Genomic DNA, 56,396 nt, shown 5'->3' on the forward strand with positions numbered 1-56,396 from the left:
GTCGGTGCAGTTGTGGTAACCACACCGATACCGGAGGTCCTCACCTATCTGTCGCTGCCACGCCGTCCACAACGTCCCTGCTCATTACAACTAGCCGTCAAACTTACCGAGGAGTAAGGTCGCCTCGCATGGCGAGCTACATCGTGACCGGCGGTACCGGGTTTCTGGGTAAGAACGTGCTGCCCCGACTTCTCGGACGTGATGCGGACGCCCTCGTCCATGTACTCGTTCGACCGCAATCGGTCGCTCGACTCGAGAAGCTGGCCGACGCTCTGGACGGCGGCGACAGAATCCGCCCACTGATCGGCGATCTCGTCGAACCCGGGCTCGGTCTGAAAGACGTTCCGGCCGACGTCGATCACATTCTGCATCTCGGTGCCGTCTACGACCTCACGGCGGGAGACGAGCAAACCCCGACCAATGTCGCCGGAACGGCGTCGGTGATCGAACTGGCGAAAAGGACCGGCGCTCGTCTGCACCACATCTCGTCGATCGCAGTGGCAGGTGACTACCGAGGGACGTTCTCCGAGAACGATTTCGACAAGGGGCAGAACTTTCCGACGGCGTATCACCGCACCAAGTTCGAGTCCGAGAAACTGGTTCGCGGCAGCTCCGCCGACTGGCGGGTGTACCGCCCTGCTGCCGTGGTCGGGCACTCCGAGACCGGCGCGACAGACAAGATCGATGGCCCGTACTACTTTTTTCCACTGTTCGCCGAGCTGGCGAAACTGCCTGCGGTCCTGCCGATCACGGTACCCAAGATCGGACACACCAACCTGGTTCCGGTCGACTACGTCGCGGACGCCATTGTGGAACTGGTTCACCGAGACACCCCGTCCGGCAGCGTTTTTCACCTGGTGAATCCGGAGCCTCAGTCGATGGCCGAGGTGTACTCCGCATTCTCTTCGGCTGCCGGATCCCGCGCCAGAATCGTCGACATCCCAGGGAAGCTGGTTGCCCCCGTGGTGTCACCCACATCCGCAGCGGTTCGGAAACAACGCAACGCTGCGCTTCGCGATCTGGGCGTGCCGCCGGTGATGCTCGATCATCTGACTCTGCCGACCGTCTTCGAGTCCGCAACGACACAGAAAGCATTGCAGGGCAGCTCCATCGCACCGCCGCCGCTGCGGACGTACGCCGACCGCCTGTGGCAATACTGGATCGAGAATCTCGACCCCAAGCGCAACCGCCGAGACGACCCACGCGGTCCGCTGTTCGGACGTCACATCGTCATCACCGGCGGGTCCTCCGGTATCGGCAGGGCCAGCGCCGAGGCCGCAGCGCGAAAAGGAGCGGTGGTCATCGTGCTCGCGCGCGGCCAAGATCAGTTGGACGAGGTCGTCGAGCAGATTCGCGCCGACGGCCATGTCGCTCATGGGTATTCGTGCGATGTCACCGACAGCGAGTCGGTCGAACGAACAGTGAAAGCGATACTGCACGACCACGGGCACGTGGACATGCTCGTCAACAGCGCGGGCCGATCCATTCGCCGCGCGCTCTACCGTTCCACCGACCGACTGCACGACTACGAACGCACCATGGCCGTCAACTACTTCGGAGCGATTCGTGTGGTGTTGGCGCTACTGCCGCACATGCGCGAACGCAGCTTCGGGCATGTGGTCAACATTTCCAGCGCTGCAGTGCTGGGGCACCCTCCTCGGTTCTCGGCGTACGTGGCGAGCAAGGCAGCACTCGACGGTTTCACCGATGTTGCTGCAGCAGAGACGCTCTCGGATGGAATCACCTACACGACCATTCACATGCCGCTGGTGGACACCCCGATGATCACCCCGACGGGCGACAAGAACGTCGGCACTGTCTTCTCACCGGAGAAGGCAGCCGCGATCGTCATCCGCGCATTGAGCGACAAGCCGAAGCGAATCGACACCCCACTGGGAACACTCGGACAGTTCGGGGCCATCTTCAGCCCCAAAGGCAAAGATCGCACGATGCATCAGCACTACCGAAAATTCGCCGAGTCGGCCGCCGCCAAGGGCGAAACGCCGGTACCCGTCGAGGACGGGAAAGTGCTCTATCGGGTTCGGCCGTACGACCCGTCGACCCCCAGCGCGCGTATCGGCAAGGTCGTCCGCCGCATCGGCAGGTTGGTACCCGGCACCAGTTGGTGACGTGCACGTCAGGGGGCCACGGCAGTCCACAGGGTCCAGCGATCGCGTTCGATCAACTCACCTTCGGCCAGGCGAGCCCTCAGATGCTCGACCAACTCCGTAAGTTCGACGTCGGAGAGTTCGTGCAGGATCGAGCGGCCTGTTCTGCCCGCGATTTCGTCGAGGTATTCGTCAAGGCCGGAGTAGCGGCGACGGGTTTCCCAGAATTGCTGCGTAGCGACATCGACGAATCCAGCTCGGGACAACGCGTCACGGACATCGTCGACGCCATGCCGTCGTCGAAGTTCGATGTCCATCAGCCGTGGAAAGGCGTCGAAAAATAGCCGCGCGGGTTGGTTGCAGAGCCGGACAGCCCGGCGTCCTCGGCCGTGCGGTCCTGGATGATCACCGTCCCACCCGGTCGTAGAAGCCGAGCAGACTCGAGCGCCACTGTGTAGGCGTCGGGCAGATGGTGAACGAGGGCGCGAGCGAACACGATGTCGGCTTGTCCGTCGGGCAAGCCGGTGTGCTCGGCACCAGCGCAGACGAATTCGATATCTTCGGGCGACGAGCGTCGGGCCGATTCGAGTATCGGCGGACTCGAATCGATCGCCGCCACACGCGCCCCCATCGAACGCCAGGCCCGCGCATAGGTTCCGCCGCCGCACCCGAGATCGACCACGTGCGCTCCGACCGGATCGACGATACGGACGACGGCGTCGATCCAAGAGGAGTCGGCCTCACGGTTCGAGTAGGTGTTGTTGTTGCGCGGATCACGAAAGTCGATAGGCATGTGAACGAGTACAGCGAGCCACACCGAGGGCGTCCACCATTTAGTGTGGGGCTACATGTTGGCTATGCATCTTCGGGCCGCCGACTTGGCGGACACGTCACTGACCGTCTCGCCTCTGTTCGAGACGGTCCTGAGCCTGCGCACATGGACCGCTCCGAACCGGCACCCACTGCACGAGCCCTGGCGACGACGCGTCCGATCGGCATGGCAGCAGTGTGACACCGAGATGCTGACGGCGCTGGTCTCTCCCGATGGGAGAATCCCGGATTTCCTCGCACCCCGACCGCCCACTCAGTCGCCGGCTTTCGACGACGAGATCGCTGTTGTCGGGGCAACACCGGCAACCGAGATGCGACGCGATATCGCGGCCGCTTTCTCCGCTGACATTCCTGCGGTCCTCGTCGGTCCGGCCCGAGCGGTGCGTACCCGTGCAGTCCATGCGCTCTCGTACTACTGGGCAACGTGCCTCGAACCCGACTGGTCCAGGATCCGAGCAGTTTTGGATGGCGATCTGGACTACCGCGCGCAACAGCTTTCGCACTTCGGGGCACGAAAGATGTTCGAGCATCTCGATTCTCGTGTCCGATGGGACGATGGCGTGCTGTGGGTCGACAGGCTAGAGGACCAGGTGTGGGTCGACGTCGACGGACGTGGACCTCCTCTCATTCCGTCGGTGTTCGTGCACGGCGCGATCACGCAGACGAGCCCGACGCGAGCTCCCTCCCTGGTGTATCCGGCCCGCGGGCGAGGCGCAGTGTGGGACATGGGGCGGACAGCTCCGAACCGGGCGCTGACCAATCTTCTCGGCACCCAACGTGCAACGATTCTCACGCTGCTCGATGCGCCCACCACCACCGGGGAACTCGCTGCGGCACTGGCCGTCTCACCCAGCGCAGCGAGCCAGCATCTTCGCGTTCTGCGCGAAGCAGCGGTGGTGCGACGCGTCAGACAGGGACGATCGGTGTTGTACGTACGCACATCGCTGGGGGAAGAGTTGCTCGGGCGGAGTCGATAGACCGCCCACCTTCACGCTGTCAGTCGGTGATTCACCGCGCTGACATAGCAACACTCGACCATGGAGTGGGCGGTTCCCCCGCCATGGTGGCATTTCTGGCCGGAGGATACGTACGCAGAATCCCATCGGAGGAGAAGGCCATGCTCGAGGGATTGGGAGACGCGTACGCCGACTACATGGCACGCTCGAAACGATTGGTGCCCTTCGTTTTCTAGCCTGGTTTTTCCTCAGCGCAACAGAGCTCTTGCCCACACTCGCAGAAATCCCTGACTCAGGTATGTCAATGAGCCGATGGCCAGTATCCATTTGACGGTGCTGACCACGGTGGTGGCGCGGACAACGGTGTCGGAGATCTGTTCTCGGTTGTCCACCAGTATCAGCCCGACGACGTTTTCGATGTAGTCACCGGCAGCGGAGGCCACCGGAGCGACGGCCAATGCCGCCGTTACTGCAGGGCTCAGCGAAGTCTTCGCAGCCAAACTCCTCGCACCCGCACGCAGTGCGATGGCATAGATGGCCGGGTGGACGAAGTCGGGCAGATAATGACTGCGGAAGCGGGCGATTTCCGTCTCGTCCATGCTCGCCAGAATCTGCCGGTACCGCTGTTCGGACCAGGCCGTCTGCACGGCAAGCACTTTCGGTGCCGCGGGCCCGAGCAACCGGGCGATATTGGCCTGGGAGACGACGAACAACGCCGACCATCCCAGTAGCTTCCGATCCAGCACAGTCAGCGACATGAGAGCAGATTACTGCGCCAGAAATGGACGAACTACCGCTTCGAAGGCTGAGTAGCCATCGCGGTGGATGCTGTGTCCGGTCCTGAATGCCTCCACTCGACAGTTCGGAATGCTCGCCACCATCGCGTCGAGCCGAACCGGATCGACCATGCCGCCCGGACCTCCACGAAGTACCAACGTCGGAGCAGTGATGTCGGCCAACGACTCCCACCACCGCGGGTTCGGCCGACGGAACTGCTCGAGAGCAGTGGCGGTCATCGATCGATCGAACGCGAGTACCGCACGGGGATGCAGAACAACGCTGGTCGCCGCATGCCAGAGTTCGGTGACCGACGGCATCCGACCGGTCAGGGTCGGCGGGGCGTCCCCCGGCCTGATCGGTATCGGAAGTTCTTCGAGAACCAGACGGCGAACGAGAGACGGACGACGCTGCGCCACGAGCGAGACCGCGTATCCACCGAGTGAATGCCCGACGAGATCGACTTCGGTGAGCCCGAGGTGATCGATCAGGGCGAGGAGATCACCGCCGAACATGTCGAACTCGTACGTGGGCGTGTGGGCACTCTTGCCGTGCCCTCGGAGGTCGACGGTGATCACCCGGCGACCGTGCGCGGTCAGAGCCCGAGCGAAGCGATCCCAGGTTCCGCTGTCTCCGCCCATGCCGTGCACCAGCATCACCGGCGCCGCACTCGTGTGTTCCTGCGGCGCGAACGAGCGATACGCGATGTCGACGCCATCGAGGTCGACCGTCTCGGACATCATCTGCATTTCCCCGACGGTAGCGGTTCCTACTCGTAGATTCCTTCCACCCGCCACAGACCGTCGTCGAACACCAGCAGCAACGCCCTCTCGTCGTCGAGTACCACCTGTGCCCGCGCCGTCGGCCCCGTCGATCCTTGCCCGCTGTCCCACCACCGTTCGTCGACGGGCCACGGCCCGGCCAGGCCCGTCAACTCCCATTCCTTGGTCCCCCACCGCAATCTCTTGGGCGGCGCATCGAACACACCGCGGTCGGTGACGCCGATTCCCGAACCCGCTCGATTCATCAGCGTCACTGCCGGGCGTGTCTCGATCACCGCTGCCGGTGCCGGCTCGGGTAGTCGGCCCGGCCACGGGGCCGATGGATCGGACAGCGGCACCAGCTCGTCTCCCAGTGGACGCAACGTGATCCGCTCGGCCGGCCCGCGTCCACCGCTGAGAACACCCCCGAACACCGATTCGCCACCGAGCAGACCCTGAACGCGTACCAACGCCCGACGCGCCCTGTCGTCCTCGTCACCGACACTGCCCCACAAACCCAGCTGCAACTCCCCTGCTGCCACCACTTCGATCGGCTCGAGGCGCAGGACGGTGATCGCCGACGTCGGCTTGTTCTCGCTGCGTCCGGTGATCCAGCCGTCGAGTTGCCACCGCACGCGATCGGCCGTGCCCTCCGGCGTCAACGGCTCGGCGCACCGCCAGATTCGCGACAGATTCTCACCGTTGCCGGTACTGGCGTGCACCAGCAACCGAGTGCACGCAACAGCAGCCGCGGCGAGCTTGGTGTGTAGCTGTTCGGCCAATGCGCGCCCGGCGAACGCGGCTGCATCTACCCGATCGATCGGCGGATCGCACAGATACTCCACATCCAGGTCGGGAGGCAGAGCACGGGCAGACGGCGGCCTTTCGGGCTCACCGCGGGCACTGCGATGCGCCAGTACGGCATCGGTACCGAATCGCGATGCCACATCCGACGGAGACAGGGCAGCGAAGTCCCCGATTCTGCGTAAACCCAAGCGGTGCAACAGATCCACGAGTTCACCACGATCGGCCGCGGCCATACTGGGCTCCGCCGAGAGTTCGGCGATCGGTAACGGCGAAAGAAACCCGGCACCACCGCCGCGCGGCACCACCTGTGCGTACCGCGCGGCGACGACTGCGGTGGACAACTCGTCGGCAATCCCGATCTGACATTCGACACCGGCAGCCGACGCTTCGTCGATCAACCGCTCCGCGGCGCGATGCTCGGTACCGAAGTACCGTCCGACACCACGCGCTGCAAGAACCAACAGGCCCGGCCGCAGCACTTCGACGCCGGGGGCGATGGCCGCGACAGCCGAGACCACGGGCTCGAACAGGCGTGCATCACGATCGGTATCGGCAACGGCCACATGCACGTCGGGGCACCGCGCCTGCGCCTCCCGGCGACGTAGGCCACGCTTGATGCCCGACGCCCGTGCCGTGGCCGAGCAGGCGACGACCCGGTTGGCCGACGTGACGACCACCGGATGCGTCGCCGGTAGATCGGCCTGAGCTGCTGCGGCGACGGCAGGCCAGTCGGGACACCACAGCGCCAGAACACGGTTGGACTGGCCGGTACTCATGTCGAGACCGCGATCGACAACGGATTCGACTCCTGCTGTTCGGCGTGCCATTCGATGCGGCCGTTCTCCGCACGCAAGTCGAATCGAACCGTACGAGGACGCATCGCTTTACCCCGCGCGCACACCGACAATCGAACCCCGCGCAGCCGGCCACGCCCCAGCTCACGGCCTGTGCCGAGGCCGTCGTAGCCGTGCACCGACGCGTCGAGTCGTAGCTCGGCTCCGTCCCAGTGCCCGTCGGTCACCACCAACGTCGACCCTTTGCTGCGGGCGCGCGCCACCACTGCCCTGGCCCGAGTCGGTGGTACCGACAGGCCACCGAGACCGAGGACGACGAGATCGACGCCGTCGAGCAGGATCGCCGCCACTTCCACCGGGTCGGGGCCGGGATCGGGAATCAGAGCCAACTTGCTCAGTTGCGCGCCCATCTCCACCGCAGCCAGCAGCCCGAAGCGGGGCTGGCCTATGACTGCGACATGGCCACCGGCACCGGTCACCGCGGCCACCAACCCGATCAACAACGAACCGGCACCGGACACCGAGGCCACCGTTCCGCGCACCAGACCACCGTGCGGAAGAACCTCCATCAGCGCCGACGGCACCGGAAGAACAGGCCGCCTACGGGTCGGTACCGACACCTGCTCCGAGCCGTCGACGGCGTCGGATTCGGGGTCGGTAGGGCGGGGACGAACGGGAGCAGAATTCTCGATCCGCACCGAGGCCGTTTCACCGCGAGACGGTACGGCAGCCATCCGACTGCGCAGCAGCGCCACCCGCTCGGGAAGCGACAACCCGTCGAGCGCATCCGGCGGTACGGAAGCCTGTGCTGCAGCCTCGGAAACAGACATGTCACTCCCCTTCACTGCATGAAAAATCGAGCCGAAACACCGGTGTTCGACGGACGCGGGAAGTGACGTATTCGAACACAATTTCGATCTGCACCCAGTAAAGCCGTTCGGACGGCAACTCGTCAAGGCGATGCCGTAGCCCCAGGTAGAGGCGGTAGTACCGCTGCTGCGGGCACACCGCGGCATCGTCCACTAACCTGTGGACGTGACCGATCAGCAGCGTGTTCGACGGGGAGTCGGGCCCGACTACCTCCTCGCCGGCAGATACCGTCTCGCCGGCAAGCTCGGCGGTGGCGGCATGGGCGCGGTCTGGCTCGCCACCGACACCCTTCTGCACCGGCAGGTGGCCGTCAAACAGGTCACCTCCACCACCCGATTGACCCCGGAACAGGCAGTGGACGTGCGCAACCGGGCCATGCGCGAAGGACGGATCGCGGCCCGCCTGTCGAGCCCACACGCCATCGCGATGCACGACGTCGCTCTCGTCGACGGCGAGCCGTGGTTGATCATGGAATACCTGTCCTCACGCAGCCTCGCGCAGGCGCTCGGCGTCACCGACTCACTACCACCGTTCGAAGTCGCTCAGATCGGTGCGCAGATCGCCGACGCCCTGACCGAAGCACACGACGCCGGAATCGTGCATCGCGACATCAAGCCGGGCAACATTCTGATCGCCGACCGCGGCAAGGATCTGGGCATCGTCAAGATCAGCGATTTCGGTATCTCCCGAGCCAAGGGTGACGTGGAGGAAGCCGACGACAGCGTCATCACCGGCACCCCCGCATACTTCGCCCCCGAGGTCGCCCGCGGCCAGGACCCCACTGCGGCCAGCGATGTGTTCTCCCTCGGTGCCACGTTGTACACCGCAATGGAAGGTGCGCCGCCCTTCGGCATCGATCACGATTCGATTGCGCTCCTGCACCGAGTTGCCAAGGGGCAGATCATCTCTCCCACTCGCAGCGGAGACCTCACCGGCCCACTACTGCACATGCTCGAGCCCGATCCGGCTCGACGCCCCACCATGGCGCAGGCCCGTGACGAAATCATTCTTGCCGCAATAAGCAAGCGCGGCACTATCTCTCAGTTGCGCGGAGTACCTCTGACCTCAGCGGACGGCGTCGTCCCCGCCTGGGCGAGACGGTCGACACCCGTCTCGGAATCTCGTCGACCGTCCCGAGAATTCGGACGCACCATCGCCGGTCTGCCCGCCGTGCAACCGGGAGAGAGCCGAACGGATCCGACTCCCTCCTCGTACTCACCGCCGCCGTTCGACCTGCCGAAGAAGAGAAAGAACCCCGTCCAGGACGCACTCATGCGCATCGAGGACGTCATCGGCGACCGGACGTCCATCCCGGCGACGGCCATCCTCGCCGGACTCGTCGTGATCGTGATTCTTCTGATCCTGGCCGTCGTCCTGTTGCTGTAACAACTCCCGCGCAGTCCGTCCGATCAGCCGAGAACCGGCATCACCAACGTCGTCAGAGCGCCGTCGAGCGCGGAACGCACCAGCATCGGTTGATTCGGTGCAGCGATATCGAGCATCAGATCCGGTCCGACGGCCGATGCGACGGCGGCCTGCAGAACGGCCGCATCGAAGAACACCACACTCTGTGAACCGGTCACCCGTGCAGGAACCGGAACACCATCGACCGAGAAACCGTCGGGCCCGGCCTCGATGCGCAGGGTACTGCCGTCGACGGGAACGAAATCTCGTTGCAGCACAACCCTCGTCACGGTCGGAGCCAGACCGTCCATCATCGTGCGCCAGTCGGGGAATTCACCGTCGACCGTGTTCACCGCCACCCGAGAACCGTCGGAGTCGATCACCATCGACTCGTCGGTTCGCGTCAGCACGAGGGTGCCCGAGGCGGGGACGGCCGCGAGGGATCCGACGGCCAGAATTCGCGACCACGGAAGTCCGGGCGAGCACTGCGTGACGAGACTGCGCGTGGACAATCGATACCGATCCGTCGCGGTGAGGGTGACACTGCTTCCGTCCACCTCGATCAGTACGCCCTGCAGTACCGGAAATTCTTGGCTCACCCCGGCCGCCGACGAAACCTGCGCCATCGCCGAGGCCAAATCCTCGGCTGATACCGTTGCCGTGCAGTATTTTTCGTCGAACAACCGGCGAATCGACACTGCTGCCTCGGCTGCCGCCCGCGCCTGTGCAGCCAGAGCTTCGACGTGTCGATCCACGATTTCGATGGCGGTAGTTCCATCGCCGTCGAGGGCAGCGGCAACCTTGTCGAGTGGCAACCCGATCTCGCGCAGCTGGCGAATGATGTTCGCCCGCTTCGATTGTGCGCGGGTGTAGTAGCGATAGCCCGATTGTGCATCGATGGACGCCGGGGCCAGCAACCCGCAGTCGTCGTAGAACCGCAGGGCGCTGGGGGTCAGCCCGCTCTCGCGCGCGAACACACCGATGGTCAGGAATTCTTCGTCCGAATCAGTCATGCCGAAATCCTGAAGCTTCGCGTCGGTCGAAGGTCAAGCCCAACGCAGACGGCCTAATCGATTCGACGCTTGTGCGCCCACCGCGTCAGTGCATTCCTGTTCGATTGTTGGGTCTTCCGAAGAACATTGGACGCGTGCGTTTCGACGGTTTTGACCGAGATGAACAGATCCTCGGCGATCTCGCGATACGTGTAGCCGCGCGCCAGCAACCTCAGCACTTCGAGTTCACGGGGCGTCAAAGAATCCAATTCCGGATCCAACGGCGGCTCGGGAGCTGCGCTGCGGCCGGTGAACGAGTCGAGGACGAAGCCGGCCAGACGCGGGCTGAACACCGCGTCTCCCCCGGCTACGCGTCGGACGGAATCGGCCAGTTCCGAGCCGGAGATGGTCTTGGTGACATACCCCCTCGCGCCGGCCCGGATGACGGCGATGACGTCCTCCGCTGCGTCGGACACGCTGAGCGCCAAGCACACCGGGCCCTCGGCGATTCGGTTGAGCACGGCCACTCCACCACCGTCGGGCATGTGCACGTCCAGGAGCACCACGTCGGGCTTGGTGGAATCGATCCCCGACACCGCCTCGGCGACTCCGCCTGCTTCCCCGACGACGTCGATGTCCGCCTCACGGCCCAGCTCGGCGCGTACTCCCGAGCGAAACACCGCGTGGTCGTCGACCAGAAAAACGCGGAAAGGGTCGGTCACGTCGGCTGCTCCTGATGGTTGGATTCGGATTCGGTGGTCACTGCCCCGCCGTTGCGTGGCATGAAGATTCGTACTTCGGTTCCCTTACCGACTGTGGACCGCACCTGGACGGAACCGCCGCGGCGTTCGATTCGTCCACGGATGGACTTGGCCAGTCCCTGTCGGTCCTCGGGCACCGCGGACTCGTCGAAGCCCGTACCGCGATCGCGGACGAACACACTGACCTGCTCGGGTTCGGTTTCGGCGAACAGATCGATGTTGGTCTCACCGGAATGTTTGGCCGCGTTGACCAGAGCTTCACGAGTGGCCCCCAGCAGCGCAGTGAAGCTCTCTCGCGACAGCCCCGATTCGACGTCGTCCGGCAACAGGTGCACGTCCCCGACCGTGATGGGACGGACCGTCACGCCATGTTGATCCTCGACCTCGCCGGAGATGGTCTTGAGCGCATCGGCCAAGCTCGAATTGTCGGTGTCGCCGCCGTCGAACAACCACTTGCGCAGTTCTCGCTCCTGCCCACGCGCCAGCCGCATGACCTCCTGCGGCCGATCCGCCTGCTTCTGAATGAGCGCCAACGTCTGCAGCACCGAATCGTGCAGATGCGACGCAATCTCTTCACGTTCGTCGTTTCGGATACGCGCCGATCGCTCGGCCCCGAGCGCACGCCAGGTCCGCAACCAGATCGGCACCGTCAACAGACCGACACCGACGAGGGTGACCACCACGGCCAACAGGGACGACCGAAGCGACGCGAGATCGACGCGGGCCAACACCACCACGGCCAGGCCCAGGACGATCAACGTCGCGCCGCCGACGACACGGGCCCAGCTGAGCACGGTCGGTTGCTTGGGCAGCCCCAGCGCCGTCCGCGGCCCCTCGGCATCGAATTCTCGCCACACCAGGGCAGCACCGACGACGACCACGACGACCGGCACGACGACCGATGCCGCGGTACCACTGAGCAACCAGGCCAGACCAACGGCGAGTCCGAGGCCGATGGCGGCCAGTCCCAATGCTCGTTGCCGCTCGGTAGCGCTCGGACGTGCCGTGTCGTCACCGACCGGGGTGAACATCCAGATCAAGCCGTACGCAACGATCCCTGCACCGGCGGACGCCGCGAGCAACGCGAACGCCACCCGGATCTTGAACACGTCGACACCCAGATGATCGGCGAGTCCACCTGCGACGCCGCCGACGATACGACCGCCGCCGCGGCGTCGATACGGTTCTGGGGCCGAACGTTCCAACGCTGCACGAGAAGCCGAACCCGACGCAAGGACAGGGTGCGGCGGGAGGGGACGGGTCGACGGCGCAGCACCGGGCGCGGCGGACGCGCCGACGGCGGCGTCAACGGCTGGATTGTCGACAGGGTGCACGCCCACGATCCTGGCACGGCCGAGGGCGGTACCGCATCAGGGTTCGCCCTGATCTTTCGCCCTTGCAACAGACCCGGGTGCAAGTCCGGGGTACGAGATCAGGGGAATCCCTGATGTGTTCCGAGGTCCGAGCCGACACGATGGTCATCATGAACAACGTGACCGTCTCGGATCAGCTACAGCAGATGTGGCGCACCCGTCCGCACCGCTTGCCGCAACGCGGACACGTGGCGGGTGTAGCAGCCGGTATCGGCTACCGATACGACGTCGACCCCGTACTGATCCGGGTCGCATTCGTCGTGTCCACCCTCTTCGGCGGCACCGGAATCGTGCTGTACCTGGCGGCGTGGCTGGTCCTCAGCCGCGCCGGCGACTCCGCCTCGGGGGTCGAATCCATGGTGGGCCGCGGGCACAGCTCCGATTCGACGACCAAGACCGTCGTCGTGGCGGTCGCGTTGGTGATCGCACTGTCGACACTCGGTCCGGCCGGTGTGGGACTCGGCGGATCCGGCGTGATCTCTCTCGCGGCGATGCTCGGCGGACTGTGGTTGCTTCACCAGCGCTGCCCCGAGCCGCCGCCGTACCTGCGAACAGCGGAATTCACCCGGCAGCAGTACGCACCGATGCCCTTCGGCTCGTCCACCACCTCCGCGGAGCAGTGGTCCGCCGCGCAATACCGGCCGCCGCAGTTCCAGTACGAGCAGTACACCCCGTACACGACGCTGCCCAAGAGCTACGAGCCGACACCGCAGACAACAAAGCCGGTATCGGAATCCGGTACTGCACCGACCGTCGACCTCACCAAGAGCACACGTGCCGAAAGTACTTCTGCCACTGCCGTTCCGACCACACCCCAGGCCGTGACACCTCCGACGTGGGACCCATTGGGAGTGGCACCGTTTGCGTGGGACCTCCCCGAACCGGCCGGCACCTTCCCACCGGCACCGATCGAACGTAAGCGTCGATCGCGTTGGACGGCAAGCTTTCTCGGCCTAGCATTGCTCGGCGCTGCCGTCACCACCGGACTCGGAGCACTGACAGGTTCCGACTGGATCACTCCGGGCCGCGTCGGTGCCGTCGCGTTGTCGATCATCGCAGTGGGTCTGATCCTGGGTGCATTTCTCCGAAAGGGCTACGGCCTGTTGGTCGTCGGCGCGCCGCTGGCCGGGTTCGTCATCCTGGCATCGGTTGTCGGGCCGGTGAATCTGGACGACAGTGTGTCGGGCGCGCAACGGGTTGCCCCGACCACCGCCGCCGCACTTGCCCCCGCCTATGACGTCGGCTTCGGTGAACTGGACCTCGACCTCACCGGCCTGACGCTCACCGAGAACAAGACGGTGACGATCGATGTGACGTTCGGCAGTGCTGTGGTGACCGTACCGAGCACGATGAGCATCGAGACGAAATGCAACGCCGAATTCGGTTCGGCCGAGTGCGGTGGTCCCGGCGTCCGCGCCGGAAAGGACGCACGACCCGACGCGCCGGTCTTGACGATCGAAGGCGATGCGACATTCGGAGAACTGAAAGTGGTGCAGCAATGAGCGACAACGGGATTCACACCGAATACGGCCACGGAGACAGTTCTTCGGACACCGCGGCACAGAGTTCGAGCAGGCAGGGCCCGTCGGCTCCGTTGTTCCTCGCCGGACTCGCCGCGCTGATCGTGGCGATCGCCGCGCTGATCGGCCAGGACGCCGTCACCGCCCTGGCCGAGGTTCAGTTCCGCTGGGTGTTCGTCATCGCTGCGGTAGTGGTGGGTGCGGCCTTACTGCTGGGTCCCAGCAGAAAGCACTGAACCCGCTACTCCCACTCGATGGTGCCCGGCGGCTTGCTCGTGACGTCGAGTACGACTCGGTTGACCTCCGGAACCTCGTTGGTCACCCGAGTCGAAATCGTTTCCAGCACGTCGTACGGCAACCGGGTCCAGTCCGCGGTCATCGCATCCTCGCTCGACACCGGACGCAACACGATGGGGTGTCCGTAGGTCCGACCGTCACCCTGCACGCCGACGCTGCGCACGTCGGCCAACAGCACCACCGGGCACTGCCAGATCTGCTGATCCAGGCCTGCGACCGTAAGCTCTTCTCGAACAATGGAATCCGCGTGACGCAACGTGGCCAGTCGGTCCGCGGTGATCTCTCCGACGATGCGAATGGCCAGTCCCGGTCCCGGGAACGGCTGTCTGCCGACGATGTCCTCGGGCAGGCCCAGCTCGCGTCCGACGGCGCGCACCTCGTCCTTGAACAGCGCACGCAACGGCTCGACCAACGCGAACTGCAGGTCGTCGGGCAGACCGCCGACGTTGTGATGGCTCTTGATGTTCGCGGTACCCGAACCGCCACCGGACTCCACGACGTCCGGGTACAGGGTGCCCTGCACCAGGAACTCGACAGAATCACCGTGCTCGGCGTTCTCGCCCAGCACTTCGGCAACGGCACCCTCGAAACTGCGAATGAACTCGCGGCCGATGATCTTGCGCTTCTCCTCGGGGTCCGACACGCCTTCGAGCGCCCCGAGGAAGGTGTCGACGGCATCGACGGTGACGAGCTTGGCACCGGTCGCGGCTACGAAGTCCTGCTGCACCTGCTCGCGTTCGCCTGCGCGTAGCAAGCCGTGGTCGACGAAGACACAGGTGAGCCGATCACCGATCGCACGCTGCACCAAGGCCGCGGCCACCGCGGAATCGACACCACCGGACAGGCCGCAGATCGCCTTGCCCGTCGGACCGACCTGTTCCTGGACGGCGTCGACCAGCGCGTCGGCAATGTTGGCGGCGGTCCAGTCCGGCTTGATTCCGGCGGTCTCGTGCAGGAATCGGCTCAGGACCTGCTGTCCGTGTGGCGAGTGAAGTACCTCGGGGTGGTATTGCACACCCGCCATCCGCTTCTCTTCGTTCTCGAAGGCAGCAACCGGAGCCCCGGCACTGGTCGCGGTGACGGTGAAGCCGTCGGGAGCAGCGGTGACCGCGTCACCGTGACTCATCCAGACCGGCTGGGTGGAAGGCAGACCGTCGTGCAGGCGGCCGCCGTCGACGCTGAGCTGAGTACGCCCGTACTCACGTGTTCCGGTGTGCTCGACGGTTCCGCCGAGCGCCTGCGCCATGGCCTGGAAGCCGTAGCAGATACCGAAGACCGGGACGCCCAGTTCGAGCAGGGCGGAGTCGAGTTCGGGTGCACCCTCGGCGTAGACGCTGGACGGCCCTCCGGACAGCACCAGAGCAACGGGATCCTTGGCGGCGATCTCCTCGGCGGTCGCGGTGTGCGAGATGACCTCGGAGTACACGCTGGCCTCACGCACCCGGCGGGCGATCAGCTGTGCGTACTGGGCTCCGAAATCGACGACCAGAACCGGCCGTGCGTGTGCGGGATCGTGTGCAGAGGAGTCGGTCACCTGGTCAGTCTAGTGGGACGGCTTCGGTGTACTCGCAGCACCCGAATCGCTCACGCGACACCCGAATGTTCGACGGGCATGGCCGCCGAACCGGACCTGATCTGCACGATCGGCAGCCGCAGGCCGCCGGGTGCGTCGACGGGCACGACGGGCGAGTTCGGAGCGATCGGATCGAGGCGCTGGTAGGGCTGGCCCTGCGCCGGACGCAGGTCCGACTCGCCCTTGTTCGGCCACAGAGCCGCCGACCGCTCGGCCTGCGCGCTGATGGTCAGCGACGGGTTGACTCCGAGGTTGGCCGAGACTGCCGCACCGTCGACCACGCTGAGAGTCGGGTAGCCGTGGACGCGGTGGTACGGGTCGATCACGCCGTGCTGGGCGTCCTCGGCGATAGCGCACCCGCCGAGGAAGTGTGCGGTGAGCGGAATGTTGAACAGCTCGCCCCACGTCCCTCCCGCGACGCCGCCGATCTTCTTCGCGATGCGCCGAGTGGCGTCGTTGCCCTCGGGAATCCATGTCGGGTTGGGCTGACCGTGTCCCTGGCGGCTCGAGATCTTGCGGCCGAAGGGGCCCCGCTTGGTGAACGTGGTGATCGAGTTGTCGAGGTTCTGCATCACCAGCGCGATGATGGTCCGTTCACTCCAGTGCCGGACGTTGACGACGCGGACGAACTGGATCGGATGCGCGATCAGCGCGAAGACGAACTTGAGCCAACGCGGAATCTTTCCCCCGCCGTCGGTCATCAAAGTCTGCAGCATGCCCATCGCGTTGGAGCCCTTGCCGTAGCGGCACGGTTCGATATGGGTGTTGGGGCTGGGGTGGAACGAGGACGTGATGGCGACGCCGCGGGTGAGATCCATGTTCGGATCGACCGCCAACTTCGCGGCTCCGACGATCGACTCCGAGTTGGTGCGGGTCAGCTCACCGAGAGTGTCCGACAACCGCGGCAACGTGCCCGTGTCCTTCATCTTGTGCAGGAGGTTCTGCGTGCCCCACGTGCCGGCTGCCAGCACGACATTGGCAGCGCTGTACGTCTTGCGACCCTTGCGCAGACGCGCTCCGGTGCGCTCGGTGTCGACGTCCCAGGTGCCGTCGGATCGGGGAACGAGACCGGTGACCGTGGTCATCGGCACGATCTCGGCTCCTGCGCGCTCGGCCAGGCCGAGGTAGTTCTTCAGCAGGGTGTTCTTGGCTCCGTGGCGGCAACCGGTCATGCACTCGCCGCATTCGATACATCCGGTGCGCTCGGGGCCGGCACCACCGAAGTACGGGTCCGGGACGGTCTTACCGGGTTCGTCTCCGAAGAACACGCCCACCGGGGTCTGAATGAACGTGTCGGCAACGCCCATGTCCTCGGCCACCGACTTCATCACCTCGTCGACGGGGGTCATGTGCGGGTTACGCACGACACCCAACATGCGGGTGGCCTGGTCGTAGAACGGGGAGAGCTCACTGCTCCAGTCGGTGATGTGCGCCCACTGCTTGTCCTCGAAGAACGGTGCCTGCGGCTTGTACAGCGTGTTCGCGTAGTTCAGCGATCCGCCGCCGACCCCTGCACCGGCGAGGATCAGGCAGTCGCGCAGCAGATGCACCCGCTGGATGCCGTAGAGACCCAGCTTGGGTGCCCACAGGAAGCGCTTGAGATCCCAGCTGTTCTTGGCGAAGTCCTTGTCCTCGAATCGCTGCCCGGCTTCCAGGATTCCGACGCGGTATCCCTTCTCCACCAGCCGAAGCGCGGTGACGCTTCCACCGAAGCCCGAACCGACGATGAGAACGTCGTAATCCGTTGCGCGTCCAGCTGAACCCATGGTGACCTCCGCTACGTCCGTTACCTGTCGAACAGTATGCACATCGCTGTGTGACTACCGCCACAAGCGATTCTAGCTGTTACGGAAGGTATCACCAACCGAGGGTCGGCTTACCGGGACATGCCCGACGAACGACACAGGGCGCGCACCCGGAGATCGAGTGCGCGCCCTGTCGTATGGGGGTTCTGTCAGGCCCGAACGTTCAGGCCCACCTTCTGAAATTCCTTCAGATCGGAGTAGCCCGACTTCGCCATCGAGCGACGCAGCCCACCCACCAGATTGATCGAGCCGTACGACTCACGCGACGGTCCGTGCAGCACCTGATCGAGGCTCGGACGCTCCCCCGCGGACATCGGCAGCAACGCGCCACGCGGCATCGACGGATGCGCCGCGGCGGACGGCCAGTACCAGCCGCCACCGGGAGCCTCGGCGGCCACGGCCAACGGCGCACCGAGCACCGCAGCATCTGCGCCGCAGGCGATGGCTTTCGCCAGTGCGCCGGACGTGGTGATGTCACCGTCGGCGATGACGTGCACGTAGCGTCCACCGGTTTCGTCCAGGTAGTCCCGACGTGCGGCCGCCGCGTCGGCGATCGCAGTGGCCATCGGAACACCGATGCCGAGAACTTCACCGGTGGTGGTGCCGCCTTCGACGGAGCCGTAGCCCACGATGACGCCGGCCGCACCCGTGCGCATCAGGTGCAACGCGGTCCGGTGATCGCTGACGCCGCCGGCGATGACGGGGACGTCGAGCTCTGCGATGAACGTCTTGAGGTTGAGCGGCTCGTCGTCGCCGTGCGCAACGTGCTCGGCGGAGATGATCGTGCCCTGGATGACCAGCAGATCCAGACCCGATGCGATCAGCGCAGGCGTCAGAGCACGGGCGTTCTGCGGGCTCACTCGTACAGCGACAGTGACGCCTGCATCACGCACCTGGCCCACTGCGGCGGCCAACAGATCGGGCTGCAACGGCGCAGCGTGCAGTTCCTGCAGGAATGCGATCGGCGCGTCGGGATCGAGATCGGTCTCGGCGATGTGGATCAACTGATCGAGCTTGGCCTGCACGTCGGCGTGCCGCGCCCACAGCCCTTCGCCGTTGATCACCCCGAGCCCGCCTTGCTTACCGAGCTCGATGGCGAACGCAGGCGAGACCAACGCATCGGTCGGATGGGCGAGCACCGGGATGTCGAACCGGTAGGCATCGAGCTGCCAGGCAGTCGACACCTCCTTGGACGACCGGGTGCGCCGAGACGGCACGATATCGACGTCGTCCAGCTGGTAGGTGCGGCGGGCTTCTCTGCCCATGCCGATTTCAACGAGGTCGCGCACGCGCGCACCTTTCTACTTCGAGAGCGAATCGATCGGCCACACGGGCCGACACGACTATCGGGTGGTGTAGTTCGGAGCCTCAGCGGTCATCGTGATGTCGTGCGGGTGGCTCTCCTTGAGACCGGCCGCGGTGATCTGCACGAACTGAGCCTGCTGCAGGTGCTCGATGGACGTCGACCCGGTGTACCCCATGGCAGCGCGCAACCCACCGGTGAGCTGGTGGATGACCTGGTTCAACGGACCCCGGTACGGGACGCGTCCCTCGATCCCCTCGGGAACCAGCTTGTCCTCGGCCAGCACGTCGTCCTGGAAGTAGCGGTCCTTCGAGAACGACTTCGCTCCCCCGCGTCCCTGCATCGCACCGAGCGAGCCCATGCCGCGGTAGCTCTTGAACTGCTTGCCACCGACCAGGATCAGCTCCCCCGGAGACTCGGCGGTGCCGGCCAGCAACGATCCGAGCATCGCGGTCGACGCGCCTGCAGCGAGTGCCTTGGCGATGTCACCGGAGAACTGCATACCGCCGTCGGCGATGACCGGCACACCGTGCGGCTTGCACGCGGCCACGGCTTCGAGGATGGCGGTGATCTGCGGAGCGCCGACGCCGGCGACCACGCGGGTGGTGCAGATCGATCCGGGTCCGACGCCCACCTTCACCGCATCGGCACCGGCCTCGACGAGGGCGAGTGCGCCCGCGCGGGTGGCGACGTTTCCGCCGACGACCTGAACGCGCTCGCCCACCTCTGCTTTGAGCTTGCTGACCATCTCGAGCACCTGAGAATTGTGGCCGTGCGCGGTGTCGACGATGATGACGTCGACGCCGGCATCGGTCAGTGCCATCGACCTGGCCCAGGCATCCTGCCCGACGCCCACTGCTGCTCCGACCAGCAGACGACCGTCACGGTCCTTGGTGGCGTCGGGGTGCTGCTCGGTCTTGACGAAGTCCTTCACCGTGATCAGGCCGGTGAGTGCGCCTTTGCCGTCGACGATCGGTAGCTTCTCGATCTTGTGGCGACGCAGCAGGCCGAGGGCCGCTTCGGCGGTGACCCCCTCCTGCGCGGTGATCAACGGTGCCTTCGTCATGACGTCGGCGACGCGACGGTTCTGATCCACCTCGAACCGCATGTCGCGGTTGGTGATGATGCCGACCAGCGCACCGGTCTCGTCGGTGACCGGGAGCCCCGAGATACGGAAGCGCGCACACATCGCGTCGACCTCGGCCAGCGAGTCGGTGGGCTTGCAGGTGACCGGGTCGGTGACCATCCCGGCCTCCGAGCGCTTGACGGTCTCGACCTGAGACGCCTGATCGTGCAGCGAGAGATTGCGGTGCAGCACACCCATGCCGCCTGCACGTGCCATAGCAATGGCCATCCGCGCCTCGGTGACGGTATCCATCGCAGAACTGACCAGCGGGACTCGCAGCCTGATCTCGCGGGTGATCTGACTGGACGTGTCCACGGCGCTGGGGATCAGATCCGAAGCGGCCGGCAGCAGCAGGACGTCGTCGAACGTGAGGCCGAGCATCGCGACCTTGTTGGGATCGTCGCCGCCTGTGCGGACGTGGGCTCCGGGACTACTCATACGAATCTGGCCCTCCCTAGAGCCTGGTTGCATCGTGGGCGCGGCATGCGGCCGGTGAGAGCTCGCAGGCGCACCGCGGTGCGGTGTTGGAGAACGGATGGAGTTTCGGCACTTGCACTCATCTGTTCAGCGCCGGGAACCATGGTATCGGCCTGCGGCACAATCAGTGCGCACGCCTCCCGCTGCGGACGCTCGGAGGCACCGAATCGAAGACCCGACGGGTCCGGCGGTACGGATCGTCCGGCATGTCGCGCTCGAACGGCTGGCGCAGACCCACCAGTTCTGCGTACCGTGGAGGCGTGCGCGATCAACTGCCTCCCGGTCTACCCCCGGATCCGTTCGCCGGAGACCCCGCCGACCCGTCGGCCGCCCTCGATGCAATCGAGCCCGGCCAGCCTCTCGATCCCCAAGAACGGCTGGCCGTAGAAGAAGACTTGGCGGACCTCGCTGTCTACGAGGCACTCCTCGGCCACCGCGGTATCCGTGGACTCGTCGTGTGCTGCGAGGACTGCCAGCAGGACCACTACCACGACTGGGACATGCTGCGTGCGAATCTGCTGCAGCTGCTCGTCGACGGCACCGTGCGCCCGCACGAGCCGGCCTACGACCCGGTGCCCGACGCGTACGTCACGTGGGATTACTGCCGTGGTTTCGCCGATGCATCCATGAACGACGCTCTGCACGGAGACGGTTTCGAGAGCTGAGACCCCAGACAAACGAAGAAGCCCGACACGATCATCGTGTCGGGCTTCTTCGTTGTTCACGGTCTGCGTCGTCGAACAGGGCCTGTCGCTCAGCTTCCGCCGGACGGAACCGACATGCGGTCGCCGTTCTCGGGCGAACTGCCACTGGCAGTGGCCGTCGGCTGATTCGGGTTGTCGAGCACCGTCGGTGTGACGTCGGTGGTCGTCGGACTCGGACTCGTGGTGACGGGCGGGCTGACCGGTGTCGTCGTTTCCGGATTCGGCGTGCTCGGAACCGCGGTGGATTCCGGTGCAACCGTCTCCACCGGAGCCGTCGGAACCAGAGTTGCTTGGCTGGGCACCGACAACGGGGCTGCCGGGGCCACACCCATCGGAGGTACCACGGGCGGCACCGTCATGGCCTGCAACTCCTGCAGCAAACGGGCCAGCCACTGGTCGAGTTCGGCTCGCTGAGCATCGTCGATGACCGCAGAACTGCGGTTCGATGCACCGTCGAGAAGAGCGCGGGCAGCGTCGGCATCGCCGGACGACAGAAGGTTCTCCGCCTCCTGCAGCTTCGACGTCGTATCTATCTGCGCGACAGTCGAATCGGCCTGCTCGGAGAACACGACCGACTTGACGCTCCACAGCGGATCCTCGGGCGTCGAGTTGTACGAGATGACCACCAGACCGCCCATCACGACCGCGATCGCGGCGGCGGCACCGGCGAGAGGACGCAACAGTCGCATCCGGCCCCCGCGGTTCGCAGCGCTGGATCGCGCCATGTCGGCAGCCATCTTCTCGCGCTCGACGGCCGCGACAACGGTGTCGAGAGAAGGACCGGCCGGCATGGACGGTGTGATCACGTCCGCTCGCCAATTGGCGAGCAGGAGCGCGAGTTGGTAATCGTCCGCATCATCGGTTGCGATCGGTCCGTCACCACTGATCGCGTCGATGAAGGCATCGTCACGACGAACGGCGACGAGGTCCACGGGACCACCGTCTGCGCCGATGTCGGCATAGGGATCGTTCTGCTTCGGTCCAGTGGGTGTCACGTGCTCTCCGATACGCGAGATTCCGCGACGCGGGGTCTCACCGGTGCCACCGTGACCATTGTCCCTAGCCATACATTTCACCTGCTCTCACAACTTCGTTCTTCAGTTTTGCGATAGCTCGGTGCTGAGCCACGCGGATAGCGCCTGCAGTGCTGCCGACCGCAGCTGCCGTCTCCTCGGCCGACAATCCGACGATGAGTCGGAGCACCAGAATCTCGCGGTGCTTGGCGGGCAAGGTGTCCAGTAGTGCAGTCATCTGACGACTCGACTCGGATTCCAGAGCTCGCTGCTCCGGACCGTGTTCTGTCGACACGACATCTGGTACTTCGGCGGCCGGGTCCGATTTGTTACGCGACGCACTGCGATGAGCATCTGCGACCTTGTGCGCCGCGATGCCGTACACGAATGCCATGAACGGACGACCTTGATCCTGGTAACGCGGCAAGGCGGTCATGACTGCCAAACAGACCTCCTGCGCCACGTCGTCGGCCGAAAGCTGACCACGCTCAGCCGAACCGACTCGAGCCCGGCAATACCGGACGACGAGTGGTCGGATGAATTCCAAGACCCGGGACAGAGCCAGTCGATCGCCTTGCGCTGCGGCAACGACGAAAGAGTCCAACTCCTCACCCGCACTGTTCATCGTCGACAAATTTCCCCGCGTTACAGGTACGCACCCGCCTGGGAGCGCTTCCACGTGGTGGTGGAACGAACCAAGGATAGCGATACCGACGGCCCACAATCGAACCGCTCGGTCCGTGTGCGGCTACGGTCCAGGTCAACCGACCGCGGATCCACCCAGTCGTTCGAGTGCGGCTCCCAGGTCGCGCGCCGGAACCATGTTCGGATCCGCTCCCCCGGTTCCTTCGCACAGCATCGTCGCGGCCCAGCGCAGGGGCAGTAAACCGTGCATCGCCGCAGCGCAGGCCACGTCGACGGCTCCTGCACGTGCGCGCTCGGTCGCACCGGCGCAGCTCAGGGCAGCGGCCATCACCAGATCGGTTTTGATGCGATGCCGTAACGAATCGGTGTCGTCGGCAAGTGCGCGAGCAGACTCGGCGTGTCGGAGCGCTCCCGAGCCGTCCCCACGCATCATTGCCAGCTCGGCTGCCACCCAGTGCGCGCGCAGCGCCGGACGCCACAGATCCGACCCGCCACGCACCGAGAGCAGCTCTGCGTTGCGCGCCAGGAACGCATCCGCGAACCCGAATCGGCCGGTCCCCAGTGCATCCGCCGCCAGTCCGACCAGCGCATCACTGCGCGCCTCCACCGCGTCCGTCGTTCGCGCCTCGCCGGTGAGCCCGATCAGGAACACCGCCCTCCCGTCGAACCCGCGGGCGAGCCGGTGCCGACCGACCTGGCGTAGCCATGACGCCCTGGTCGACTCGTACAGGGACTCGAGCGCCGGCGACGTCGGCCGGAACCGCCGGAGCTCGACCCGGGCAGCGTTGTACCGACCCTGGCCGGCCAGCGCGACACCGCGGTACCAACTCTGCCGCGCACCGGTGGCCGCCGGTAGGTCGGTTCGACCGGGGTCTGCTCCGAACGCCGCCTTTTTCAGCTCGAGTCCGATGCAGTCGGACTCTCCGGTGACGGGCGAGGACTTCGAAACACTGTGCACGACGTCAGGGTATGGCCACGGACGGACTGCAGGCACGCGAGTCGGCCGACCGAGAACGACGGACACGCAACGACGAATGCGAATGTCGCGCCGGACGGCTGTCGCATTCACGACGACCTTTCAGGACGCCGCTGCAGTTTTCACAGAATTAACAATGTGAATAGGTGTTGTTTCGGAAACAGTTGTCTGAACGCTGTGTGGCGAATGGGTTAAACGGCGGGTCGTTTATCGGAGTCGGAGAAGAATGCGTCGGGCACATTCGACACCGCCGATCGGAATCGTTCGGCAACAACGACCGACTCCTCGCTCGATCCGCTCGGCCGCTCGTGCAGCGACGCCGAACCCGGCCCGCCACCGCTCGACGCTCTGCGACAACACCTTCGAGCTGCAGGTCTTCGAGAAACGCGCGGTGAAATTCGGAGCGGCACCGGCTCGCGCCGACACGTCACCGTCGATCCTGCGCCGCGTCGTGCCATGAGCATCGTCTCCCGACTCGGCCGATTTCTCAACCGGAGGCGCACACATGAGAGCGGCTCGAAGTAAATATCGAGCGTGTTAATTCTTCGCCCTCCCGCTATGCATTTGCCCACGATCGAGCTCTATTGACTCGATTTCGTCGACCCACATAACGTTGTCGCTGTTCGGATCACGAATCCGTCGAAGCCACACCACCCTAGGAGTTTCCATGCCGCAGCCGAATCACCTCCCTGGGCCGAACGCCGATATTTGGGATTGGCAGATGCACGGCTTGTGCCGTGGCGTCGACTCGTCCATGTTCTTCCACCCCGACGGCGAGCGGGGTCGGGCGCGAGCACAGCGAGAGATGCGCGCCAAAGAGATGTGCCGCAGCTGTCCGGTACTCGCTCAGTGCCGCACCCACGCACTCAACGTCAGCGAGCCGTACGGCATCTGGGGAGGGATGTCCGAGACGGAGCGCGAATTGCACGCCCGGCACAACCGCCGTCGCATCGCGGTCTGAGCACACGACATTCACAGCTGCACACACGACGAAACCCCCAACCCGTTCGGGTTGGGGGTTTCGTCGTACTACCCGAAAATCAGTGAGCGTGTCCGTGGCCGGTTGCGGCCTCGGATTCTTCTTCGGGCTTCTCGACGATGGAGCTCTCCGTCGTCAGGATCATGCGCGCGACGGATGCGGCGTTGACCACGGCAGATCGGGTCACCTTCACCGGATCCACCACACCGTCGGCAAGCAGGTCGCCGTACGTCAGGGTCGCAGCGTTGAAACCGTGGCCCTTCGGCAACTCGGCCACCTTGCTGACGACGACGGAACCGTCGATGCCGGCGTTGGTGGCGATCCAGAACAGCGGTGCGTTCAGTGCAGTGCGCACCACTGCGACGCCGGTGGCTTCGTCACCGGTGAGGCCGAGATCGTCGGCCAGCGACAACGCGGCCTGAGTCAGAGCGGAGCCACCGCCGGGAACGATGCCTTCTTCCACTGCAGCCTTGGCCGCTGCAACTGCATCGTCGACGCGGAACTTGCGTTCCTTGAGCTCGGTCTCGGTTGCGGCACCGACCTTGATGACGGCGATGCCGCCGGAGAGCTTCGCGAGCCGCTCTTCGAGCTTTTCACGATCCCACTCGGAGTCGGTGTTCTCGATCTCGCGACGAAGCTGGCCGACGCGGGCATCGATGTCGTCCTGCGAGCCGGCGCCGTCGACGATTGTCGTCTCGTCCTTGGTGACGACGACGCGACGCGCCCGGCCGAGCAGCTCGAGGCCGGCTTCCTTCAGGCTCAGGCCGACATCTGCAGTGATGACCTGGCCTGCGGTGACGACTGCGAGGTCGTCGAGGAACGCCTTGCGACGGTCGCCGAAGAACGGAGCCTTGACGGCAACGGCCTTGATCGTCTTGCGGATGGAGTTCACGACCAGAGTCGACAGAACCTCACCCTCGGTGTCCTCGGCGATGATCAGCAACGGCTTGCCGCTCTCGGCAACCTTCTCCAACAGCGGAAGGAAGTCGGGAAGCGAGGTGATCTTCTCGCGGTACAGCAGGACGTAGGCGTCCTCGAGCACAGCTTCCTGCGTGTCGACGTCGGTGACGAAGTACGGCGAGAGGTAGCCCTTGTCGAACTGGACGCCCTCGGTGACCGACAGCTCGGTGAGCAGAGTCGAGGACTCCTCGACGGTGACTACGCCGTCTGCACCGACGCGAGTGAGCGCCTCACCGACGAGTTCGCCGATCTCGGGGTCCCGCGAGGACACGGTCGCAACCTGAGCGATGGCCTGCTTGCCCTCGACCGGGGTGGCGGCGGCGAGCAGTGCCTCGGCAACCTTGTCCGCTGCCTTGGAGATGCCGGTGCCCAGCGCGATGGGGTTGGCTCCGGCGGCGATGTTCTTCAGTCCGCCGCGGACGAGAGCCTGTGCGAGAACGGTCGCCGTGGTGGTGCCGTCGCCTGCGACGTCGTTCGTCTTGGTGGCGACGCTCTTGACCAACTGGGCACCGAGGTTCTCGAACGGATCTTCCAGGTCGATTTCACGAGCGATCGACACACCGTCGTTGGTGACCGTGGGGCCACCGAAGGCCTTGGAGAGGACGACGTGGCGACCACGCGGTCCGAGAGTGACCTTGACTGCGTCGGCGAGCTTGTCGACGCCGCGCTCGAGAGAGCGGCGTGCTTCCTCGTTGAATTGGATTTGCTTTGCCATGTTTCGGTGTTACTCCTTCGAGTAAAGAAACTCGATCGAACGCACTCCGCCCCGGGACCGACACTGAAATCGGATTCCGGGGCGGGATGCGTTGTGGCCTACTTGGCGATGACTGCCAGCACGTCGCGTGCCGACAGAATCAGGTACTCCTCGCCGGCGTACTTGATCTCGGTGCCGCCGTACTTGCTGTAGATGACGGTGTCACCTTCTTTGACGTCGACCGGGATTCGGTTGCCCTTCTCGGTGACACGGCCTTCGCCAACGGCGACGACGGTGCCCTCCTGGGGCTTCTCCTTGGCTGTGTCGGGGATGACCAGACCGGAGGCGGTCGTCGTCTCGGCCTCGTTGGCCTGGACGAGGATCTTGTCCTCGAGCGGCTTGATTTTCACGCTCGCCACGTTGAGCCCTCCAAAGTTATGGGGTACGCGTCCGGGGTCGGATCCCCGGACAGCTGTGTGTAAGTACTTCTCGTGCGGTCCTGACAAACTCGGCACGAAACTCGGTCCCGTCGTCGCGGGTGCCGGGACTTCGCTCGGTGCCAACTAGCACTCTATACACGAGAGTGCCAGCACTCAAGGGCTGGGTTCGCCAGGCTTGCGTTCGGGCGACCGACTCGGCCGGATCGCACTTCCACCCGACCCGCACCGGTCGCCTCGGCACGCGACACGGGGATTTCCGCACTTTTTTTCTCGACGCCGCGACACTGCCGAAGGTGCAGGTGAGGCCGCACCCGAGCCTGCGAAGTAACCGACCGAGCAGATTATTACGGTCGCGCAACGGGATCGGTAACGTTACGATAACGGAGCTGTCCGAACGATAACGATCGACAGCCGTGCCACGACTCGACAGACAAGAGGCACTGCACCACATCGGCGGAACCGAACGGTTCCCACACACGGACAACGGGGCGGAGGTACACCATGCGGGTAGGAGTCGGTGTATCCACCGGATCCGAGGGCGTGTGCGCAGCCCTGGTCACCGTCGAATCCGACGGCAGCCATGCAGTCGAATACCGCACCGTCTCGGCGGATCGCCAGGCGAAGATCGATGTCGTTGATCTCGTGACGTCCGCGGTCGAGCTGATGGCGTCCCTCGTTCCAGGCGACCGGCAGCCCGATTCCATCGCAGTCACCTTCCGAACCGAAGAACACGCGGCGCGCATCCGCGCTGCACTCGCGCACACCACGCGAGACGTTCGGCTCGTTCCGGAAGCCGCCGCCGCGTCGGCACATTTGGCCACCACCGGTCTGGTCGACGGGTACGACACCATCGCCCTGGTGGACCTGGGAGCCAGTGGACTGTCGGTGACCGTGGCCCGCCGTACCGACGGTGTCGTTCTGTCCTACGGCCGATCCGAGGCCATCGGCGGCGTCGTTCTCGACGCACTGGTCAAGGACCTCGTTCAGAACATGACGCTCGACAATCTGCGAGACGACATTCGCGACGACCGCGGAATCGGATCGGCGCGGTACCGGGCGATCAAAGAACTGCTCTCACACGAGAACGAAGCACGCATCGAGCGATACAGCGGTGTACCGCTTACCGTGAGCCGCGCTGCATTCGAGACCGCTGCATCGCCCCTCTTCGACGAGGCAGCGCAGTTCGTGCGCAGCGTGTTCGACGAAAGCACCCACGAACCCGAGGCCATCGTGCTGATCGGCGGCGGTGCCCACATCCCGCTGCTGGCCACGTCTCTGACCGACACGTTCCATGCACGCATCGTTCGTCTCCCCGAGCCGGATGCCGTGCTGGCTGTGGGCGCGGCCGTCGTCGCCGCATCGGTGACCGACAACGATTACCCCCTGGTCTCGGCCGCACGCCGGACTGCGGGCCGGATGGGTCGCTACTCGGGTGCGATCGCGGCGGCCGTCGTCGCAGGCGGGCTGGTCCTCGCCTACGGGCTGCAGACGATGACCCCGGCAGACGACCCCAGCGTGTCCCCTGCCGGTAGCGCCACCGAACCCGTCGCAGCCGGGGACGCAGGACGACCCGCAGCCGAGGGCTACTCGCCGAGCGATACGCCGACTTCGACCCGTTACTCGGCTGACCCTATCGGCCCCGCAGCGACCACAGCCGATTCCTCGCGTCCGACGTCCCGACTCCCCGCGTCCTCCGCACCGACCACCACGCCGACGTTGCGACCTGCTCCCGACCTCCCGCGGATCGACTGGCCCATGGATCCGGCACCGGAGTCGTCGTCGCCCGACGCGGGCACCAGCGTCACCGTCGAGCCGTCGACGCCGGTCTCGCCCGAGCCCACGACGACGCCCGCGCCGACCACCAGCTCGCCTGTCGAGCCGACCCCGGCCCCGGGTGAGACCTCCGAACCCACCACGCCGTCCGGCCCGATCGAGCTCAGCCCAGGACCGACACCTCGACCCTCGGCAGGGTCGGTTCCGGAAAGCTCGGAAGTCCCGACCGGATCGATCACCGTTCCCACGACGGTCGTCCGTGGCTCGGATTCCACTCCGGAATTGACCGCTCCGCCGACGGTCTGGTCACCACCACCTGCTGTATCCGGTCAGAGCGTCGAGCCCCGGACGTCACCGGACACGGCAGCGCCGCGAACCTCCGAGCCCCCTCAGGACGCTCAGCCGGGAACCTGACTGGTCGCGACCGACAGGCCGGGGTCCGTCACCGCTGTCAGAGCCGACGGTGCCGCGCCCCCGGCAACCAGGTGAGCACCGAGGGCGGCAATCATGACACCGTTGTCGGTACACAGCCGCGGCTTCGGAATTCGCAGCGTCAAACCCTGTTGCGCGCACCGTGATTCGATCAACGAGCGAATCCGCGAGTTGGCCGTTGCACCTCCACCGAGAACGAGGGTGTCGACGTTCACGTCGGTCGCCGCGCGTACCGCCTTCATCGTCAACACATCCGCAACGGACTCCTGGAACGACGCCGCGATGTCGGCGACCGGAATCGGATCTCCGGCCCGCTGACGTGCCTCGACGAAGCGGGCGACGGCCGTCTTGACCCCCGAGAACGAGAAGTCGTAGCGAGCGTCCCGTGGGCCGGTCATTCCGCGGGGAAAAGCAATCGCAGTCGGATCGCCTTCGCGCGCCGCATCGTCGAGCGCCGGACCGCCCGGGTAGCCCAGACCGAGCAGGCGGGCCACCTTGTCGAACGCCTCACCGGCCGCGTCGTCGACAGTGGTACCCAGCTCCGCGATGGGCTTGGACAGATCGTCGACGTGCAACAGATGAGTATGTCCGCCGGAGACCAGAAGTGCCACGCACGACGGCATCGGACCGTGCTCGAGGGTGTCGACCGCGACGTGGCCGCCCAGATGATTGACGGCGTAGAAGGGGACGTCCCATGCCGCTGCGTAGGCCTTGGCAGCGGCAACTCCGACCAGTAAGGCGCCGGCCAGGCCTGGTCCGATGGTCACTGCGACCGCGTCGGGACGATCGATGTCGGCGGCGGCGAGAGCGCGGCGCATCGTCGGAACCATGGCCTCGAGGTGGGCCCTCGACGCCACCTCGGGTACCACTCCGCCGTACCGGGCGTGCTCGTCGACACTGGATGCCACCTCGTCGGCCAGCAACTCGCACACACCCGAGTCGCGCCAGCGGACGATGCCGACTCCTGTCTCGTCGCAGGAGCTTTCGATACCCATGACGATCATCGGGCAGCCTCCGTCTTCTCCGGCCGACGCATGGTGAACGCATCGGCTCCGCTGGGCTGGTAGTACTTCGCCCTGGTACCCACGATCTCGAAGCCCTCACGTCGGTACAACTCGATGGCCGGGTCGTTGTCTGTGCGCACCTCGAGAAACACCGGCCCACCGTGATCGTCGGCGACGCGCAGCAATTCGCTCAACAGTCGTCCGCCGATCCCCCGGCGATGGTGCGCGGGATCGACACCGATGGTGTGCACCTCGGCCTCACCGGCGACGAATGCGCCGCGGCTCGGTTGCCCCAGCAGAGAGATTCCCGCGTAACCGACGATCTCGCCGGCCTCCTTCGCCGTGACGTAATGATTGTGCGGCGCAGCCAGTTCCGCCACGAATGCGTCTGCCGACCACGGGTCGTCACCCTCGAAGAGCACCGTCTCGAGATACGCGCATCGTGCGCAGTCGTGCACCGTCATCGGTTCGATCGTCACCGTCATCGCGCGGCCTTCTCCGCAGCCCGTTCGGCGAGTGTCTTCGCGTCCGGGCGCCGCAGATAGAGCGGAACGAGCGGTCCCGGTACAGTCCCGCTGCCGATGTCGGTGGCAGCCACCCGGACCAGACCTGCCGGGGACGGGGCCTGCACGTCACGCACCGGCAACCCGAACAGTGCGGCATGCGACGCGGAACCGGCAACAGCGTCGACACCTCCGTGCTCCAGTTCCGCCGGAGCGATCACGTCGGGGCCCGCTACCCGAACCCCGGCTTCGTAACGTGCCCAATAGATTTCACGACGACGTGCGTCCGTGACCACCAACAGCGAACCGGATTCGTCGACGTCCGCCGCGATCGCGTCGAGACTGCAGACACCGTGGACCGGCAGTCCGAGCGCATCACCGAATGCGGCCGCGGTCGCCATCCCCACCCGCAGGCCGGTGTACGGACCGGGGCCCACTCCCACGACGACGGCCGCCAGATCGGTAGCCACGATGCCGGCCTCGGCCAGGCACTCGAGGATGTGGGGAGTCAGAACCTCGGCGTGCGATCGCGCGTCGACCTTGATGCGGGTGGCGACGGTGGTGACATCGGCCCCGTCGGCAGCGGAGTCGGACAACCGCACCACACCTGCGGTGACGGCAGGGGTCGAGGTGTCCACGGCAAGTACGAGCACGAGGATCAAGGCTACCCGCCCGGTGGCCGCACCCAGCACTCCCGTAGCCGCGGCACCACGAACCCGGGATACCCGCATCGCACGCTTCGTCGAGTGTCGTTACGGGCGCGCCGGGTTTCGGTGCTCACTCGGGTGGGCGGCCGAGCGCATCGCCATTCACCCGTCGAGCACTCACCCTTCGGACGTCCGATTCCGGATCGCGTGACAAGCGCACGGAGACATGCTGATCCGTCAGGGTCTCCACCACGCCCTCGCCCCACTCGACGACGACGACGGCGTGCTCGAGATCGGTATCGAGGTCCAACGCGTCCAGCTCGTCGAACGCGGACTGCCCCGTCATACCCAGACGGTAGGCGTCGACGTGCACGAGGGCGACAGGCGGTAAACCGTTGGGGCGCACGCCTGGTCGATGCTCGCGGGCGATGACGAACGTCGGTGAGGTGACGCGACCGTGCACCCCGAGACCCGCCGCGATCCCCTTGGTCATCGCGGTCTTCCCTGCACCGAGCGGACCGTCGAGTACGACGAGATCGCCGGCGACCAGAATGTCCGCGAGCCGAACACCGAACTCGGCCGTGTCCGTCGCCGTCGCCAGTTCGGCCTCGACGGGCAGGTCGAGCCGGGAGTTCGGTGGACTCTCGGAATCAGACAACGCCCCACCGCTTCTTCTTGGGCTCCGATGCTCGCGCCACCAGGCGAAGGATCGCACCGTTGACCTGTTCGGGGAACTCCAACTGCACCAGGTGCCCACCTTGACGCACCCGCACCATCTCCGATTTCGGCAGAGCGTCGGTGAGTGCCTCCGAACTTGCGAAGGGAATGATCCAGTCCTCGTCGCCGCACACCACCGACACCGGAATGTTCTCGAATTCCGCCAGAGCCGCCGACTCGTCGTGCAGTTCGAGGGTCTCGAGAAAATTCACGATGGTGACAACGGAGGTGTCGTCGATCATCGACTGCGAGAATGCCACCAGCCGAGGAGACACCCGCGTTCCGTACGAGGCCGCGCGCAGCACCGGTGAAATGATGGCGCGCACCGCTCCTCGCCCGAATTGCACCAGGCCGGGTGACGTGCGTACAGCCAGTCGAAAAGCATCGACTGCCGGATTCTGCAGGCTGCGGCCGACTCCCGTCTGTGCGAGGCCGGCAGCCGTAGTGGAGATCAGCACGGCACCGATCACTCGCTGCCGGACGACGGACGACCGCTGTCGCGCCATGGAGAGAATCGACATGCCGCCCATCGAGTGCCCGACCAGAACGATGCGTCCCTTGGGCACGACCGAACGGATGACCGCGTCGAGGTCGAGGCCGAGCTGACCGATGGTGCAACTGCTTGCACTGGGCACCCCGGAGCGGCCGTGACCGCGCTGGTCGTAGAACACCATGCGCACGCTCGAACCCCACTGCTGTTCGAGCGCACGTCGTTGGAAATGCCACGACGACATGCGCAGGCAGTATCCGTGCACGAACACGACGGTCAGTTGTGCATCCGCCGGCCCCACCTCACGGACCGCCAGCGGAACACCGTCGTCCGCCGTGACGATACTGCCTCGATCGGCGTCCATCAGGTCGAGATTCTCGGTCGCCAGCGGATCCTTGTTGGATCGAAACGCCGTCTCCCGCACCACTATCGCAAGACTCTCCAGCAATCCCAGCATGGCCTACTTCGTCGCCTCCCCTGAGCGCGTGCCGACGAAACGACGTCGAACACGTCCACGAACGCCGGTGACGACCTCGTAGCCGATGGTGTCGAGCGCATCCGCCCAATCCTGAGCGTGCGGCTCTCCGCTGTCCCCCGGCCCGAACAGTATCGCCTCGTCGCCGATGGCGACACCCGAGCTGTCGCCGCCGAGATCGACGACGAATTGGTCCATGCACACGCGCCCCACCGACGGGTAGCGACGACCGTCGATGGTCACCTCGAAACGACCGCTGAGTCGGCGTACGACCCCGTCGGCATAACCCAGCGCCACCAGTGCGACCACGGTGTCGGTCGGAGCTGTCCAGGTGTATCCGTACGACACCGATTCACCTCGGTTCACCTTCTTGATGTGGGCCACCTGCGCGGACAATGTCATGACCGGACGCAAGCCGAAATCTCCCATATCGGGCACCGGCGACAGGCCGTACAGCGCAATACCCGGACGCACCATGTCGAAACCGAGGTCCGGCCTGGTCAGCGTTGCCGCCGAGTTGGACAGGTGCACGACGGCCGGCGAGATACCGCGCCGGCCGGCGCGGGCAACAGCGTCGCGGAGCCGCTCTGCCTGGGCGTCGTTGGCCGGGTGATTCGGTTCGTCTGCACAGGCGAGATGCGAGAACATCCCCGTCAATCGCACGGACCCCTCGGCGACGGCGGACGCGGTGGCATCCAGGACGACGTCGAGGTCCGCCCGCGCAACGCCGTTGCGATTGAGGCCGGTATCGATCTTGAGCGAGAGGTCGGCAGTGAGACCGGTCCGCCTGGCTGCGGCGATGACCGAGTTCAGCTGGCCGGCCGTGGACACCCCGACTCCGATGTCCTCGGCGATCGCAGCACCGAAGTCCGAATCGGCACGGTGCAGCCACGCCAGCACCGGCACGGTGACTCCGGCTGCGCGCAGTTCCAGGGCCTCGCCGATCGTCGTGACCCCGAATTCGTGCACGCCGGCCGCGACGGCAGCGTGTGCCACGGGGGCTGCCCCATGGTTGTAGGCGTCGGATTTCAGGACGGCCATCACGGCGGCGTCGCCTGCGAATTCCTGCAGAACCCGGACATTGTGGGCCACGGCATCGAGATCGACGGTTGCCAGAGCACCCGAATCCGTCCGCGGATCGGTCTCCACGTCGCCGTTACCGATAGTCACAACATTCGATAGTGCCATCCCTGCCGCACACACCACGGATCAGGTGGCACAACTCATGGACACACCGGCAGATCGGCCGGCGAGCCCGGTGCAGCTCAGACAGCGACCGAGCGGACCGTCCGGATGGCTTCTCGCAGGCTGTTCGACAACGGTGTCGCCGAGATCGGGGCGGCGAATTCGCCATCGGCTCCGTGCGCGGCATGGGCTGCGGCCAGTGCGTGCACCTTGGCTCCGCACGCGGCCGCGGTCGACGGTGCCATTCCGGTTGCGAGTAGGGCACCGAGGACGCCGGACAGCACGTCCCCGGATCCGGCGGTGGACGCGGCGGATCCGCCCGCGTCACTGACGAACGCGGTGCCGTCCGAGTCGGCGACGACCGTCGCGCGGCCCTTCAGCAGCACGGTGACGCCCCACCGAGCGGCGAGGCCTCGTACGGCCGCTACGCGGTCGGGACCGGGTTCCGATCCGGTCAGGCGGGCGAACTCCCCGGCGTGCGGGGTCAACAGCGTCGGTGCAGTGCGATCGACGACCCACTGCTCGTTGTCCGCGAGGATCGTCAATGCATCGGCGTCGACGACCACCGGCAGATTCGATTCGAGAACTCGACGCACGATGTCCGCCGAGGAGTCGTCCGTGCCGAAGCCGGGGCCGACGACCCACGACTGCACCCTCCCCGCTGCATCCAGATCCGGTGCGACGACGACCTCCGGGTGGTGCGAGACCACTTCTGCGCCGGCACTTCCCACGTACCGAACCATCCCGGACGTGGCGGCGACGGCTGCGCCGACACACAGCAACGCAGCCCCGGGATACGTGGCACTGCCGGCCAACACGCCGACGACTCCCTGCGAGTACTTGTCGTCCGACGCGGTGGGAATCGGCCAGATTCGGCCTACGTCGGCCGGTTCGAAGGACTCGATCTCGGGCGACGGCAGGGTCAGCCCGATGTCGATCACGTCGATTCGGCCACAACGAGGTACGGCCAACACGTGCACCGGTTTGCGAGCGCCGAACGTGACGGTGACATCGGCGGTCACCGCCGGTCCCGACACCTCACCGGTTTCTGCATCGACGCCACTGGGGATGTCCACGGAGACGATGGGCGCGGTGATCCGGTCGACCATCCCGGCAGCGTGGGGACGTAGCGGACCCTTCCCTGATATCCCGACGATGGCGTCGATGACGAGGTCCGGATCGTCCGGCTCCGTGACGACCCGTCCCCCCGAGGCTCGCAGGGCCGCAAGACCTTCGGTGTGCACACGGTCCGGATCGAGCAGCAGCGCGGACACCGCGACGCCGCGCCTGCGCAGGAACGCACCTGACCACAGGCCGTCTCCGCCGTTGTCTCCCGATCCGACCAGTATCAGTACTCGTCGCCCCGCGACGCCGCCGGTTCGCGAGAAGAGCTCGCGCGCCACCACCGAGGCCAAGCCGTACGCAGCGCGGCGCATCAACGTGCCGTCGGGCAACGATTGCAGCAGCGGAGCCTCGGCGTTCCTGATCTGCTCGGGTGTGTAGTAGCCGCGCATGCCGAGGTCCTCCCGCTCGTGCCGTCGTGTGTGTCGAGCCCCGCCGGTCCTTCTACTCGACCGTGACGGACTTGGCCAGATTTCGCGGCTTGTCCACGTCGTAGCCGCGTGCCTGAGCAACCTCGGCTGCGAAGACCTGCAGCGGAATCGTCGAGAGCAACGGCTGCAGCAGTGTCGACGCCGCCGGGATCTCGATGAGGCTGTCCGCGAAAGGCCGGACCGCTTCGTCGCCCTCCTCCGCGATGACGACCGTCCGAGCGCCGCGGGCCTGGATCTCGCGGATGTTGCTGAGCATCTTCGAGTGCAGCACCGCACGGCCCTTGGGCGACGGCATGACGATGATGACCGGAACGCCGTCCTCGATCAGCGCGATCGGACCGTGCTTGAGCTCACCGGCGGCGAATCCCTCCGCGTGCATGTAGGCGAGCTCCTTGAGCTTGAGCGCGCCTTCGAGTGCGACGGGGTAACCGACGTGTCGACCGAGGAACAGGATGGTCGACGACGTCGACAGCTCGCGCGCGAGCGCACGCACCGGCTCGACCGTCTCGAGCACCCGCTGCACCAACTCCGGCATCGCTTCGAGTTCGGCGAACTCGCGCGCCACCTCGTCCGGGTACTTGGTGCCGCGCGCCTGAGCGAGAGCCAAGCCGACGAGGTAGTTCGCGGTCACCTGGGCGAGAAACGCCTTGGTCGACGCGACGCCGATCTCCGGACCTGCACGCGTGTACAGAACTGCGTCGGCCTCGCGGGGAATCTGCGAGCCGTTGGTGTTGCACACCGCAAGAACGCGCGCCTTCTGGTCCTTGGCGTGCCGCACTGCTTCGAGGGTGTCGGCGGTCTCGCCGGACTGCGAGATGGCCACGACCAGGGTCGACCGATCCAGTACCGGGTCGCGATAGCGGAACTCGCTGGCCAGTTCCACTTCCACCGGCAGCCGGGTCCAGTGCTCGATGGCGTACTTGGCGAGCAGACCCGAATGGTAGGCACTGCCACAAGCGACGACGAACACCTTGTCGACGTCACGCAGTTCCTGATCGGAAAGACGCTGCTCGTCGAGCACGATCCGGCCGTTGTCGAAGTGGCCGAGCAACGTGTCGGCCACGGCGGCGGGCTGCTCCTGGATTTCCTTGAGCATGAAGTAGTCGTGGCCGCCCTTCTCGGCGGCCGCGAGGTCCCAATCGATCCGGAACGGACGCCCCTGCGCCTCGTTGCCGTCGAAATCGCTGATGTCGTAGCCATCGGCCGTGATGACGACGACCTGGTCCTGCCCGAGTTCGACGGCGTCGCGCGTGTGCTCGATGAACGCAGCGACATCGGACCCGAGGAACATCTCGCCGTCGCCGACTCCGAGCACCAGAGGGGTCGACCTACGCGCGGCGACGATCGTGTCCGCGTGATCGGAATGAGTGAAGACCAGCGTGAACGCACCCTCGAGGCGACGCAGCACTGCCTTCGCACTGGCCACGAAATCGCCCGCAGTAGGCCCGTCCGCGTATGCCCGAGCGACGAGGTGGACAGCGACCTCGGTATCGGTGTCGGACAGGAACTCCACACCCGCCGTTTCGAGTTCGGCACGCAGCGGACCGAAGTTCTCGATGATGCCGTTGTGCACCACCGCCACCGTTCCGGACGCGGCGCGATGTGGGTGAGCGTTGCGGTCGGTCGGACGCCCGTGGGTCGCCCACCGCGTGTGTCCCATGCCGGTGGTCCCGACGAACGTATCGGTGCCGATGTCGTCCAGTTCGGCCTCGAGGTTTGCCAGACGCCCGGCCTTGCGCTCCACCGCGGTAGAGCCCGCGCCGTCCAGTATCGCGATTCCTGCGGAGTCGTAGCCCCGATATTCCATACGCCGAAGCGCCTCGACCACCACACCCAAAGCTGGGCGGTGGCCGACATATCCAACGATTCCGCACATGGTGCATCAGGGTACTCGGCACGACGCGCACGACCCATTCGCTCAGGTCGCCGTGTCCGGCGTCCCCATACCCGAGCACATTCGGTAGCGTCATCTCTCGTGGCGAAACCGAAGAAGCTGGCATCTGCTCTCTCCAAGCGTGGCCCGCACAAGGTACTCAGAGGGAACCTGGCCCTGGCCGGGCAACCTGGCGTCGTCTACACCCCGGCCGAGGGCTTCGGCCTGCCCGGTGTGGCGTTCGCGCACGGTTGGATGCTCCGCCCCGGCAGTTACACCGACACCCTGAAGCACCTGGCGTCGTGGGGGTTCGTCGTGGCAGCACCCGACACCGAGCGTGGCCTCGTGCCCTCGCACCGCGGACTCGCCACCGACCTGGGCACTGTGCTCGACATCATGACCGGCGTTCGCCTGGGCTCGGGCAACATCAGCGTGCATCCCGAGAATCTGGCCACAGTCGGTCACGCGATGGGCGCCGGGACCGCCGTACTCGCTGCCTCCCGACGACCGGATGTCAAAGCGGTCGCCGCCCTGTTTCCGGCACCGACGGCACCGTCGTCCGAGGACGCCGCCGCAGGCCTCGACGTGCCCGGACTGGTCGTCGGCGACAGCTCGAACGCAGATTCGCTCAACGACAATTCACTGGCTCTCGCCCAGGCCTGGCACGGACCGTCCGTCCTCCGACGGATCGACGGCTCGACGGCAGACGGATTCGTCGAAGGCCGGCGAATGCTCCGCGCACTGGGAGTCAACAGCTCCGACCGCAAGACCCAGCAACGCACCCGCGCTGCACTGACCGCATTTCTGCTCTACCACCTGACCGGCGACTCCGACTACGAGGAATTGGCCGGAACGAACGGCGACATCGCCGGCACCCGTGCTGTCGATCCTCACGCGCCGCTGACCGAGCAGCCCAAGCCAAAGGCGACCGCCTCGATCAAGGCTCTACTGGGACGCGGCTGACCCTTCCGGGTTCGGCGTCGTCACACCAGCCACGATCGGGGTTGCTCGTCGGGGTCCGGTTCGACGTGTGGTGCGCCGTGCCGCCGATCCAGGTGAGCCGGGCGCAAAACCGAGCCCGCTGCCGACCGAGTGTCGCTTCCGCTCAACGGGTCCGAAACCCCCTGCCCCACATCGGTTCTCGCCGGTTCTCTTGGATTTCGTAGCCGTTCGGCGGCATCCGCCATCGCCGACCGATGCGCGTCGCGAATACGGTGCAGTTCACGACGCCACGCGGGGTCCGAATTCACAGTGCACCCGCCTCGCTCAAGCCCGCGCCGGACCCCGCCGAGCTGGGCTGAGGTTCGGTGACCGGAGGGGCCACGGGAGCTGCAGGTACCTCATGAGTCTCGTTCGAGCCCTGCCGGACGGAGCGCTCCTCGCCCGAAGTTTCAGGAACGCATACCTCCGGAGTGTCCGCGGTCGATGCGGGCTGCAAGTCCGTCGGTTCACTACCCACCTGCGGCTCGTCGGCCGGTGCGACATCCACCGGCGGTGAGGTCGCTGTGTTCGGCTCGGGAGCGCCGGACTCGGCAGAAGGAGGTGCCGGTTCGATCTCGGGTTCTGCATCGGGTGTGGTTCGATCCCCCGCGGCGGGCTCCGGCGGTTCCACGGTCGCCGAAGACCGGTTCGACACCCCGACACCGCTCGGGTCGACGGTCCCGGGAACTTCGACGATCTCCGGCAACCCGAAGGGACCAACGCGCAACTCGAACGTGCGCACCCCGAGGCCCGGTGTCTCGAGTCGAAGCGATACGGCCCCATCGTGTTCGAGCGCGATACGGGCACGATGGCCGTCGAGTTCGGCCTCGAGATGGCCGCGCTCGCCGACGACCTTCGATGCATCACCGAATTCCGGCGACGGGATCGAAGCGGGCGGATCATCGAGCGTTGCAGTCGGATTGGGTTCTGCGGTGGGGTCGGGTTCTGAGGCGGGGTCGGGTTCTGCGGTGGGGCCGGATTCTGCGGTGGGGTCGGCATCGGTCTCGTCACTGACACTCCCGTCGCCGGTCGTGTCACCGAGCGCCTCGACAACCCGGTCCACGATGTCGTCCACAATGCCGTCCACAATGCCGTCGACGAGTCCGGCGACTGCATCGACCCGACTGTCTTCGCGACCATTGTCGTTCTCGGTTTCGCCCCACGCTTTGGGACCGGTGGCACGTGTATCCGGAGCAGGTGCCGGTTGAGCCGAGGCCAGCACCTCGGACGGAGGTTGGGCTGTCGATGTGGGTCCGGTGACGGCTGCATCTCCCCCGGCTCCGGCCGTGACCGCCGCTGGGGAGTTCTCGGGCGACGACCGCTCGCTCGAGTGCTCGGAAACAACCAGCGGCACCCAGCTGCGCTCGTCGAGCTCGTCGAACACGGGGTGGACGACTTCCTCGATGACCTTCACCACCAGGGCCAAGCACTCTCGAACGGCCGTGTCCGTGGCCGTGCAGGCAGACGACATTGCGGCACACGTGCGTTGCACATGTGGCACGAACTCGCCCTCGATCCATTCTCGAGACCGGTCGGCGACCTCGGCCGCGAACTCGTCCGATACGTCTGCTCGCGCGAATCGCTCGGCCCATTCCGGAAACGCCGGTGCCAGGCGGGCGAACACGGTTGCCCGGTCGACCGGGACGCACTCGATGCCCGAGGCCAGCAGAAGCGCATCGGTTCGGTCGGGATCGTGTCCTTCCACGGCGTCGGTATCGAGGCTTCCGACGAGCTCGGCCTTGTCGGTCACAGCCTCACGCAGTACGTCCACAGCCGCGTACATCGTTTGCAGCGCATCCTCGACCGAGTCGAGAAGCACTCCTGCTCTCTCCTGCTCGGTGCCCACGTACTGCTGCGCCGTCTCACCGGCGTCACCGTGCCACCGCAGTCGGAGAACGATCAGAAGCTGCGCCTGCTCGTCCAATTGTTCGCTCAGCGCCGCAGCCATCGCCCCGACCGCATCTGCGTCGGACGTCAAAGCATCCAGGTTGAGGCCGCGCTGCTCGTCGTACCATGCACACACCTCGTCGTAGCGCGGGACTTCGCTGCCGGGCACGCGCTCGGCCAACGGCAGGAAACGCTCGAAGTACAGCAGCCCGACGGCATTGGCGTCGAGAATCTCGTCGACCGATGCTGCCTCGGCGGGCGAGGTGGAAGAAACAGTCACCGCAACGAGTCGATCGCGTGGGCACCGGCGTCGTCCTGTATTTCGTACGCGCTCATCGCGGCGACGAGGGCATCCGCGATGTCGTCGACCGACGATCGCCACACCCCGACGGCTCGCCCGAGCCCGGAGTGGGCGTCGAGATAGGCCGCGCCCAGGTCTCCGTAGTTCCGTCCTGCGGCGGCGGTACCGAATCCCGGTGATGCGATCGAATCGGCCGCCGTGCCCAGGGCCTCCGCCGACGCCGTCATCGAGTTCGCCACCTCGCGCACGCGGACCGCGTCCACCCAGAATCCGTCGCTCATCGCCCGCCCGTTCCCGCTCGAAGTGCCCCTTTCCCTCTATGACGTGCGCCGACTCCCATCGGTTCCCCGGCGAGCGGTAACGTCCCGATACGAAACGTCGGTAACAGACAACCGAGCAGCTCCACCAGCTACTCGAGAACGAGGAGTCCCATGCACATCGGAACGATGCTGAACTACAGCGGTGGTTTCACCGAGACCGTTGCCGAGGTAGCCGAACTCGAGAAGGCGGGCCTCGACATCATCTTCGTGCCCGAGGCCTATTCTTTCGACGCCGTCAGTCAACTCGGGTTCCTTGCGGCCAAGACGAGCACGATCAAGATCGCGTCGGGCATCTTCCAGATCTACACGAGAACGCCGTCGCTGACGGCCATGACGGCCGCCGGCCTCGACTACGTTTCCGACGGGCGCTTCGTTCTCGGACTCGGCGCATCCGGGCCACAGGTCGTCGAGGGTTTCCACGGCGTCAAGTACGACGCACCCATCGCCAGAACCCGTGAGGTCATCGAGATCTGCCGCCAGGTGTGGCGTCGAGAAAAAGTGCAGTATCAGGGCAAGCACTACCAGATCCCGTTGCCGGCGGACAAGGGAACCGGCTTGGGCAAGCCACTGAAGCTGATCAATCACCCTGTGCGCGAACGCATTCCGGTCGTCATCGCCGCTCTCGGACCGAAGAACGTCGAGCTCACCGCAGAGATCGCAGAGGGCTGGCAGCCCATCTTCTACTTCCCGGAGAAGGCAGCCGACGTGTGGGGCGAATCGCTGGCCGCAGGCAAGGCCAAACGCGATCCGTCACTCGGCGAACTCGAGGTGTTCGCCAGTCCCACCCTGGCCATCGGCGAGGACGCCGACAAGTACCTCCCCTGGGTCAAGCCGCACCTGGCGCTCTACATCGGCGGCATGGGGGCCAAGGGTAAGAACTTCTACAACTCCCTTGCTCAGCGCTACGGCTACGAAGCCGAGGCCGAGAAGATTCAGGACCTGTACCTCGCCGGCAAGAAAGAGGAAGCAGCAGCGGCGGTTCCGGACGAGCTCGCGCGTTCGGTGAATCTCATCGGACCGGAGAGCTACGTCAAGGAGCGCGTGGCAGCCTTCGCCGAAGCCGGCGTGACGACACTCAACGTCGCACCGTTGGCCGAGGACACCGCAGGACGCGTCGCGCAGCTCACCGCCTTGCGAGCACTCACCGCCTGACGATCGGACACTGCCTGACGATCAGACCGCCGCGACCCGGCCCGCCAACTCCTCGGCGAGCCGGGTCGCGACGTCGAGTTCCGACGCTTCCACCATCACTCGCACGAGCTGTTCGGTCCCGCTGGGACGCAACAGAACTCGCCCCGATTGGCCGAGCTCGAGCTCGGCGACGGCCACGGCGTCCGACACCGACGGCGCCGACGCCACCGCAGCTTTGTCCGAGACACGTACGTTGATCAACACCTGGGGCAGCGTGCGCATCGGCGACGCCAGATCCGCCAGGGTGCGTCCGGTCCGGGCCATCCGCTCCATCACACGCAGTGCGGTCGCGATCCCGTCGCCGGTCGTCCCGATCGCAGGGAGTACGACGTGTCCGCTCTGCTCACCACCGAGTGCGTACCCTCCGCGGCGCAACTCCTCGAGGACGTATCGATCACCGACCGCGGTGGTACGCAACGTGATTCCCGCTTCGCGCATCGCGATGTGGAGCCCGAGATTGCTCATGACGGTGGCGACCAACGTGTTGTCGGTCAGCGTGCCGTTCTCACTCATCGCGATGGCCAGCACAGCCATGATCGCGTCCCCGTCCACCACCGCACCGGAGGCATCGACCGCGAGGCAGCGGTCGGCGTCGCCGTCGTGCGCGATCCCGAGGTCGGCCCCGTGCTCGACGACAGCCTTCTGCAGCCCTTCCAGGTGCGTCGAACCACACCCGTCGTTGATGTTCAGCCCGTCGGGCTCGGCGTTGATCGCCACGACCGTCGCACCGGCCCGGCGGTAGATCTCCGGTCCGACCGTCGAGGCTGCACCGTGCGAGCAATCCACCACGACGGTGACACCGTCGAGTCGGTGCGAGAGCGGTGCGACGAGGTGCCCGGCATAGAGCTCGGCAGCGTCGGGAGCGACGTCGATGCGACCGATGGCAGCGCCGGTCACATCGACCGGCTTCTCGGTGCGGCCGTCCACCCCGAGCAACGCCTCGATGCGATCTTCCATGTCGTCGTCGAGCTTGTGCCCGCCTGCGGCGAAAATTTTGATTCCGTTGTCGGGCATCGCATTGTGCGAGGCGGAGATCATCACGCCCAGCGCCGCGCCGTATTCGCCGGTGAGGTAGGCGACCGCGGGGGTCGGCAGCACGCCCACGTCGATCACGTCGACACCCGAGGCAGTGAGCCCGGCCGACACTGCGGCACCGAGCATCGAACCGCTGATTCTGGGGTCACGGCCGACGACCGCTGTCCGTCGACCACCGTCGACATCCGGTGCCAGCACGGCGGCGGCAGCCCGGGCGATGGTCATGGCGAGCTCTGCCGTCAGGACCCCGCCTGCGAGTCCCCTCACTCCGTCGGTGCCGAACAATCGCGCCATGAATGAAGACCCCTTCGAACAGAGAGAACATCGTCGGAAAATGCCTCGAGGGCAGGCATCCGATCTTGCTGGAGCCTGCCCTCGAGGATGGAACGGGTAAGACGCGTCAGCGCTTGGAGTACTGCGACGCCTTACGGGCCTTCTTCAGGCCGTACTTCTTGCGCTCGACCGCACGCGCGTCACGCGTGAGGTAGCCGGCGGCCTTGAGAGCCGGGCGATCGTCCGGGGTGAGCTCGATCAGCGCACGCGAGATGGCCAGACGCAGCGCGCCTGCCTGTCCCGACGGTCCGCCACCGTGCAGCAGTGCCACGATGTCGAAGGACTCCGCGCGGTCGACCAGCACCAGAGGAGCCTTGATCAGCTGCTGGTGCACCTTGTTCGGGAAGTAATCCTCGAGGGTGCGGCCGTTGAGCTTGAATCCACCGGTGCCCGAGGACAACCGAACACGAGCGACGGCTTCCTTGCGGCGGCCGACGGTCTGGATCGGGCGATCGAACACGATGGGGGCCGGAGCTGCAGCAGCTTCGATTTCCGTGGCCACCTCGGGATCTTCCACTGCCACGAACTCGTCGGCGGCGATCTCTTCGATGTTCTCCTGCGACGTCACGTCATTTCCCTCCGGCGCCGTCACTGGGACACCTGCTTGATCTCGAACGGAACGGGCTGCTGAGCGGCATGCGGGTGGTTCGGTCCCGCGTAGACCTTCAGCTTGCTCGCGATGGCATTTCCGAGCTTGTTCTTCGGGATCATGCCGACAACGGCCTTCTCCACGAGACGGTCGGGGTTGTTCTCGAGCACCTGACGCGTCGAGCGCGACTTCAGACCGCCCGGATGGCCGGAGTGGTGGTGGTGGAACTTGCCATCGAGCTTGTTGCCACTGATGGCAACTTTCTCGGCGTTGATGATGACGACGAAGTCGCCACCGTCGACGTTGGGTGCGTAGGTGGGCTTGTGCTTACCGCGGAGCAGTGTCGCGGCCTGGACGGCGAGGCGTCCGAGCACGACGTCCGTGGCGTCGATCACATGCCACGTCCGGGTGGTGTCCCCGGCCTTCGGGGCGTAAGTAGACACAGAAAATTCCTGTCTTCATGATGTCGCTGCTGGCCAAGACGTGTGGATGCCCTCGGCGGCCAGTTGAGACCCGAGGACAAGAGCTCTGCGCATCGAAAAATGCGGCGAGCCCATACACGCCAACGGGGAACGATACCGGGAGCCGGCACCCAGGTCAAAACGCCTCCGACGCGGAAGACCGGCTCAGGACAGGCGAACGCACCGCACACAGCGGCGGGCCGCAGGCAATGCCTCGAGCCTGATCGCCGGTATCGACTCTCCGCACCGCTCGCACGTGCCGTACGTCCCGAGATCCCACCGCGTGGACGCGGCGTCGAGCTCGCGCATCTCGGACTCGGTGTCGGAGATCAGGGCTGCGATCTTGGCACGCTCGAAGGCGATGGTGGAACCCTCCGGGTCGTGTTCGTCGTCGTCGGTGGTCCACCGGCTGCCTTCGATGACCGACGCGAGCTCGTCGCGAAGGGAGTGCAGGCGGTGTTCGGCGCGAGAACGCTCGGCATCGATCGCCGTCCCGAAATCCGTCATCCGTCCAGTACACACCGCCACCGCAACCCACGCCAGGTGTCGCGCCCCCTCGACAGTCGTATGCCCCGACCGACAAGTGCCGATCGGGGCATACGACGCTCGTGGTCGACGGTCAGCGCGCCATGCGCGCCTTGTTCGCCATCTCCACCCCGTGCATGGCCTCGCCGCCGGTGCGGGCGGCCGCGACGAGGCTCGACAGAATGAGATTGAGCTCGTCGGATGCGGAGTTCCACTGACGCTGGAGTTCGTAGTAGGACGTCATCGCGTCGCCCTCCCACGATTCGTAAAGTCTCTTCGCAGTGCCGTCCACGTCGGCGAGAAGGTCTTTGGTCACGTTCGCCTGCTTGTTCATCGCCTCGGTCAACGCCGCGATTTGAGCGAAGTCGTACTTCATGTCGAATCAGTCTCCTAGATAGAGCTCGGTCGTGTGGTCGGCCGTTCGGTGGCCGGTCGTGCCGTCAGTTGAACGTGGTCAGTCCCGAACCGAGCGATCCCGCCACCTGGTTCACAGCCGCCACGTTGTCGTCGTCCGCATCGGAGTAGCCGTGGCCGTTGGTCTTGATGTCCGCCGAGATCTGCTCGAGCGCGCTGCGCATCTTCTGGGCACTGGTGTCCCACTGCGACATGACATCCTGAAACGACTTGCCGGCCTTGCCCACCCATGCCTCAGCGGTCTGCTCGACGATGGAACGCACGGCCGAGTTCGACGCATCGATCGACACGCTCAGGCCCTCGATCGTCGCCCCGGCAGCAACGAGCTCCTGCGGTGTGACGGTGACGCCGTTCGACGAACCCATAGATTCCGGTCCCCCTGGATATCCCACTTCGACTCCTCTGCTTCGATTTTCGTATCCACGTACGCCCGCGGCGCACATGACGCTCGACCGAGGGACCGCGTGCGGCCCGCTCACTCCCCTACATCTCCTTGGACGCAGCCACCCCTCGGTTCGGTTCCGGTATACGGCGAAAATCTGCGCGGCGGCCTCAACGCATCGGCACGAGCTCCAGAGTCTGGGTGGCCAGATCACATTCGGTGTCGATCGCGGACGAGTCCGGTCCCTCGAACTGACAGCCGATGCTCACCTGCACATCCGATTCGACGAGCACACGCCACAACACTGTGGACGCATCGGCCGGCCGCTCGACGTACGAGATCCCCACCCGACCTCCGAAATCCCGGGCAGGCTCCAGCGATCCGATCGGGGAGTCGGGTCCACGCGCGTCGACTGCCGCACCGAGCTCGGACGCAACCTGTTCGAGCGTCGAGCCGGGCACCAATTCCTGCACTGTGACGACGATGCGACGCTCGGGTGCTGTCGGCGGAATCAACACCATCCGGGCCGGGTCCTCCATCCTGGTCCAGGTCGCCGGTAGTCGCAGCGACGCCCGGCCCGAGACGAACGTCGCCGACGGGATCACCGACGGTGACTCGCTCGTCGCCGATACTGCTGTCGCCGAGGTCGTTTCGGTCGTGGGGGCGGCTTCGGTCGCGGAGGTGGATTCGGTCGTCGACACCGCCTGGGTGGCAGGCACCGCGAACGGCGGCGAGGTCGCGACGGCCACCTCTTCCGGAGACCGAAGGACGAACGTCAGTGCAACGACACCACCGGCAACGATGACCGATGCGGCCACCGCACCGAACGCTCGAACCGGCAATCCGCTTCTTCGGGGAGGTGGCACCGCGACGGTCACTTCGTCGAGCCATGCCGCCGAGCGCCCTGCCGCGGCTCGACCTGGCGGGGCAGTCTCCACCTCCGCTCCCGCACGTCGATACAGAGACCTGGCCACGTCGAGACCGGTCAGCCATCGTGCCGGATCTTCCGCAGCGGGGCTCGAGCTCGAACCCGACTCCGTCACGATGAAAATGTCCTCGGGACATTGCGACACCGACGATCGAAGGTAGTCGTCGGCTCGTCGTCGCCAGCTGTCGTTTCGTTCTCCGACAGCAAGTACTGCACCGATGTCGCAGCCGTGAGTTCCTGCCTCGTCCACCAGAACGACCGTCGTGTCGAGAGTGCCCACTTCGATCACCACCGCAGCAGCCGGTGCGCGTTCTCCTGCCGACGCGACCGCGGCGATCGCCGTCTCCACGACGACGACCTCGCTCGCCGACGTGGCGAACACGGCTCGGAGGAGCTCTCGACGCTCGTCGCCCCACGTCGAGGGATACGCGATCTCGAGCAGATCGAGTCGGTCGTGTATCCCGGCTCCCTGCAGCGCCGACCACACGATCCCGTGCAGGACTTCGCCGCGATCCCACACTGCGCCGCCCACGAGGATCGATCGATCGTCGAGACACAGCAGCGGAGGGACCTCGGTGTCCGCGCCCGCCCGCCCGAAGACGAGACGACCACCCTCCGATACCGCGTATGCGGATCCGACGTGTTCGCGTGGACCCTGCAGCGTCGCACCGGACGCGACGACAGAAATCTCCGAATGACTCAGATGCACAGCCGCGTAACGCCACTGCGCCCTCGTCAACTCGAGTGTCCGAGCTGCACGAGCGCGGGGCCGGACCGATCGACGAACACTCCACGTCCGGGCGGCATCGGGCTCGGACGCACGGTGCCGATCAAGCTCCCCTCGTCTCGGCTCCCGCTCATGACCAATCCCGGAGTCACCAGGTCGCGTAGCCGCCCGATCACCGGGTCGAACAGTGCCCGCCCCGCCCCGCCCGAGCGACGCGCCACGATGAGGTGCAGTCCGATGTCCCGGGCGTGTGGCAGATGCTCGACCAAGGGCGACAACGGGTTTCCGGACGCCGTGGCCACCAGGTCGTAATCGTCGACGACGACGAACACCTCGGGCCCGTCCCACCACGACCGCTCGCGAAGTTGCTGCTGGGTCACGTCCGATCCCGGCATGCGCCTGCTCATTCTGCCTGCGAGATCGACGATCATCGCCGTCAACGTCGCCTGCGCGGCCGCATAGCCGGCCAGATGCTCGGAATCGACTGTGCCCAAGAGAGTTCGACGGTAGTCCGCCACGATCAGTTTCACCCGATCGGGTGGGTTCGCATCGACCAAAGATCGACAGATCCCCCGCAGCAGGGACGTCTTCCCGCATTCGCTGTCGCCGAAGACGACGAAATGTGGGTTCTCGGCGAAGTCGACCGTCACCGGAGCCAGCTCGGCCTCGTCGATGCCGATCGGAACCCTCAGTTCCGCAACGGTGCCACGGTCGCGGGGCCAGGCGCCGGCGAGTCGATCGAGCACCTCCGACCGTTCGAGCATCTCCGGCAACATGCGGACCGGCGGGGCAGGCGACCCCGTGGACGCTGCGGCGATCGCGCTGACGGACTCTGCGACAGCTCGGGACAGGTCGGCCACCGATCGACGGTCGTCGACCCGAGGCAGTGCGATCTGCAGGTGGAGACCGTCCTTGGTCATGCCCCGGCCCGGTCGGCCCTGCGGCACACTGGCGGCTTTCGTTCGGCCGATGTCCGAGTCCGACGGATCTCCGAGTCGCAACTCGAGCCGGGTCCCGATCAGATCCTTCGTCGCGGGCCTCACTTCTGCCCAGCGAGAGGCCGTCAGAACGAGGTGCAGACCGAATGCCAGTCCCTGGGTCGTCAGCGTCGCGATCTGTTGTTCGAGACTCTCGAAGTCGGATCTGATGGATTGCCATCCGTCGATCACCAGGAAGACGTCGCCGAACCGGTCGTTCGCATCGACCGGTTGCATCGCCCGCAGCCGCCGGAACTCGACCATGGAATCGATGCCGCGATCTCGAAAAGTCTTCTCCCGCTGACGAACGACAGCCGCGACCTCGGCCACGGTCCGGCGCACTCGGTCGACGTCCAATCTGTTGGCCACCGATCCGACGTGCGGTAGTTCGGCCAACCCGGCCAGCGTTCCACCCCCGAAGTCCAAGCAGTAGAACTGAACCTGAGCGGGTGTGTGCGTCATCGCCAGAGCCATGATCAGCGACCGAAGGGCCGTCGATTTCCCCGACTGCGGAGCCCCCACGATCGCCACGTGCCCGGCTGCACCGGACAGGTCGACGGTGAGCAGATCCCGCCGCTGATCGAACGGCCGGTCGATGATGCCGATCGGAGCACGAAGTGTGCTCAGCGCATCGACGCCGCCGCTCAGTACCGACCGAGGCAGTAAGCGGGTCAGTGTCGGTGCCTTGTCCAACGGCGGTAGCCATACCTCGTGGGCCGGCATACCGCGACCTGCGATTCGGCCGACGACGACGTCGAGAACGGTCGCGCCGGTGTCGTCGTTCTCGACCGGATCCGGTTCGACCACCGGCTCGACACGGACGTCGTTCTCGACGGGATCGACCATGACGGGATATGCGGTGAACGGCCTCGGACGGATATCGACGCCCTGCGCGGCGGGTGCCCCCGCACTCGAACGTGGCGGAACGTACGGTCCGGACACGTAGGCCGCAGCGAAGCGGACGATCTCGGCCGAATCGCACTTGAGATAGCCGGCACCGGGCTGAGCAGGCAGGTGGTACGCGTCGGGAACACCGAGAACAGAACGTGACTCGTTGGCCGAGAACGTTTTCAGACCGATTCGATAGGACAGATGACTGTCGAGTCCGCGCAGCTTGCCTTCTTCCAGACGCTGACTGGCTAACAACAGATGCATGTGCAACGAACGTCCGAGCCGCCCGATCGCCACGAACAATTCCGCGAATTCCGGTTGCTGACTGAGCAATTCCGAGAACTCGTCGACCACCACGAACAGAGCGGGCAACGGCGCCAGAGCAGCTCCCGCTGCGCGCGCCTTCTCGTAGTCGGACACATTGGCGAAGTTTCCGGCCGAGCGCAGCAACTCCTGCCGACGGTTCATCTCGCCGGCGAGGGCATCACGCATCCGGTCGACCAGAGCCAGGTCCTCGGACAGGTTGGTGATCACGGCCGCAACGTGCGGCGCGGCCTCGAGCCCAGTGAATGTCAGGGTTGTGCACTGTAAGCCCTGACAAGACGGTCCCGGCGCGGGCGTCCCTCCCGCAACCGAGACCTCGACCCACGAACGGAAGTACCCGTTGTGAACCGTAACCGCAGCATAACTACGACCACCGACAAGAACGCTTTGAGTCGCGCCTACGCCCTCACCATCCTTGCCGGAATCAGCATCTACCCGGCCTTCATCGGCACATGCCAGATCGTGTTGGCGCTCGGGTGGCACGCATGAGCATCCTCGACGAGCTGGACAAGCTCAATATCGTCGGCCAGACCCTCTACCTTGTGCGCACCGCCCACCACCTGACAATCGGACAGGTTGCCAACGTCGCCGGCATTGACCCCGACGACCTCCGTGCGATTGAAGCGTCAGGCATGGCAGCCGATGGCCTCGTTGTTCAGCACGTCTCTCAAGCCATGTCAGATCTAGTCGCAAGTGACCTGACCGGAAAGATTCGACTTCGCTGCAACCAATGCGGTGAGTGTGTGGTGACGGTGAATGCTCCCCCGCCGCCTGTGCCGGTCACTTGCCCTCAGTGCCGTAACGCTCGCTGACCCAGAACGTAGCTCTACGTCGTTCTCTGGGCCTGCCCGACGCTAACCAGCGGCCTCCTGTTGCGTGTGCTGACAATCCCCAAGACCAGGCTTGTGGAGCCGTGCCGTCGACTGATCATTGACAGCAGGGTCAACCGACAGCTCTTCACGCTCACGTGCGTGGAGGGCTAGAGGTCGTGGGATGAGACGGTCAGCGGGCTAACACTGGGGCGCTCCACTGGGGCATCAAGACACAGGGCGAAGCTCCGTCCGGTGACGTGCAGCCCCGTAGGGTCGATGCCCGCGGCAACTCAGAAGTTGCTAGTCCCCAGCAACTTGACCTGGACTCTGCTCCATTACGAGGCAACTGTTGCCGATTTCATTGCCAACACTAAGCAGCTATGAATACGCTCACCACAATAAATAAGAGAGGCACAACAATGAGAACCGAAACCCCGACCACCAAGTTCCGCGGTTCCGCTGAAGAGCAATTCGATGCCTTGCTGGACTATGCGCAGATGGCCGACCGTGACCTTACATGGAAGGAAGTCATGAGCATGCACAGTTTGGGCAGAAACGACTTCCCGGCGATTCTGTCGTACGTATTCGATTACCTAGATCCAACTTCACGCGGGGAAGCGCTAGAGGCTGCGTGGGTGGGCTCGGAGTATCCCACTTTTCAACTCAGCAAAGAGGAGTGGGTGACGATGTTCGAGGCTTTCGGTTACACCGTGGACGGAATTTCGCAGGAGCGACCTACTGAGCCGTTGACGCTCTACCGGGGAGCAACCCCCGAATACAGACACGGTATGTCGTGGACGAACAACCGTGACATCGCTGCCAGGTTCGCTAGCGGAGACTTACTCGGACGCGGCGAAGGAGTTGTCTTCGCAGCCGAGGTAGAGCCAGAGCGGTTATACGCGTATTTCAATGAAGGTCGCGGAGAAGGCGAATTCGTCATCGAGACGGATGGACTAGATGTCGTCGCATGGAGCCGCGGCGACTGACCGCGAACAGCAGGTTTCTCGTGTTGAAGTTGCCAACAACATTGAAGCGTCTAGCCACGAGCACTCAAGATGGCCCAAAAACGAACCATCTAGCATTGACATCGTGACCGATTACTTGACACCCGGCGAAGCAGCCGTGAAAGCCCGCTGCTCAAGAGCGTTCGTCTACGACGCACTACTCACCGGCGAACTAAAAGGGTTTCAACGCAAGAAGCCGAAAGGGCGCTGGCTCATCGACCCCGCCGAACTCGACAAATGGATACGCCTTGGAAATTGACACTTCCTCCCAGTACGTGACCCCCAACGAGATTGCCGCCCTGGCCGGCTGCGACCTCGAATACATCTACAAAGCACTCTGGTCACGTGACCTCATCGGCTACCAACGCATGCACAAAGGCCGTTGGATCATCGAACGCTCCGAAGTCACACGATGGCTCAAAGGCGAATGCACAAGCTGAAGTCATTCAAATGACCGACAAAACCTAGATCGAACCCGACTGACGGTTACGCTTTGCACCCCAAACAGTAAAGGACTCCCCTTGAGAACCATCGCCGCCATCCTTGCAGCCACACTCATCGCACTCTTCGGAGCGACAGCAGCCTCCGCGGCACCCGTCAACACACCCGGATCAAGCCAGATCGAAACCACCCCAGTCGCTCTTCCGCCCGGTGACACCATCGAAGTAAGAAGCGGTATCGGCGCGGCCGCGGGCGTCATCCTCGGCGGGCTGGCCGGTCTCCCCTTCTTCGTAATCGGCGCGGTCCCCGGTGCGATCATCGGCGGCCTGCTCGGAGCCGGCATCGGTGCAGCATCTTGGAACATCGCCAACGCATATAGCTAAAACGGCAATCCATAGGGCAAAAATGAGGAGAAGCTATGAAATACACGGAAGAACGAATTCAAGCTGTAGACGACCACTTTGCTTCAGCCGCAGACACCGCCCCAATCGGATTGCAGGGTCCGTTACTAGACCTCGCAGGCGAAGAATCACCGGTCGCGTCATTCCTAGAACACTGGACAACAAGCGGCCGAACGAACTGGCGCGCATTCTGGCTGCTTCCCAAACAGATCGCATTCGTTCAGGCGCACTCACCGACGCTTGATGATGGAAGGTTCGGAACACGAGATTGGACGGCCGCATCCGAGCAAAACGCACCCGGCCCTTTTCAACCGACCATCAAAGTTGCATGGCTGGCTCCGCTCTCCGCGCTTGAGCGGCTTACGTTGATAACCGACGCATCGAGGTACGTATCAAACGTCCTGACAACCGTCCCGAACTGGTCTCTGACACTCAACGGGGCGGATCTTGTCCTGTCGACATCGAGCAATGATGGTGCCTCCAGCCAGGACCAACTTGACCACTTCGTCCGCGAGCTGCGTCGCGTGTGGGGTGGGGCGAACGCACTGGATGCCGAATAAGCCCCCAGATACGTACATACAAAAGTCCGCCTCACCGTAGGTCGTGTCGTCGGTGTGCCGCTGAGGCTGGGGGCCTGGGTGGGGGTGTCTGAACTATCCGCATGCACGAAGCGGATGCCTGAACCGTCCCCGTCTACCCGCTAGTTCGTGCAGAATGCGCACCATGCCTAAATTCTTTACGTGGTCAGCGAACACCGTGCGCCTTCAGCCAAGCGTCGACATTGACAAGCTCAAGCGCGAACTGGCCTACTCCGACAGTCCCGACACTGACAGTCACGATCCTGTGGTCATCGAAGGAGTCGATGGCAATGATCCTCGCGGATCGATCTCTCTGACTGTGCATCCGTGGGCTTTGGATTGGTACTTCATCACGGACAGCCCCGACGACGAGTAGCCCGCCTCCGAACGTCACAACCGCTACTTCGACAGCAAACTACGCCAACCTCAGGGAGTAACACTGTGGGCCATTTCGATGACATCAAGGCAGAAATGCCCGACTCCCTCTCAATCAGCAAGTCGATGCTGGACGAGATGGACGCCGCGCTCAACGACAATGCGGGTGACCAACCGGCCATCGCGAGAGATTCGATCAAGGCGCTGATCAACGCGTTCATTCAACTTGAGGCGCGTGTCGTCCGGGCGGAGGACGCCTAACCAACGCTGGGCAATGCACCTTCAGGTTCTTGGAGGTGCATTGCTCGCGTTATGCACCCTTTCGGACGGCCTACCGAATGCCGCCGAGCGCCTCGTCCGCGCGGAGGATCTTCGCCCCGTTCGACACCGCCGTCTCGACATTCGCGATGAGCGTGTTCCAGTTCGCGGTGGTGATGTCGTTCGACGTTCCACCCGAAGCAACGATGTCGTGGACGCACAGGATCATCAAACCCTTGGATGCAACAACCGACGTGAGCAAGCTCGCCAGTGACGCCTGCTGCGTGCCGACGTTGACTCGTGGGATAGCGAACCTGCGAGCCGGTGTCATCGTCTCCAACATCGGAGCGAACGCCGTCATCGCCGTCGTGTAGTACTTGGTGACATCGGCCTGCGAGGCCGCGTCGGAGTACCCCAGCGGATACGCGAACGTCGACGGCCGGAACCCGAGCGAGTCCTGCCACGCCTGAATGCTCTCCAGTTCCGCGACCCTCTGGGCGCTCGACATCGCGGGCATACCGAGAGCGTGGGAAGCATTGGAGTACGAGTGCCCGCCGACCTCCCACCCGTAGGTGTCGTGCAAATCCTGCACCTGCGCCGTCGACATCGCCGAGACTCCTGAGTCGAGGCGGTCCACGATCGGCAACAGCGTGCCCTTCCAGCCGCGATCTTGAAGCGACTGCCGAGCGATGGTGTGCTGTCCGATGTACGAGTCGTCGAACGAGAACACGATGACCGGACCCTGATTGAATGGGTCTCTCTTGACGAACTCCACGCCCGACAGGTGCACGGTGGTGGGTGCGTCGTTGATCGGTGACACCTGCACCTGCACGCGCTGGATGGCCGACCACACGGCCCCCGCCGAGAACTGGGCCTGCGGTATGTCGATGATGTTCCAACGGCCACGCTGGTACGGCCAGTCGATCGTGCCACCGGTCGTGAACGCCACCCGAGACGATGCCTGCGAGAAGTTCGAGTTGCCGACCGTGACCTGCACGGCACCGAGGTTGGCGTCGTCGTACTTGAATCGCAGGCGTAGGTCGCAGTCCGACACGTCGACCGGGGCCGCGAGTGTCTTGTAGACCGCTGCCGCGCCGGTGGTGAGACTGACGATCTTGAGTGCCCGGTCACCGAGCAACACGTCGGCGGTGTCGTTGAGGTTCGAGTTCGTAGCGTCGAATCCCGCGCCCGACGAGACCCAACCATGGGAAGCCTGATACGCGGGGACGACGGTCTTGATCAGGGCTGTCGATTGAGACCGTTTGCGGAACTCGGTTGGCGTAACGGCATTGTTGATGTTTGCGAACTGTGTTGCAGCGTCGCGCGCCCCGAGTGCCGGGTTCTGACGTGTCCGGCGCGCCATCAGGAGAACACCACACCGGACATGACGAGCGTGACCGCGGACGCGGCACCTGCGATGGCCGAGACGTAGTCGCCGGGGCCGAGGAAGTGTCCCGCCAGCTCGGTGACAACGGACGAGTCACCGGCCGCAAGCGAGAACGTCGCTACGCGGTTCGCAACTCCGGCCGTGCCACCGCTCTTGACGATCGACAGCGCGACGGTAGTGGCCGTGATGGAGGTGTTGACCACGGTCGCGGTAGCAAGCTTCGCGGCTGACGCGGCGGGGCACGTGTACTGGGTGACCTCGGCTGCGGTGAGCTGCTGCGAGACCAGGACGGACGGGAGACCGCTCGACGCGGCCATCAGGTTCTGAGCCATGAGAGTGGTTCTCCTATCCGAGGGCGACGGCGAACGCGATTGCGCGGCCGGTAGCAGTGGTCAGTGTTTGAGCCGGGGAACCGTCACCGGATTGGGGCGCATAACTACCGTCGAGTGCTGCCTTATTGAGGTACTCGGGAATCACAGCCTCCTGAGGAGGCAAAGTCACACGACCAACCTCAGGTGCGCCATCAGCCTCCGACAAAAACACCAACTCAGTTCCGTCAGCCTCAACCTCGCCGATACCGAATCCGCGGGGACCACGAGACAACTGCAACGCAGTCGAATTCGGGCCAACATTAAGGTGATCCGCGAGGTTCACTTCTAGACCAGGTTCAGCCCAGAAGTAGATGGGCGGCAAGGTAACCGCCGTAGCACCGAACTTGAGACCGTTAAAAGTGGCCCGCCACTGCAACATCGACAAATTCGACGTGAGTGACGTGGGAGCCGGAACGTTCACGTAGTCCCGGTTGCGGTGCGAAACCTCCCCGTTCAGGCCAATCTCGACCGAAAACGGTGCGATAGCCTTAATCTTCGCAACACCGCCATCAGTCACCTGCACAGGCCGTGTTGGATCGAGCATCGGCGTCAAAACCATTGTCCCAGTAACAGGCACGTCATCTGGTTCATCATCGAAGTCGACACCGTCAATTATTAGTGCGCCCACGTTTACGCGGACAGTTGAATAGCCAAGTGGCATTAGATTTCTCTCTCTTAGATCAGTATTGCGCAAAGTTTTGAACCCGTCCGACCACAGACGGCCCTCGGTCAGGGGCTCCCGTGGGCGCGTGTGCGTGGGGATCAGTGCCAGGGTGGGTTGCAGCACCTCGCCGCAGGCCAGAGCGCTTGTGTGTCACTCTGGCCTGCGGTGTGGGCTGTCTAGCGGTACAGGTGGCTTGCGCGTCCTGCTGCTGCGCGGTTACACGTCGCGTGTGACGGTCCGA

The 56,396-nt window shown here is 65.1% G+C and carries 60 protein-coding genes (1 of these 60 running past the window's edge); 20 read left to right on the forward strand and 40 right to left on the reverse strand.

The genetic code is table 11. The annotated features are described in order from the left end of the window. Nucleotides 1-128: 128 nt before the first annotated feature. Nucleotides 129-2,129 (forward strand): SDR family oxidoreductase, encoded by a 2,001-nt coding sequence (locus AB0O58_RS11675; protein ID WP_283542200.1) that lies wholly within the window; start codon nt 129-131, stop codon nt 2,127-2,129. Between the two features lie 8 nt (nt 2,130-2,137). Here AB0O58_RS11675 and AB0O58_RS11680 read toward each other — a convergent pair whose 3' ends face one another. After that, the gene (locus AB0O58_RS11680) at nt 2,138-2,425 is read right to left on the reverse strand and encodes a hypothetical protein (RefSeq protein ID WP_283542201.1); all 288 of its coding nucleotides are present in this window, start codon (nt 2,423-2,425) and stop codon (nt 2,138-2,140) included. After that, on the reverse strand, nt 2,425-2,901 hold the full coding sequence (locus tag AB0O58_RS11685; RefSeq protein ID WP_283542202.1) for a class I SAM-dependent methyltransferase: 477 nt from the start codon (nt 2,899-2,901) through the stop codon (nt 2,425-2,427). Before AB0O58_RS11685 ends, AB0O58_RS11680 begins: the two co-directional genes overlap by 1 nt. A 55-nt stretch (nt 2,902-2,956) precedes the next feature. Here AB0O58_RS11685 and AB0O58_RS11690 point away from each other — a divergent pair, with 55 nt between their 5' ends. Both AB0O58_RS11690 and AB0O58_RS11695 read left to right on the forward strand, forming a co-directional pair. Next, nucleotides 2,957-3,916: a helix-turn-helix domain-containing protein gene (locus tag AB0O58_RS11690; RefSeq protein ID WP_363797595.1), complete on the forward strand. Its 960-nt coding sequence runs from the start codon at nt 2,957-2,959 to the stop codon at nt 3,914-3,916. Nucleotides 3,917-3,942: 26 nt separating this feature from the next. Continuing rightward, entirely contained in the window at nt 3,943-4,131 is a 189-nt protein-coding gene (locus AB0O58_RS11695; RefSeq protein ID WP_155288656.1) for an isoprenylcysteine carboxylmethyltransferase family protein, read from the forward strand. 12 nt (nt 4,132-4,143) lie between these two features. On the opposite strand, the gene AB0O58_RS11700 is transcribed toward AB0O58_RS11695, so the two are convergent. Genes AB0O58_RS11700 through AB0O58_RS11715 form a run of 4 tightly spaced genes read right to left on the reverse strand, consistent with a single transcriptional unit; the run spans nt 4,144 to nt 7,864 of the window. Further along, nucleotides 4,144-4,653, reverse strand: coding sequence for a hypothetical protein (locus tag AB0O58_RS11700; RefSeq protein WP_283542205.1), 510 nt, complete (start codon nt 4,651-4,653; stop codon nt 4,144-4,146). 9 nt (nt 4,654-4,662) lie between these two features. Beyond that, nucleotides 4,663-5,415 carry an alpha/beta hydrolase gene (locus AB0O58_RS11705; RefSeq protein ID WP_167329919.1) on the reverse strand — a complete coding sequence of 251 codons (753 nt, stop codon included), beginning with the start codon at nt 5,413-5,415 and terminating at the stop codon, nt 4,663-4,665. Nucleotides 5,416-5,441: 26 nt separating this feature from the next. Then, on the reverse strand, nt 5,442-7,016 hold the full coding sequence (locus tag AB0O58_RS11710) for a DNA polymerase Y family protein (protein ID WP_204846465.1): 1,575 nt from the start codon (nt 7,014-7,016) through the stop codon (nt 5,442-5,444). Then, on the reverse strand, nt 7,013-7,864 hold the full coding sequence (locus AB0O58_RS11715; RefSeq protein ID WP_032365600.1) for a hypothetical protein: 852 nt from the start codon (nt 7,862-7,864) through the stop codon (nt 7,013-7,015). Before AB0O58_RS11715 ends, AB0O58_RS11710 begins: the two co-directional genes overlap by 4 nt. A 205-nt stretch (nt 7,865-8,069) precedes the next feature. Between AB0O58_RS11715 and AB0O58_RS11720 the strand changes: the two genes are divergently transcribed. Further along, the gene (locus tag AB0O58_RS11720; RefSeq protein ID WP_366238204.1) at nt 8,070-9,290 is read left to right on the forward strand and encodes a serine/threonine-protein kinase; all 1,221 of its coding nucleotides are present in this window, start codon (nt 8,070-8,072) and stop codon (nt 9,288-9,290) included. Nucleotides 9,291-9,313: 23 nt separating this feature from the next. Here the strand turns inward: AB0O58_RS11720 and AB0O58_RS11725 are convergent, their stop codons facing one another. Genes AB0O58_RS11725 through AB0O58_RS11735 form a run of 3 tightly spaced genes read right to left on the reverse strand, consistent with a single transcriptional unit; the run spans nt 9,314 to nt 12,266 of the window. After that, a complete protein-coding gene (locus AB0O58_RS11725; RefSeq protein ID WP_366238205.1) occupies nt 9,314-10,321 on the reverse strand; it encodes a MerR family transcriptional regulator in 1,008 nt (335 codons plus the stop codon). Between the two features lie 53 nt (nt 10,322-10,374). Then, nucleotides 10,375-11,022, reverse strand: coding sequence for a response regulator transcription factor (locus AB0O58_RS11730; protein ID WP_027496373.1), 648 nt, complete (start codon nt 11,020-11,022; stop codon nt 10,375-10,377). Further along, entirely contained in the window at nt 11,019-12,266 is a 1,248-nt protein-coding gene (locus AB0O58_RS11735) for a PspC domain-containing protein (RefSeq protein WP_205024643.1), read from the reverse strand. The genes AB0O58_RS11730 and AB0O58_RS11735 overlap by 4 nt, the downstream gene beginning before the upstream one ends. Before the next feature lie 278 nt (nt 12,267-12,544). Between AB0O58_RS11735 and AB0O58_RS11740 the strand changes: the two genes are divergently transcribed. Both AB0O58_RS11740 and AB0O58_RS11745 read left to right on the forward strand, forming a co-directional pair. Next, nucleotides 12,545-13,936: a PspC domain-containing protein gene (locus AB0O58_RS11740; protein WP_366238206.1), complete on the forward strand. Its 1,392-nt coding sequence runs from the start codon at nt 12,545-12,547 to the stop codon at nt 13,934-13,936. Continuing rightward, the gene (locus AB0O58_RS11745; protein ID WP_027496370.1) at nt 13,933-14,190 is read left to right on the forward strand and encodes a hypothetical protein; all 258 of its coding nucleotides are present in this window, start codon (nt 13,933-13,935) and stop codon (nt 14,188-14,190) included. Before AB0O58_RS11740 ends, AB0O58_RS11745 begins: the two co-directional genes overlap by 4 nt. 5 nt (nt 14,191-14,195) lie before the next feature. On the opposite strand, the gene guaA is transcribed toward AB0O58_RS11745, so the two are convergent. The 4 genes from guaA to guaB all read right to left on the reverse strand — a co-directional run bounded on the left by guaA (nt 14,196) and on the right by guaB (nt 20,496). After that, nucleotides 14,196-15,785 carry a glutamine-hydrolyzing GMP synthase gene (gene guaA / locus AB0O58_RS11750; protein ID WP_032365606.1) on the reverse strand — a complete coding sequence of 530 codons (1,590 nt, stop codon included), beginning with the start codon at nt 15,783-15,785 and terminating at the stop codon, nt 14,196-14,198. A gap of 50 nt (nt 15,786-15,835) precedes the next feature. Continuing rightward, a complete protein-coding gene (locus AB0O58_RS11755) occupies nt 15,836-17,590 on the reverse strand; it encodes a GMC family oxidoreductase (protein WP_366238207.1) in 1,755 nt (584 codons plus the stop codon). A 188-nt stretch (nt 17,591-17,778) separates the two neighbouring features. Next, nucleotides 17,779-18,918, reverse strand: a complete 1,140-nt coding sequence (locus AB0O58_RS11760) for a GuaB3 family IMP dehydrogenase-related protein (protein WP_027496367.1) — start codon at nt 18,916-18,918, stop codon at nt 17,779-17,781. A gap of 54 nt (nt 18,919-18,972) precedes the next feature. Further along, nucleotides 18,973-20,496 (reverse strand): IMP dehydrogenase, encoded by a 1,524-nt coding sequence (guaB, locus tag AB0O58_RS11765; RefSeq protein WP_032365609.1) that lies wholly within the window; start codon nt 20,494-20,496, stop codon nt 18,973-18,975. 299 nt (nt 20,497-20,795) lie between these two features. Here guaB and AB0O58_RS11770 point away from each other — a divergent pair, with 299 nt between their 5' ends. Then, a complete protein-coding gene (locus tag AB0O58_RS11770) occupies nt 20,796-21,200 on the forward strand; it encodes a DUF5319 domain-containing protein (RefSeq protein WP_027496364.1) in 405 nt (134 codons plus the stop codon). 89 nt (nt 21,201-21,289) lie between these two features. Here AB0O58_RS11770 and AB0O58_RS11775 read toward each other — a convergent pair whose 3' ends face one another. The 3 genes from AB0O58_RS11775 to AB0O58_RS11785 form a co-directional block, all read right to left on the reverse strand. Beyond that, nucleotides 21,290-22,306, reverse strand: coding sequence for an anti-sigma-D factor RsdA (locus tag AB0O58_RS11775; RefSeq protein WP_045841989.1), 1,017 nt, complete (start codon nt 22,304-22,306; stop codon nt 21,290-21,292). Next, complete coding sequence (locus tag AB0O58_RS11780) at nt 22,299-22,877, reverse strand: sigma-70 family RNA polymerase sigma factor (RefSeq protein ID WP_027496363.1); 579 nt, start codon at nt 22,875-22,877, stop codon at nt 22,299-22,301. The genes AB0O58_RS11775 and AB0O58_RS11780 overlap by 8 nt, the downstream gene beginning before the upstream one ends. Nucleotides 22,878-23,012: 135 nt before the next feature. Continuing rightward, the gene (locus AB0O58_RS11785) at nt 23,013-23,855 is read right to left on the reverse strand and encodes a hypothetical protein (protein WP_366238208.1); all 843 of its coding nucleotides are present in this window, start codon (nt 23,853-23,855) and stop codon (nt 23,013-23,015) included. A gap of 244 nt (nt 23,856-24,099) precedes the next feature. On the opposite strand from AB0O58_RS11785, the gene AB0O58_RS11790 reads away from it, so the two are divergent. Together AB0O58_RS11790 and AB0O58_RS11795 are read left to right on the forward strand one after the other, a co-directional pair. After that, entirely contained in the window at nt 24,100-24,333 is a 234-nt protein-coding gene (locus AB0O58_RS11790; protein ID WP_322544466.1) for a hypothetical protein, read from the forward strand. 207 nt (nt 24,334-24,540) lie between these two features. Further along, nucleotides 24,541-24,834 (forward strand): WhiB family transcriptional regulator, encoded by a 294-nt coding sequence (locus AB0O58_RS11795; protein WP_027496361.1) that lies wholly within the window; start codon nt 24,541-24,543, stop codon nt 24,832-24,834. 79 nt (nt 24,835-24,913) lie between these two features. Here AB0O58_RS11795 and groL read toward each other — a convergent pair whose 3' ends face one another. Beyond that, complete coding sequence (gene groL / locus AB0O58_RS11800) at nt 24,914-26,527, reverse strand: chaperonin GroEL (protein ID WP_027496360.1); 1,614 nt, start codon at nt 26,525-26,527, stop codon at nt 24,914-24,916. Between the two features lie 98 nt (nt 26,528-26,625). Then, nucleotides 26,626-26,925 (reverse strand): co-chaperone GroES, encoded by a 300-nt coding sequence (groES, locus tag AB0O58_RS11805; RefSeq protein WP_008718149.1) that lies wholly within the window; start codon nt 26,923-26,925, stop codon nt 26,626-26,628. Between the two features lie 522 nt (nt 26,926-27,447). Here groES and AB0O58_RS11810 point away from each other — a divergent pair. Beyond that, nucleotides 27,448-29,133, forward strand: a complete 1,686-nt coding sequence (locus tag AB0O58_RS11810; protein ID WP_363797605.1) for an Hsp70 family protein — start codon at nt 27,448-27,450, stop codon at nt 29,131-29,133. On the opposite strand, the gene tsaD is transcribed toward AB0O58_RS11810, so the two are convergent. The 8 genes from tsaD to glmS form a co-directional block, all read right to left on the reverse strand. Then, nucleotides 29,118-30,155 carry a tRNA (adenosine(37)-N6)-threonylcarbamoyltransferase complex transferase subunit TsaD gene (tsaD, locus tag AB0O58_RS11815; protein ID WP_283542213.1) on the reverse strand — a complete coding sequence of 346 codons (1,038 nt, stop codon included), beginning with the start codon at nt 30,153-30,155 and terminating at the stop codon, nt 29,118-29,120. The genes AB0O58_RS11810 and tsaD overlap by 16 nt on opposite strands. After that, a complete protein-coding gene (rimI, locus tag AB0O58_RS11820) occupies nt 30,152-30,640 on the reverse strand; it encodes a ribosomal protein S18-alanine N-acetyltransferase (protein ID WP_027496358.1) in 489 nt (162 codons plus the stop codon). The genes tsaD and rimI overlap by 4 nt, the downstream gene beginning before the upstream one ends. After that, the gene (tsaB, locus tag AB0O58_RS11825) at nt 30,637-31,311 is read right to left on the reverse strand and encodes a tRNA (adenosine(37)-N6)-threonylcarbamoyltransferase complex dimerization subunit type 1 TsaB (protein ID WP_206498600.1); all 675 of its coding nucleotides are present in this window, start codon (nt 31,309-31,311) and stop codon (nt 30,637-30,639) included. The genes rimI and tsaB overlap by 4 nt, the downstream gene beginning before the upstream one ends. A gap of 124 nt (nt 31,312-31,435) precedes the next feature. Beyond that, the gene (gene tsaE, locus AB0O58_RS11830) at nt 31,436-31,906 is read right to left on the reverse strand and encodes a tRNA (adenosine(37)-N6)-threonylcarbamoyltransferase complex ATPase subunit type 1 TsaE (RefSeq protein ID WP_283348309.1); all 471 of its coding nucleotides are present in this window, start codon (nt 31,904-31,906) and stop codon (nt 31,436-31,438) included. A gap of 49 nt (nt 31,907-31,955) precedes the next feature. Further along, entirely contained in the window at nt 31,956-32,969 is a 1,014-nt protein-coding gene (locus AB0O58_RS11835) for an alpha/beta hydrolase (RefSeq protein ID WP_027496355.1), read from the reverse strand. Nucleotides 32,970-32,972: 3 nt separating this feature from the next. Continuing rightward, nucleotides 32,973-34,157 (reverse strand): alanine racemase, encoded by a 1,185-nt coding sequence (gene alr / locus AB0O58_RS11840; protein ID WP_363797607.1) that lies wholly within the window; start codon nt 34,155-34,157, stop codon nt 32,973-32,975. 95 nt (nt 34,158-34,252) lie between these two features. Beyond that, nucleotides 34,253-35,686, reverse strand: a complete 1,434-nt coding sequence (locus AB0O58_RS11845) for an NAD(P)H-hydrate dehydratase (RefSeq protein ID WP_363797609.1) — start codon at nt 35,684-35,686, stop codon at nt 34,253-34,255. Between the two features lie 52 nt (nt 35,687-35,738). Then, entirely contained in the window at nt 35,739-37,601 is a 1,863-nt protein-coding gene (gene glmS, locus AB0O58_RS11850) for a glutamine--fructose-6-phosphate transaminase (isomerizing) (protein ID WP_363797611.1), read from the reverse strand. A gap of 99 nt (nt 37,602-37,700) precedes the next feature. On the opposite strand from glmS, the gene AB0O58_RS11855 reads away from it, so the two are divergent. Further along, nucleotides 37,701-38,561 carry a dienelactone hydrolase family protein gene (locus AB0O58_RS11855; protein WP_032388212.1) on the forward strand — a complete coding sequence of 287 codons (861 nt, stop codon included), beginning with the start codon at nt 37,701-37,703 and terminating at the stop codon, nt 38,559-38,561. 283 nt (nt 38,562-38,844) lie between these two features. Here the strand turns inward: AB0O58_RS11855 and AB0O58_RS11860 are convergent, their stop codons facing one another. Beyond that, a complete protein-coding gene (locus AB0O58_RS11860) occupies nt 38,845-40,746 on the reverse strand; it encodes a hypothetical protein (protein WP_283551074.1) in 1,902 nt (633 codons plus the stop codon). Beyond that, nucleotides 40,743-41,048 carry a type VII secretion target gene (locus tag AB0O58_RS11865; protein WP_027496348.1) on the reverse strand — a complete coding sequence of 102 codons (306 nt, stop codon included), beginning with the start codon at nt 41,046-41,048 and terminating at the stop codon, nt 40,743-40,745. Before AB0O58_RS11865 ends, AB0O58_RS11860 begins: the two co-directional genes overlap by 4 nt. 150 nt (nt 41,049-41,198) lie before the next feature. Between AB0O58_RS11865 and AB0O58_RS11870 the strand changes: the two genes are divergently transcribed. Next, nucleotides 41,199-42,239 carry an LLM class F420-dependent oxidoreductase gene (locus AB0O58_RS11870; protein WP_032371046.1) on the forward strand — a complete coding sequence of 347 codons (1,041 nt, stop codon included), beginning with the start codon at nt 41,199-41,201 and terminating at the stop codon, nt 42,237-42,239. 21 nt (nt 42,240-42,260) lie between these two features. Here the strand turns inward: AB0O58_RS11870 and glmM are convergent, their stop codons facing one another. The 8 genes from glmM to eccCb form a co-directional block, all read right to left on the reverse strand. Next, complete coding sequence (glmM, locus tag AB0O58_RS11875) at nt 42,261-43,607, reverse strand: phosphoglucosamine mutase (RefSeq protein WP_027496346.1); 1,347 nt, start codon at nt 43,605-43,607, stop codon at nt 42,261-42,263. 106 nt (nt 43,608-43,713) lie between these two features. Continuing rightward, complete coding sequence (rpsI, locus tag AB0O58_RS11880) at nt 43,714-44,238, reverse strand: 30S ribosomal protein S9 (protein WP_027496345.1); 525 nt, start codon at nt 44,236-44,238, stop codon at nt 43,714-43,716. After that, the gene (gene rplM / locus AB0O58_RS11885; protein WP_027496344.1) at nt 44,235-44,678 is read right to left on the reverse strand and encodes a 50S ribosomal protein L13; all 444 of its coding nucleotides are present in this window, start codon (nt 44,676-44,678) and stop codon (nt 44,235-44,237) included. Before rplM ends, rpsI begins: the two co-directional genes overlap by 4 nt. Nucleotides 44,679-44,861: 183 nt before the next feature. After that, nucleotides 44,862-45,203 (reverse strand): TraR/DksA C4-type zinc finger protein, encoded by a 342-nt coding sequence (locus tag AB0O58_RS11890; protein WP_027496343.1) that lies wholly within the window; start codon nt 45,201-45,203, stop codon nt 44,862-44,864. A 112-nt stretch (nt 45,204-45,315) separates the two neighbouring features. Next, entirely contained in the window at nt 45,316-45,597 is a 282-nt protein-coding gene (locus tag AB0O58_RS11895) for a WXG100 family type VII secretion target (protein ID WP_032365622.1), read from the reverse strand. Nucleotides 45,598-45,661: 64 nt separating this feature from the next. After that, nucleotides 45,662-46,000 (reverse strand): WXG100 family type VII secretion target, encoded by a 339-nt coding sequence (locus tag AB0O58_RS11900; RefSeq protein WP_032365623.1) that lies wholly within the window; start codon nt 45,998-46,000, stop codon nt 45,662-45,664. Nucleotides 46,001-46,187: 187 nt separating this feature from the next. Then, entirely contained in the window at nt 46,188-47,684 is a 1,497-nt protein-coding gene (locus tag AB0O58_RS11905; protein ID WP_287452502.1) for a type VII secretion-associated protein, read from the reverse strand. Then, nucleotides 47,681-50,347, reverse strand: coding sequence for a type VII secretion protein EccCb (gene eccCb, locus AB0O58_RS11910; protein WP_366238209.1), 2,667 nt, complete (start codon nt 50,345-50,347; stop codon nt 47,681-47,683). The genes AB0O58_RS11905 and eccCb overlap by 4 nt, the downstream gene beginning before the upstream one ends. A gap of 2 nt (nt 50,348-50,349) precedes the next feature. On the opposite strand from eccCb, the gene AB0O58_RS11915 reads away from it, so the two are divergent. The 8 genes from AB0O58_RS11915 to AB0O58_RS11950 all read left to right on the forward strand — a co-directional run bounded on the left by AB0O58_RS11915 (nt 50,350) and on the right by AB0O58_RS11950 (nt 53,736). After that, complete coding sequence (locus AB0O58_RS11915; protein WP_366238210.1) at nt 50,350-50,676, forward strand: hypothetical protein; 327 nt, start codon at nt 50,350-50,352, stop codon at nt 50,674-50,676. A gap of 419 nt (nt 50,677-51,095) precedes the next feature. Further along, on the forward strand, nt 51,096-51,662 hold the full coding sequence (locus tag AB0O58_RS11920; RefSeq protein WP_366238211.1) for a hypothetical protein: 567 nt from the start codon (nt 51,096-51,098) through the stop codon (nt 51,660-51,662). 103 nt (nt 51,663-51,765) lie between these two features. Next, nucleotides 51,766-51,939 (forward strand): helix-turn-helix domain-containing protein, encoded by a 174-nt coding sequence (locus AB0O58_RS11925; protein WP_366238212.1) that lies wholly within the window; start codon nt 51,766-51,768, stop codon nt 51,937-51,939. Further along, on the forward strand, nt 51,929-52,120 hold the full coding sequence (locus AB0O58_RS11930) for a helix-turn-helix domain-containing protein (protein WP_366238213.1): 192 nt from the start codon (nt 51,929-51,931) through the stop codon (nt 52,118-52,120). Before AB0O58_RS11925 ends, AB0O58_RS11930 begins: the two co-directional genes overlap by 11 nt. 81 nt (nt 52,121-52,201) lie before the next feature. Next, entirely contained in the window at nt 52,202-52,504 is a 303-nt protein-coding gene (locus AB0O58_RS11935) for a hypothetical protein (protein WP_366238214.1), read from the forward strand. A 35-nt stretch (nt 52,505-52,539) separates the two neighbouring features. Next, nucleotides 52,540-53,082: a hypothetical protein gene (locus AB0O58_RS11940; RefSeq protein WP_366238215.1), complete on the forward strand. Its 543-nt coding sequence runs from the start codon at nt 52,540-52,542 to the stop codon at nt 53,080-53,082. A gap of 163 nt (nt 53,083-53,245) precedes the next feature. Beyond that, the gene (locus AB0O58_RS11945; protein ID WP_366238216.1) at nt 53,246-53,476 is read left to right on the forward strand and encodes a hypothetical protein; all 231 of its coding nucleotides are present in this window, start codon (nt 53,246-53,248) and stop codon (nt 53,474-53,476) included. Between the two features lie 65 nt (nt 53,477-53,541). Next, a complete protein-coding gene (locus tag AB0O58_RS11950; protein WP_366238217.1) occupies nt 53,542-53,736 on the forward strand; it encodes a hypothetical protein in 195 nt (64 codons plus the stop codon). 70 nt (nt 53,737-53,806) lie between these two features. Here the strand turns inward: AB0O58_RS11950 and AB0O58_RS11955 are convergent, their stop codons facing one another. From AB0O58_RS11955 to AB0O58_RS11970, 4 genes are all read right to left on the reverse strand, one after another. Beyond that, complete coding sequence (locus AB0O58_RS11955; protein WP_366238218.1) at nt 53,807-55,096, reverse strand: polysaccharide deacetylase family protein; 1,290 nt, start codon at nt 55,094-55,096, stop codon at nt 53,807-53,809. Further along, on the reverse strand, nt 55,096-55,452 hold the full coding sequence (locus AB0O58_RS11960) for a hypothetical protein (protein ID WP_366238219.1): 357 nt from the start codon (nt 55,450-55,452) through the stop codon (nt 55,096-55,098). Before AB0O58_RS11960 ends, AB0O58_RS11955 begins: the two co-directional genes overlap by 1 nt. 13 nt (nt 55,453-55,465) lie before the next feature. Next, nucleotides 55,466-56,119: a hypothetical protein gene (locus tag AB0O58_RS11965; RefSeq protein WP_366238220.1), complete on the reverse strand. Its 654-nt coding sequence runs from the start codon at nt 56,117-56,119 to the stop codon at nt 55,466-55,468. Between the two features lie 212 nt (nt 56,120-56,331). After that, nucleotides 56,332-56,396, reverse strand: partial view of a hypothetical protein gene (locus AB0O58_RS11970; RefSeq protein WP_322544478.1) — the 3' end only. Its footprint extends 271 nt past the window's final position; 65 of the gene's 336 nt are visible here — the last part of the coding sequence; the start codon falls outside the window, past its right edge — the gene reads right to left on this strand; it ends in the stop codon at nt 56,332-56,334.

The sequence above is a fragment of the Rhodococcus sp. NPDC080181 genome, from assembly GCF_040702225.1.
Classification (GTDB): Bacteria; Actinomycetota; Actinomycetes; order Mycobacteriales; family Mycobacteriaceae; genus Rhodococcoides; species Rhodococcoides fascians.

What these genes read in the sequence shown, in the direction of transcription:
- AB0O58_RS11675 (WP_283542200.1), top strand. Translation starts at nt 129, where the DNA reads ATGGCGAGCTACATCGTGACCGGCGGTACCGGGTTTCTGGGTAAGAAC.
- AB0O58_RS11680 (WP_283542201.1), bottom strand. Translation starts at nt 2,425, where the DNA reads ATGGACATCGAACTTCGACGACGGCATGGCGTCGACGATGTCCGTGAC.
- AB0O58_RS11685 (WP_283542202.1), bottom strand. Translation starts at nt 2,901, where the DNA reads ATGCCTATCGACTTTCGTGATCCGCGCAACAACAACACCTACTCGAAC.
- AB0O58_RS11690 (WP_363797595.1), top strand. Translation starts at nt 2,957, where the DNA reads ATGTTGGCTATGCATCTTCGGGCCGCCGACTTGGCGGACACGTCACTG.
- AB0O58_RS11700 (WP_283542205.1), bottom strand. Translation starts at nt 4,653, where the DNA reads ATGTCGCTGACTGTGCTGGATCGGAAGCTACTGGGATGGTCGGCGTTG.
- AB0O58_RS11705 (WP_167329919.1), bottom strand. Translation starts at nt 5,415, where the DNA reads ATGATGTCCGAGACGGTCGACCTCGATGGCGTCGACATCGCGTATCGC.
- AB0O58_RS11710 (WP_204846465.1), bottom strand. Translation starts at nt 7,016, where the DNA reads ATGAGTACCGGCCAGTCCAACCGTGTTCTGGCGCTGTGGTGTCCCGAC.
- AB0O58_RS11715 (WP_032365600.1), bottom strand. Translation starts at nt 7,864, where the DNA reads ATGTCTGTTTCCGAGGCTGCAGCACAGGCTTCCGTACCGCCGGATGCG.
- AB0O58_RS11725 (WP_366238205.1), bottom strand. Translation starts at nt 10,321, where the DNA reads ATGACTGATTCGGACGAAGAATTCCTGACCATCGGTGTGTTCGCGCGC.
- AB0O58_RS11740 (WP_366238206.1), top strand. Translation starts at nt 12,545, where the DNA reads ATGAACAACGTGACCGTCTCGGATCAGCTACAGCAGATGTGGCGCACC.
- AB0O58_RS11745 (WP_027496370.1), top strand. Translation starts at nt 13,933, where the DNA reads ATGAGCGACAACGGGATTCACACCGAATACGGCCACGGAGACAGTTCT.
- AB0O58_RS11755 (WP_366238207.1), bottom strand. Translation starts at nt 17,590, where the DNA reads ATGGGTTCAGCTGGACGCGCAACGGATTACGACGTTCTCATCGTCGGT.
- guaB (WP_032365609.1), bottom strand. Translation starts at nt 20,496, where the DNA reads ATGAGTAGTCCCGGAGCCCACGTCCGCACAGGCGGCGACGATCCCAAC.
- AB0O58_RS11775 (WP_045841989.1), bottom strand. Translation starts at nt 22,306, where the DNA reads ATGGCTAGGGACAATGGTCACGGTGGCACCGGTGAGACCCCGCGTCGC.
- AB0O58_RS11780 (WP_027496363.1), bottom strand. Translation starts at nt 22,877, where the DNA reads ATGAACAGTGCGGGTGAGGAGTTGGACTCTTTCGTCGTTGCCGCAGCG.
- AB0O58_RS11790 (WP_322544466.1), top strand. Translation starts at nt 24,100, where the DNA reads ATGCGTCGGGCACATTCGACACCGCCGATCGGAATCGTTCGGCAACAA.
- AB0O58_RS11795 (WP_027496361.1), top strand. Translation starts at nt 24,541, where the DNA reads ATGCCGCAGCCGAATCACCTCCCTGGGCCGAACGCCGATATTTGGGAT.
- groL (WP_027496360.1), bottom strand. Translation starts at nt 26,527, where the DNA reads ATGGCAAAGCAAATCCAATTCAACGAGGAAGCACGCCGCTCTCTCGAG.
- AB0O58_RS11810 (WP_363797605.1), top strand. Translation starts at nt 27,448, where the DNA reads ATGCGGGTAGGAGTCGGTGTATCCACCGGATCCGAGGGCGTGTGCGCA.
- tsaD (WP_283542213.1), bottom strand. Translation starts at nt 30,155, where the DNA reads ATGATCGTCATGGGTATCGAAAGCTCCTGCGACGAGACAGGAGTCGGC.
- rimI (WP_027496358.1), bottom strand. Translation starts at nt 30,640, where the DNA reads ATGACGGTGACGATCGAACCGATGACGGTGCACGACTGCGCACGATGC.
- AB0O58_RS11835 (WP_027496355.1), bottom strand. Translation starts at nt 32,969, where the DNA reads ATGCTGGGATTGCTGGAGAGTCTTGCGATAGTGGTGCGGGAGACGGCG.
- AB0O58_RS11845 (WP_363797609.1), bottom strand. Translation starts at nt 35,686, where the DNA reads ATGCGCGGCTACTACACACCCGAGCAGATCAGGAACGCCGAGGCTCCG.
- glmS (WP_363797611.1), bottom strand. Translation starts at nt 37,601, where the DNA reads ATGTGCGGAATCGTTGGATATGTCGGCCACCGCCCAGCTTTGGGTGTG.
- AB0O58_RS11865 (WP_027496348.1), bottom strand. Translation starts at nt 41,048, where the DNA reads ATGAGCGACGGATTCTGGGTGGACGCGGTCCGCGTGCGCGAGGTGGCG.
- AB0O58_RS11870 (WP_032371046.1), top strand. Translation starts at nt 41,199, where the DNA reads ATGCACATCGGAACGATGCTGAACTACAGCGGTGGTTTCACCGAGACC.
- glmM (WP_027496346.1), bottom strand. Translation starts at nt 43,607, where the DNA reads ATGGCGCGATTGTTCGGCACCGACGGAGTGAGGGGACTCGCAGGCGGG.
- AB0O58_RS11890 (WP_027496343.1), bottom strand. Translation starts at nt 45,203, where the DNA reads ATGACGGATTTCGGGACGGCGATCGATGCCGAGCGTTCTCGCGCCGAA.
- AB0O58_RS11895 (WP_032365622.1), bottom strand. Translation starts at nt 45,597, where the DNA reads ATGAAGTACGACTTCGCTCAAATCGCGGCGTTGACCGAGGCGATGAAC.
- AB0O58_RS11900 (WP_032365623.1), bottom strand. Translation starts at nt 46,000, where the DNA reads ATGGGTTCGTCGAACGGCGTCACCGTCACACCGCAGGAGCTCGTTGCT.
- AB0O58_RS11915 (WP_366238210.1), top strand. Translation starts at nt 50,350, where the DNA reads ATGAGCATCCTCGACGAGCTGGACAAGCTCAATATCGTCGGCCAGACC.
- AB0O58_RS11920 (WP_366238211.1), top strand. Translation starts at nt 51,096, where the DNA reads ATGAGAACCGAAACCCCGACCACCAAGTTCCGCGGTTCCGCTGAAGAG.
- AB0O58_RS11940 (WP_366238215.1), top strand. Translation starts at nt 52,540, where the DNA reads ATGAAATACACGGAAGAACGAATTCAAGCTGTAGACGACCACTTTGCT.
- AB0O58_RS11945 (WP_366238216.1), top strand. Translation starts at nt 53,246, where the DNA reads ATGCCTAAATTCTTTACGTGGTCAGCGAACACCGTGCGCCTTCAGCCA.
- AB0O58_RS11955 (WP_366238218.1), bottom strand. Translation starts at nt 55,096, where the DNA reads ATGGCGCGCCGGACACGTCAGAACCCGGCACTCGGGGCGCGCGACGCT.
- AB0O58_RS11960 (WP_366238219.1), bottom strand. Translation starts at nt 55,452, where the DNA reads ATGGCTCAGAACCTGATGGCCGCGTCGAGCGGTCTCCCGTCCGTCCTG.